Source organism: Methanofervidicoccus sp. A16 (assembly GCF_003351865.1).
GTDB lineage: Archaea > AGJL01 > Methanococci > Methanococcales > Methanococcaceae > Methanofervidicoccus.
Genome location: NZ_CP022242.1, coordinates 403,701 through 461,371, shown reverse-complemented (window position 1 = coordinate 461,371; position 57,671 = coordinate 403,701). Strand labels below are relative to the sequence as shown.

The 57,671-nt window shown below is 34.2% G+C and carries 54 protein-coding genes (2 of these 54 cut by a window edge); 26 read left to right on the top strand and 28 right to left on the bottom strand.

The window, feature by feature from the left end; translation table 11 throughout:
• Together CFE53_RS02160 and mptN are read left to right on the top strand one after the other, a co-directional pair.
• Nucleotides 1–92: the 3' portion of a DUF1611 domain-containing protein gene (locus tag CFE53_RS02160; RefSeq protein ID WP_148120264.1), read on the top strand. 865 nt of this gene lie to the left of the window's left edge; 92 of the gene's 957 nt are visible here — the last part of the coding sequence; its start codon lies off the left edge, out of view; its stop codon occupies nt 90–92.
• Between the two features lie 229 nt (nt 93–321).
• On the top strand, nt 322–1,191 hold the full coding sequence (gene mptN, locus CFE53_RS02155) for a tetrahydromethanopterin:alpha-L-glutamate ligase (protein WP_148120263.1): 870 nt from the start codon (nt 322–324) through the stop codon (nt 1,189–1,191).
• An 860-nt stretch (nt 1,192–2,051) separates the two neighbouring features.
• On the opposite strand, the gene CFE53_RS02150 is transcribed toward mptN, so the two are convergent.
• Both CFE53_RS02150 and CFE53_RS02145 read right to left on the bottom strand, forming a co-directional pair.
• Entirely contained in the window at nt 2,052–3,299 is a 1,248-nt protein-coding gene (locus tag CFE53_RS02150; RefSeq protein WP_148120262.1) for an adenosylhomocysteinase, read from the bottom strand.
• 8 nt (nt 3,300–3,307) lie between these two features.
• A complete protein-coding gene (locus CFE53_RS02145) occupies nt 3,308–3,706 on the bottom strand; it encodes an HPP family protein (RefSeq protein ID WP_148120261.1) in 399 nt (132 codons plus the stop codon).
• Between the two features lie 971 nt (nt 3,707–4,677).
• Between CFE53_RS02145 and CFE53_RS02140 the strand changes: the two genes are divergently transcribed.
• Entirely contained in the window at nt 4,678–6,003 is a 1,326-nt protein-coding gene (locus CFE53_RS02140) for a phosphoadenosine phosphosulfate reductase family protein (protein WP_148120260.1), read from the top strand.
• A gap of 233 nt (nt 6,004–6,236) precedes the next feature.
• On the opposite strand, the gene CFE53_RS06855 is transcribed toward CFE53_RS02140, so the two are convergent.
• Entirely contained in the window at nt 6,237–6,392 is a 156-nt protein-coding gene (locus CFE53_RS06855; protein WP_172456343.1) for a hypothetical protein, read from the bottom strand.
• 155 nt (nt 6,393–6,547) lie between these two features.
• Here CFE53_RS06855 and leuC point away from each other — a divergent pair, with 155 nt between their 5' ends.
• A complete protein-coding gene (leuC, locus tag CFE53_RS02135) occupies nt 6,548–7,822 on the top strand; it encodes an isopropylmalate/citramalate isomerase large subunit (protein ID WP_148120259.1) in 1,275 nt (424 codons plus the stop codon).
• Between the two features lie 665 nt (nt 7,823–8,487).
• Here the strand turns inward: leuC and moaA are convergent.
• Entirely contained in the window at nt 8,488–9,390 is a 903-nt protein-coding gene (moaA, locus tag CFE53_RS02130; RefSeq protein WP_148120258.1) for a GTP 3',8-cyclase MoaA, read from the bottom strand.
• A 315-nt stretch (nt 9,391–9,705) separates the two neighbouring features.
• Between moaA and CFE53_RS02125 the strand changes: the two genes are divergently transcribed.
• The 3 genes from CFE53_RS02125 (at nt 9,706) to CFE53_RS02115 (ending at nt 13,782) form a co-directional block, all read left to right on the top strand.
• The gene (locus CFE53_RS02125; RefSeq protein WP_148120257.1) at nt 9,706–10,347 is read left to right on the top strand and encodes a MarC family protein; all 642 of its coding nucleotides are present in this window, start codon (nt 9,706–9,708) and stop codon (nt 10,345–10,347) included.
• Between the two features lie 1,461 nt (nt 10,348–11,808).
• On the top strand, nt 11,809–12,432 hold the full coding sequence (locus CFE53_RS02120) for a bifunctional precorrin-2 dehydrogenase/sirohydrochlorin ferrochelatase (protein ID WP_148120256.1): 624 nt from the start codon (nt 11,809–11,811) through the stop codon (nt 12,430–12,432).
• A 375-nt stretch (nt 12,433–12,807) separates the two neighbouring features.
• Nucleotides 12,808–13,782, top strand: a complete 975-nt coding sequence (locus CFE53_RS02115; protein WP_148120255.1) for a methanogenesis marker 2 protein — start codon at nt 12,808–12,810, stop codon at nt 13,780–13,782.
• On the opposite strand, the gene CFE53_RS02110 is transcribed toward CFE53_RS02115, so the two are convergent.
• Complete coding sequence (locus CFE53_RS02110) at nt 13,779–14,903, bottom strand: nickel-dependent hydrogenase large subunit (RefSeq protein WP_148120254.1); 1,125 nt, start codon at nt 14,901–14,903, stop codon at nt 13,779–13,781. The genes CFE53_RS02115 and CFE53_RS02110 overlap by 4 nt on opposite strands.
• 90 nt (nt 14,904–14,993) lie before the next feature.
• Here CFE53_RS02110 and pth2 point away from each other — a divergent pair, with 90 nt between their 5' ends.
• The 3 genes from pth2 to CFE53_RS02095 all read left to right on the top strand — a co-directional run bounded on the left by pth2 (nt 14,994) and on the right by CFE53_RS02095 (nt 17,562).
• A complete protein-coding gene (pth2, locus tag CFE53_RS02105) occupies nt 14,994–15,344 on the top strand; it encodes a peptidyl-tRNA hydrolase Pth2 (protein WP_148120253.1) in 351 nt (116 codons plus the stop codon).
• Nucleotides 15,345–15,355: 11 nt separating this feature from the next.
• Nucleotides 15,356–16,015: an endonuclease III domain-containing protein gene (locus CFE53_RS02100; RefSeq protein ID WP_148120252.1), complete on the top strand. Its 660-nt coding sequence runs from the start codon at nt 15,356–15,358 to the stop codon at nt 16,013–16,015.
• 95 nt (nt 16,016–16,110) lie between these two features.
• On the top strand, nt 16,111–17,562 hold the full coding sequence (locus CFE53_RS02095) for a methanogenesis marker 14 protein (RefSeq protein WP_148120251.1): 1,452 nt from the start codon (nt 16,111–16,113) through the stop codon (nt 17,560–17,562).
• A gap of 88 nt (nt 17,563–17,650) precedes the next feature.
• Here the strand turns inward: CFE53_RS02095 and comE are convergent, their stop codons facing one another.
• The gene (comE, locus tag CFE53_RS02090) at nt 17,651–18,196 is read right to left on the bottom strand and encodes a sulfopyruvate decarboxylase subunit beta (protein ID WP_371678271.1); all 546 of its coding nucleotides are present in this window, start codon (nt 18,194–18,196) and stop codon (nt 17,651–17,653) included.
• A gap of 43 nt (nt 18,197–18,239) precedes the next feature.
• The gene (locus CFE53_RS02085) at nt 18,240–18,923 is read right to left on the bottom strand and encodes a HisA/HisF family protein (protein ID WP_148120250.1); all 684 of its coding nucleotides are present in this window, start codon (nt 18,921–18,923) and stop codon (nt 18,240–18,242) included.
• 1,294 nt (nt 18,924–20,217) lie between these two features.
• On the opposite strand from CFE53_RS02085, the gene selB reads away from it, so the two are divergent.
• The gene (gene selB / locus CFE53_RS02080; RefSeq protein WP_371678165.1) at nt 20,218–21,621 is read left to right on the top strand and encodes a selenocysteine-specific translation elongation factor; all 1,404 of its coding nucleotides are present in this window, start codon (nt 20,218–20,220) and stop codon (nt 21,619–21,621) included.
• On the top strand, nt 21,621–22,613 hold the full coding sequence (mvk, locus tag CFE53_RS02075; RefSeq protein ID WP_148120248.1) for a mevalonate kinase: 993 nt from the start codon (nt 21,621–21,623) through the stop codon (nt 22,611–22,613). The genes selB and mvk overlap by 1 nt, the downstream gene beginning before the upstream one ends.
• Nucleotides 22,614–22,944: 331 nt before the next feature.
• Here the strand turns inward: mvk and CFE53_RS02070 are convergent, their stop codons facing one another.
• The 3 genes from CFE53_RS02070 to CFE53_RS02060 all read right to left on the bottom strand — a co-directional run bounded on the left by CFE53_RS02070 (nt 22,945) and on the right by CFE53_RS02060 (nt 25,537).
• Nucleotides 22,945–23,652, bottom strand: coding sequence for an amino acid ABC transporter ATP-binding protein (locus tag CFE53_RS02070; RefSeq protein WP_148120247.1), 708 nt, complete (start codon nt 23,650–23,652; stop codon nt 22,945–22,947).
• Nucleotides 23,649–24,368: an ABC transporter permease gene (locus CFE53_RS02065; RefSeq protein WP_148120246.1), complete on the bottom strand. Its 720-nt coding sequence runs from the start codon at nt 24,366–24,368 to the stop codon at nt 23,649–23,651. Before CFE53_RS02065 ends, CFE53_RS02070 begins: the two co-directional genes overlap by 4 nt.
• Before the next feature lie 170 nt (nt 24,369–24,538).
• Nucleotides 24,539–25,537 carry a substrate-binding domain-containing protein gene (locus CFE53_RS02060; RefSeq protein ID WP_148120245.1) on the bottom strand — a complete coding sequence of 333 codons (999 nt, stop codon included), beginning with the start codon at nt 25,535–25,537 and terminating at the stop codon, nt 24,539–24,541.
• A 245-nt stretch (nt 25,538–25,782) separates the two neighbouring features.
• On the opposite strand from CFE53_RS02060, the gene CFE53_RS02055 reads away from it, so the two are divergent.
• The 3 genes from CFE53_RS02055 to CFE53_RS02045 all read left to right on the top strand — a co-directional run bounded on the left by CFE53_RS02055 (nt 25,783) and on the right by CFE53_RS02045 (nt 28,211).
• The gene (locus CFE53_RS02055) at nt 25,783–27,012 is read left to right on the top strand and encodes an FprA family A-type flavoprotein (protein ID WP_148120244.1); all 1,230 of its coding nucleotides are present in this window, start codon (nt 25,783–25,785) and stop codon (nt 27,010–27,012) included.
• A 79-nt stretch (nt 27,013–27,091) separates the two neighbouring features.
• Nucleotides 27,092–27,520, top strand: a complete 429-nt coding sequence (locus tag CFE53_RS02050) for a ferritin family protein (protein ID WP_148120243.1) — start codon at nt 27,092–27,094, stop codon at nt 27,518–27,520.
• Nucleotides 27,521–27,767: 247 nt separating this feature from the next.
• Entirely contained in the window at nt 27,768–28,211 is a 444-nt protein-coding gene (locus CFE53_RS02045; RefSeq protein WP_148120242.1) for a bacteriohemerythrin, read from the top strand.
• Between the two features lies 1 nt (nt 28,212).
• Here CFE53_RS02045 and CFE53_RS02040 read toward each other — a convergent pair whose 3' ends face one another.
• Nucleotides 28,213–28,635 (bottom strand): winged helix-turn-helix transcriptional regulator, encoded by a 423-nt coding sequence (locus CFE53_RS02040; protein WP_148120241.1) that lies wholly within the window; start codon nt 28,633–28,635, stop codon nt 28,213–28,215.
• Between the two features lie 85 nt (nt 28,636–28,720).
• Here CFE53_RS02040 and CFE53_RS02035 point away from each other — a divergent pair, with 85 nt between their 5' ends.
• On the top strand, nt 28,721–28,924 hold the full coding sequence (locus CFE53_RS02035; RefSeq protein WP_148120240.1) for a 4Fe-4S binding protein: 204 nt from the start codon (nt 28,721–28,723) through the stop codon (nt 28,922–28,924).
• A 223-nt stretch (nt 28,925–29,147) separates the two neighbouring features.
• Complete coding sequence (locus CFE53_RS02030) at nt 29,148–30,332, top strand: YcaO-related McrA-glycine thioamidation protein (RefSeq protein ID WP_148120239.1); 1,185 nt, start codon at nt 29,148–29,150, stop codon at nt 30,330–30,332.
• On the opposite strand, the gene CFE53_RS02025 is transcribed toward CFE53_RS02030, so the two are convergent.
• Complete coding sequence (locus CFE53_RS02025) at nt 30,322–32,100, bottom strand: DNA-directed DNA polymerase II small subunit (protein WP_148120238.1); 1,779 nt, start codon at nt 32,098–32,100, stop codon at nt 30,322–30,324. The two genes, CFE53_RS02030 and CFE53_RS02025, sit on opposite strands and share 11 nt — an antisense overlap.
• 31 nt (nt 32,101–32,131) lie before the next feature.
• Nucleotides 32,132–34,723 (bottom strand): hypothetical protein, encoded by a 2,592-nt coding sequence (locus CFE53_RS02020; protein WP_148120237.1) that lies wholly within the window; start codon nt 34,721–34,723, stop codon nt 32,132–32,134.
• A gap of 172 nt (nt 34,724–34,895) precedes the next feature.
• On the opposite strand from CFE53_RS02020, the gene CFE53_RS02015 reads away from it, so the two are divergent.
• A complete protein-coding gene (locus CFE53_RS02015) occupies nt 34,896–35,036 on the top strand; it encodes a hypothetical protein (RefSeq protein WP_371678158.1) in 141 nt (46 codons plus the stop codon).
• A gap of 293 nt (nt 35,037–35,329) precedes the next feature.
• Here the strand turns inward: CFE53_RS02015 and CFE53_RS02010 are convergent, their stop codons facing one another.
• From CFE53_RS02010 to CFE53_RS01995, 4 genes are all read right to left on the bottom strand, one after another.
• The gene (locus CFE53_RS02010) at nt 35,330–36,178 is read right to left on the bottom strand and encodes a TatD family hydrolase (protein ID WP_148120236.1); all 849 of its coding nucleotides are present in this window, start codon (nt 36,176–36,178) and stop codon (nt 35,330–35,332) included.
• 507 nt (nt 36,179–36,685) lie between these two features.
• A complete protein-coding gene (locus CFE53_RS02005) occupies nt 36,686–37,342 on the bottom strand; it encodes a histidinol phosphate phosphatase domain-containing protein (protein WP_148120235.1) in 657 nt (218 codons plus the stop codon).
• A gap of 9 nt (nt 37,343–37,351) precedes the next feature.
• On the bottom strand, nt 37,352–38,032 hold the full coding sequence (locus CFE53_RS02000; RefSeq protein WP_148120234.1) for a fibrillarin-like rRNA/tRNA 2'-O-methyltransferase: 681 nt from the start codon (nt 38,030–38,032) through the stop codon (nt 37,352–37,354).
• A gap of 4 nt (nt 38,033–38,036) precedes the next feature.
• Entirely contained in the window at nt 38,037–39,281 is a 1,245-nt protein-coding gene (locus CFE53_RS01995) for a Pre-mRNA processing ribonucleoprotein (protein WP_148120233.1), read from the bottom strand.
• 292 nt (nt 39,282–39,573) lie between these two features.
• On the opposite strand from CFE53_RS01995, the gene CFE53_RS01990 reads away from it, so the two are divergent.
• Nucleotides 39,574–40,347, top strand: coding sequence for a 7-cyano-7-deazaguanine synthase (locus CFE53_RS01990; RefSeq protein WP_148120232.1), 774 nt, complete (start codon nt 39,574–39,576; stop codon nt 40,345–40,347).
• On the opposite strand, the gene CFE53_RS01985 is transcribed toward CFE53_RS01990, so the two are convergent.
• Both CFE53_RS01985 and CFE53_RS01980 read right to left on the bottom strand, forming a co-directional pair.
• Nucleotides 40,344–41,324: a cobalt-precorrin 5A hydrolase gene (locus CFE53_RS01985; protein ID WP_148120231.1), complete on the bottom strand. Its 981-nt coding sequence runs from the start codon at nt 41,322–41,324 to the stop codon at nt 40,344–40,346. The two genes, CFE53_RS01990 and CFE53_RS01985, sit on opposite strands and share 4 nt — an antisense overlap.
• A 554-nt stretch (nt 41,325–41,878) precedes the next feature.
• Nucleotides 41,879–42,703 (bottom strand): SPFH domain-containing protein, encoded by an 825-nt coding sequence (locus CFE53_RS01980; RefSeq protein ID WP_148120230.1) that lies wholly within the window; start codon nt 42,701–42,703, stop codon nt 41,879–41,881.
• A gap of 444 nt (nt 42,704–43,147) precedes the next feature.
• Here CFE53_RS01980 and CFE53_RS01975 point away from each other — a divergent pair, with 444 nt between their 5' ends.
• A complete protein-coding gene (locus CFE53_RS01975; protein ID WP_148120229.1) occupies nt 43,148–44,182 on the top strand; it encodes a class I SAM-dependent methyltransferase family protein in 1,035 nt (344 codons plus the stop codon).
• A gap of 119 nt (nt 44,183–44,301) precedes the next feature.
• On the opposite strand, the gene CFE53_RS01970 is transcribed toward CFE53_RS01975, so the two are convergent.
• Together CFE53_RS01970 and CFE53_RS01965 are read right to left on the bottom strand one after the other, a co-directional pair.
• Complete coding sequence (locus CFE53_RS01970) at nt 44,302–45,057, bottom strand: TatD family hydrolase (protein ID WP_148120228.1); 756 nt, start codon at nt 45,055–45,057, stop codon at nt 44,302–44,304.
• A 26-nt stretch (nt 45,058–45,083) separates the two neighbouring features.
• Nucleotides 45,084–46,076, bottom strand: a complete 993-nt coding sequence (locus CFE53_RS01965) for a tRNA 2-thiocytidine biosynthesis TtcA family protein (protein ID WP_253254766.1) — start codon at nt 46,074–46,076, stop codon at nt 45,084–45,086.
• Between the two features lie 166 nt (nt 46,077–46,242).
• Between CFE53_RS01965 and CFE53_RS01960 the strand changes: the two genes are divergently transcribed.
• The 4 genes from CFE53_RS01960 to CFE53_RS01945 all read left to right on the top strand — a co-directional run bounded on the left by CFE53_RS01960 (nt 46,243) and on the right by CFE53_RS01945 (nt 49,508).
• Nucleotides 46,243–46,518: a 50S ribosomal protein L34e gene (locus tag CFE53_RS01960; protein WP_148120226.1), complete on the top strand. Its 276-nt coding sequence runs from the start codon at nt 46,243–46,245 to the stop codon at nt 46,516–46,518.
• A gap of 11 nt (nt 46,519–46,529) precedes the next feature.
• Nucleotides 46,530–47,093, top strand: coding sequence for a (d)CMP kinase (gene cmk, locus CFE53_RS01955; protein WP_148120225.1), 564 nt, complete (start codon nt 46,530–46,532; stop codon nt 47,091–47,093).
• On the top strand, nt 47,080–47,316 hold the full coding sequence (locus CFE53_RS01950; protein ID WP_148120224.1) for a 50S ribosomal protein L14e: 237 nt from the start codon (nt 47,080–47,082) through the stop codon (nt 47,314–47,316). Before cmk ends, CFE53_RS01950 begins: the two co-directional genes overlap by 14 nt.
• A 356-nt stretch (nt 47,317–47,672) precedes the next feature.
• The gene (locus tag CFE53_RS01945; RefSeq protein WP_148120223.1) at nt 47,673–49,508 is read left to right on the top strand and encodes a methyl-accepting chemotaxis protein; all 1,836 of its coding nucleotides are present in this window, start codon (nt 47,673–47,675) and stop codon (nt 49,506–49,508) included.
• Nucleotides 49,509–49,515: 7 nt separating this feature from the next.
• On the opposite strand, the gene CFE53_RS01940 is transcribed toward CFE53_RS01945, so the two are convergent.
• Entirely contained in the window at nt 49,516–50,169 is a 654-nt protein-coding gene (locus CFE53_RS01940; RefSeq protein WP_148120222.1) for a DUF5612 domain-containing protein, read from the bottom strand.
• Between the two features lie 479 nt (nt 50,170–50,648).
• Between CFE53_RS01940 and CFE53_RS01935 the strand changes: the two genes are divergently transcribed.
• Together CFE53_RS01935 and CFE53_RS01930 are read left to right on the top strand one after the other, a co-directional pair.
• Nucleotides 50,649–51,854: a DUF2226 domain-containing protein gene (locus CFE53_RS01935; protein ID WP_148120221.1), complete on the top strand. Its 1,206-nt coding sequence runs from the start codon at nt 50,649–50,651 to the stop codon at nt 51,852–51,854.
• 8 nt (nt 51,855–51,862) lie between these two features.
• Nucleotides 51,863–52,402, top strand: a complete 540-nt coding sequence (locus tag CFE53_RS01930) for a hypothetical protein (protein WP_148120220.1) — start codon at nt 51,863–51,865, stop codon at nt 52,400–52,402.
• 117 nt (nt 52,403–52,519) lie between these two features.
• Here CFE53_RS01930 and CFE53_RS01925 read toward each other — a convergent pair whose 3' ends face one another.
• The 6 genes from CFE53_RS01925 to CFE53_RS01900 all read right to left on the bottom strand — a co-directional run.
• A complete protein-coding gene (locus CFE53_RS01925; RefSeq protein WP_172456342.1) occupies nt 52,520–52,744 on the bottom strand; it encodes a TRAM domain-containing protein in 225 nt (74 codons plus the stop codon).
• A gap of 199 nt (nt 52,745–52,943) precedes the next feature.
• Nucleotides 52,944–53,414 (bottom strand): riboflavin synthase, encoded by a 471-nt coding sequence (ribC, locus tag CFE53_RS01920; protein ID WP_148120218.1) that lies wholly within the window; start codon nt 53,412–53,414, stop codon nt 52,944–52,946.
• A gap of 14 nt (nt 53,415–53,428) precedes the next feature.
• On the bottom strand, nt 53,429–54,103 hold the full coding sequence (gene ribB / locus CFE53_RS01915) for a 3,4-dihydroxy-2-butanone-4-phosphate synthase (protein WP_148120217.1): 675 nt from the start codon (nt 54,101–54,103) through the stop codon (nt 53,429–53,431).
• Between the two features lie 420 nt (nt 54,104–54,523).
• On the bottom strand, nt 54,524–56,047 hold the full coding sequence (locus CFE53_RS01910; protein WP_148121125.1) for a COG1361 S-layer family protein: 1,524 nt from the start codon (nt 56,045–56,047) through the stop codon (nt 54,524–54,526).
• A 51-nt stretch (nt 56,048–56,098) separates the two neighbouring features.
• Nucleotides 56,099–57,241, bottom strand: coding sequence for an RND family transporter (locus tag CFE53_RS01905; RefSeq protein ID WP_148120216.1), 1,143 nt, complete (start codon nt 57,239–57,241; stop codon nt 56,099–56,101).
• On the bottom strand, nt 57,238–57,671 hold the 3' portion of the coding sequence (locus CFE53_RS01900; protein ID WP_148120215.1) for a GbsR/MarR family transcriptional regulator. Its footprint extends 34 nt past the window's final position; only the last 434 of its 468 coding nucleotides appear in the window; its start codon lies beyond the right edge, outside the window; the stop codon is at nt 57,238–57,240. The genes CFE53_RS01905 and CFE53_RS01900 overlap by 4 nt, the downstream gene beginning before the upstream one ends.

Sequence of the window (57,671 nt, the reverse complement as noted above, 5' to 3'; positions counted from 1 at the left end):
AGATCTCCAAAAGGCTGAATATTCCAGTAGTAGATACAGTTAAGGGAATATATTTAGAGGAGTTCATAGAGAGTATCCGTTATATGTTGTAGTTTTAAAATAATAATTATAATTTAAAAATAGTTAAGAATTAGAAAAAATACATTAAAAATTTTTAACATAATTACTTTTTTAAGAATTTTCAAAATTACTGTTTTATTTTTGATAAATATGTTTAAAATGGATTTTTGATTATTAAGTATAGTATATAGAAAAAATTTAAACACTCTAGAAAAAGGATAGATCTCTTTAATAGGATTAACACACTATAAACGTGAAACTATGAAAATAGGTATATTAAGTGAAAGTAGGGATTGGGTTACCTACGAGTTAGAAAGGGCTATGAATGAACTTAATATCACACCAGTATATATTAAACCCTCTGGGATTACTTACTATTCAGGTATGGATATAAAATTTGTATATAAGAGAAAAAATATTCTCGATCTCAACGCCATATTCGTTAGAAACCTTGGAGATATAAACAACTACTACAGATACGATGTTATTAAGTACATAGAACGTTATATTCCAGTAATAAACCCTTCTGAGGCCTTAGAAAACTGTGGAAATAAGTTCAAAACCTCTGCACTTTTGGATATCCACAATGTACCTCATCCTAAGACACTTGTAACTGAGGACATACATAAGGCTATGGCATGGGCAGAGAAATTCGAGGACTGTGTTTTAAAACCTATATTTGGAAACGGTGGAGAAGGTATATACAGGTTCAAAAACAAATCCCTTATAACGAGGTTAAATCTTCTAAATGAGTACAAAAAGAAATACGGAGTAATATACCTCCAGGAATTTATAAATACACCTGGAGAAGGGTACAGAGACATTAGGGCCTTTGTTGTAGGAGATAATGTTGTTGCTGCTATGTACCGTATCTCCGACAACTGGATAACTAATATACGTCAAAATGGAAGACCTGAGAGGTGTGAAGTTACACCTGAGATAGAGGATATAGCATTAAAAGCCAAAAAAGCCCTGGGTATACTCTACGGTGGTGTAGATATTATAGAGGATGAAGATGGAAGTTTGAAGGTGTTAGAGGTAAATGGAGCGCCCTCTTGGAAGGCACTCTCGAGGGTTTCCAAGGTAGATATAACGAGGTGTTTAGTTGAGTATATTGTAAGTATTATATAATTCTTCTTAAAAATATTATAAAAAATAAAATTAATATAAAAAAGTTGATAAAAAATAAAAAGAAGCAAAGGTTTCTCCTTATACTCTTAAACATTAGAAAAAAGGAAATTCCCTGGTATTCTTTTAAATTACTATTTTATTAAAAAATAAAAATCTCAATATTAAAAAGTAGGATTTTATCGTTATCCTCTACTTATATCAGAATACTAGACAGAAGGACTATTATCACTAACTTTTAGGTTTTTTCCTCTTTTATTTTTAAATACTTACCTCCCATCAAAACAGTAATTAGAAGTATAATAATAAGAATAATAAAAGTTATAAAAGGAATAATAATAAATGAACAGAATTTTGAATAGATAGAAGTATAAAAGTAAAATAACCCTTTCTTCCTATATTGGACACTGGATAAACTAGTAAGATACCTTTTTAATTTTCTTTATTAGTTTTTATGATTTTTTATATTATTTACATAAAATTAATTTTTACTGTAAATTAAAAAGAAACCTTGCTTGTTTCTCTAGTGTCCAATGTAGTCTAGGAGAATGAAAGCTTATTAATCATTATTTTTATCATTCTTCCAATCATTGCCTTGATGGAAATTATAGTTATAAATAAAATATAAGTAAAAATAATTTATAACAAAATTAATAACAGCAACTGGTTAGGAGGATCTACTCCAATTCCATTTGGTATCTTAGAGCGTCCCAGGAGAGATCCTTTATTTCTCATTAATACCTTCTTTTATTAATTATTTGTTGTTCTTATCAGGATTTTAGTAGGAATTAGGGTTTTTAAATATTTTTCTTTATTAATATTAATTTTTATTATTTTTATTTTTTTTAATAATTTTACTAAAATTAAGTCCCTTCTCTCCAATCACTTAAATATCTTCTCTGCTCTGGCGTTAATTCATCGATTTCGACACCCATAGACTTTAACTTTAAAGAGGCTATTCGTAGATCCTGCTCATAAGGTATGTTGTATACCTTGTTCTCTAATTTTTCATGATTCTCCTTAAGGTACTTGGCACTTAGTGCCTGGTTTGCAAAACTCATGTCCATAACTTCACAAGGATGTCCATCTCCACATGCTAGGTTTACCAACCTGCCCTCTCCAAGGAGGTAGAGTTTTTTATTCCCTAAGTCGTACTCCTCTATGTTTCTTCTGACCCATCTAACAGACTTGGAGATACTCCTAAGGTCCTCCTTACTGATCTCGTTGTCAAAGTGCCCTGCATTTGCAAGGATAGCCCCATCCTTCATAACTAGCATATGTTCAGCCCTAATTACATCCTTACATCCTGTTGTAGTGATAAAGATATCTCCTATCTTGGCGGCCTCCTCCATCTTCATAACTCTATAGCCGTCCATTTTAGCCTCCAGGGCCTTTATAGGATTAACTTCAGTTACGATAACATTTGCACCCATTCCAGCAGCCCTCATTGCAACTCCTCTACCACACCAACCGTATCCAGCCACTACCACATTCTTCCCAGCAATTAGAAGGTTTGTAGTTCTTATAATACCATCCATGGCACTCTGTCCTGTTCCATACCTGTTATCAAAGAGGTGTTTTGTATAGGCATCATTTACGTTTATAACTGGGAACTTCAACACTCCCTCCTCAGCCATAGCCTTTAGTCTTATAACTCCAGTTGTAGTTTCCTCACAACCTCCCATTACTTTATCGAGAAGTTCCTGTCTCTCCCTATGGAGTAGAAATATAAGATCTGCACCGTCGTCTATCACTATATCTGGTTCATGATCTAATACCCTATGTAGATTTTCGTAGTACTCCTCTCGAGTCTCTCCTCTCCAGGCGTATACATTCATCCCCCTCTTTACACAGGCAGCGGCTACATCGTCCTGGGTAGATAGAGGATTGCATCCAGTAATGGCGATCTCTGCCCCTCCCTCCATTAAGGTTTCAGCCAATACAGCAGTTTTCGCCTCTAGATGTAATGCCATCCCTATGGTAAGCCCTTTAAATGGTTTTTCAACTTTAAACTCCTCCCTTATGAGATTCAAAACTGGCATATGCCTCCTAGCCCACTCTATCTTTAACTCCCCCTCAGGGTAGAGGTTTATATCTCTAATTTTGCTCATTCTTCCACCTATTCTTCCAGCGCTTTATGGAGCACTTTGATAATGTCCTTTGAACTGATAACTCCCACTATCTTATCCTCCCTAAGTTCAGACACTACATATAGATGGTGTATTCTATTTTCCACCATTATGGCAGCAGCCTTTTCTAAAGGAGTTAGAGGATCTACTGTGATAATTTTACTAACCATTATATCTTCAGCCTTTAAGTTATCTATATCCTTTGTATAATACTTTAGTACATCTAAACTTGTAATAATCCCCCAGTATGTACCTTCTCTATCTGTTACCACTACAGAAGATATGTTGTTTTCGCCCATGGTTTTTATTATCTCTCTTAGAGGTGTATCTAAAAATACTTCGTAGATTCCTCTAGTCATTACATCTCTAACAACGTACTTTGATATCAAATTTATCACCCTAATGTGTTATTGATATAATCATTAGTATAATAAGGTGAGTATTATATAAAATCTTAATCTTATTTTTATATAAATTAAAAAATTATATAGTGTTGTATTCCCCGATATATGTAAGTATTAGAAGGTAAATAATTTGAAACCCTACTAACTTTTAGGTATTGTCTCCATTAGTCTGTGGATAAAACCCTCTAAAATAATAAGAGTTCCACCTTCAAGGTTCTAGGAATAGCCAGAGAAAGGTAATTGAGGGTTTTTTATCTTTTTTTATATTTTATCATCTATTTTATAGTTATGAATAAAATTTTAAGTTTAAAATAACTATGAGGATCGAATAAAAAAGAATTATAAAAAGTAGAAAAAAATTAAAAGATAAGAATCTTAAAACTGTTAATATTTAATTAAAGAATATAGTAATCAAAATAAACTTTAACCCCTGAACTCCATTAGCACTGAAAAGGTAGTGTAGAATTTTCCCTAACCTTCTTTTAGAAGTTTTTTACCTTTTTTATTTATTATATTAACCCCAGTTCCCATCAAGATTGTGATTAAAAAAATAATAATAAAAATGATTATCATAATAAAAAAATAATAAAAATCTTAAGAGGAGTAATAAAATAAACCTTAATTTCCATCAAAGTAAGATTTAGATAATAAAAAAATAATAAAGAAGACTGAGAAAATATTAAAATATGGATAATAATAGCAGACTGTTAGGGAGGATCTGTTTTATCCCTACAGTATCTTAGAGCATTCCAGGAGAAATTATTTATCTCTTGTTTTAATTTCAATAATTTTAATACTTCTTTTTATATTTTTATTTTTTATAATTATTGTTATTCTTATTAGAATTTTTTGATGGGAATTAGGGTATTATATTATTTTTATTATAATTTAAAAAATTATGTTCATGACTACAATTCTTAAGTATACAGACAATTCTAAACTATGATGTGATCCCAATGAACAGAAAAGGTTATCTCATCTCAAGGTTTAAAGAGGATACAAAGTTCGCCTCTAAGTACGAGATAGACGTTATCAACAGATTGACAGATTTAAATCTCCAATACGATGATTTAATACTCCTAGAAAAACTCCCTGGTATGGACTATAGGAAAAGAGTATATATTGATGAGAACACTCAAATAGGGATATTGGAGTTTAACCTTCTGGATTTAGACTGGAAATTTACACCTACACCTTACTACTACCAACTTATAGACTCTAAAAAAATCCACTTAAAACCTACAAAGAGGAGACTAAAGGGCAAATATCTAAAAGAAGATTATGTAGAGAATCCCAGAGAATATCTAGAGATTGTTAAAGAATGTAATAACTTCGTAGGAGTGGAGATGGGAGATTTCATAGGTGTTGGTGTAAAAAGAGAGAAGGGCATTAAATTGAAAGATTTAAAAAGAAAGAAAAAAGATATTTACATTAAAAAAATAGAGGAGTACTTAGAAAAGAATAGAGAGAGAATAAATCGCCTTTTAGAGTATTCCAAGACTATCCTTAAAAGATACATAGAGAGATATAAGGAGAAAGGATATATAATAAATACCTCTTTCAGTGGTGGGAAGGATAGTGCTGTTTCCACACTTCTTGCAAGGGAAATTATTCCCGATATAGATGTTATATTTATAGATACAGGTTTAGAGTATCCAGATACTTTAAAGTACGTAAAGAGATTTGCAAAGGAATACGATTTAAACTTACATATAGTAGATGGAGATTACTTCTGGGATCACTTAGAGAGGGAAGGGATTCCTACAAAGGATAACAGATGGTGCAACAGTGTCTGCAAGTTGATACCTTTAAAAAATTTTTTCATGGAACACTATCCAAATAAAAAGGTATTGACAATAGATGGATCGAGAAAATTCGAAAGTTTCACCAGATCTAAGTTAAGTTATACGAGAAAGAGTAGATTTATAGATTTTCAGGTTAATCTCTTCCCTATATTGGATTGGAACGCCATCGACGTCTGGAGTTATATACTTTTAGAGGGTATTCCCTATAACCCACTCTACGACAGGGGTTTTGAGAGGATAGGTTGTTATCTATGCCCTGCTGCACTTAACAGTGAGTTCTTACGTGTAAGAGATCTCTACCCAGAACTTTGGAATAGATGGGTTAACTACTTGAAGAGATACTATAGTATGGATGAGATACTTAGAGGTTTCTGGAGGTGGAGAGAACTTCCTCCAAAGATGGTGGAGTTGAGGAGGTTGTTAAAAATAATAAAAAAGAAGGATCTCGATAAAAATAATAATTATAATAAAGTATAAGATAAAAAAAGAATACAGCAAATAAAAAATAGAAATCTTTAAAAATAAAGAGTTAGTACATAGATAAAAAAGTAAAATCTTGCTGATTATCTTTGGAACCTATACTGAACACTAGAGAGGGGGCAAGGTAAGAACATATTAACTAATGTTAAACTTGGTAGGGATATACTCCTTTATAATATTCTTTACCTCCTCTTTAATTAATTTATAAATTTAAATTTTTATTATCTTTATTAATAAGTTTTTTCTATTTCTACATTTATATCTACATCGATACAAGAACTATTTGTTCTACTTATCTTTACTGATGGTATAACTCCTTTAACTCCTTTTATCCCTTCACATCTTTTAACAATCTCATCTCCAATAATCTTTGTTAGATTTAGCATTTCAATCACAATCTTTATTATTAAATTTTAATAAAATAATAGTTCCTACCTACATAGCATAATATTTAAATATAAAAATTTTTGAAATACAAATAACTATAAAAATCTTAATTATTATTGAGGATTATAATAATAAAAACTTCGGAGGTAGTATCATGGGAATGACTCTTGTCGAGAAGATCCTCGCTAAAGCATCTGGAAAGAGATCTGTATCTCCTGGAGATATAGTGATGGCAAAGATAGATACCGCTATGGTACATGACATCACAGGACCACTAACTGTAAATACCTTAGAGAGGGAGGGAATAGAGAAGGTTTGGGATCCTGAAAAGATAGTTGTACTCTTCGATCACCAGGTGCCTGCCGACAGTATCAACGCCGCGGAGAACCACATACTTATGAGGAAATTCGTAAAGAAACATGGGATAAAGAACTTCTACGATATAAGGGAGGGAGTATGTCATCAGGTACTTCCTGAGAAGGGACATGTTGTCCCAGGTACTGTGATCGTTGGAGCAGACTCCCATACCTGTACCCATGGAGCCTTCGGTGCCTTTGCAACAGGTATAGGGAGTACAGATATGGCTGCAGTATTTGCCACTGGGGAGTTGTGGTTTAAGGTACCTGAAACACTGTACTTCAATATTACTGGAGATCTAAAACCTTATGTAACCTCTAAGGATGTGATCCTCCATATCATCGGTGAGGTAGGGTTTGACGGAGCAACCTACAAGGCTGTGCAGTTTGGAGGGGAGACTGTTAAAAACATGAGTATAGCGTCAAGGATGACTATGACGAATATGGCCATAGAGATGGGTGCAAAAACGGGAGTAATAGAACCTGATGAAAAAACAATTAACTACGTTAAAGAAGTCATGAAGAGACATGGAAGGGAGAGACCCTTCGAGGTAATAAAGGGGGATGAGGATGCAGAGTACGAGGAGGTTTATGAGATAGAGGTAGATGACTTAGAACCTGTATTTGCCTGCCCTCATGCTGTAGATAACGTAAAACCTGCAAGGGAGGTTGCTGGGAAACCTATAGATCAGGTATTCATCGGCTCCTGTACAAATGGAAGACTGGAGGACTTAAGGATGGCGATAAGAGTTATAGAGGAGTATGGAGGTATTGCAGATGATGTGAGGGTTATAGTAACTCCTGCCTCAAGGGAGGTGATGCTCGCTGCGATGGAGGAGGGTATAATACAGAAGTTCTACAAGTATGGATGTGTTGTAACCAATCCTTCATGCTCCGCATGTATGGGGGCACTTTATGGAATCTTGGGACCTGGAGAGGTAGGTGTTGCCACCTCCAACAGGAACTTTAGAGGTAGGGAGGGATCCTTGGATTCAGAGGTGTATTTAGCATCTCCTATTACAGCGGCAGCCTGTGCAGTTAAGGGGGAGTTGGTGGATCCAAGGGACCTGTAATTAGATATATTCACGGAGTATAAAAAATAGGTTTTACTTTTTATTTTATATTATGCTCTAGTTCCTATCGAGATTGTGATTAGAAGGTCAATAAAAATAATAATATTATGATAATATAAAATACCCTAGTTCCCATCAAAGGGATAATTTAAAGAATAATAAAAATAATTATAAAATAAAGAAAAGGTTTTAAAATAAAAACTTCTATCATTATCAAATATAAAATTTAAAAAGGAGATTGGAGGGATAGTCCTTTGAATACCTTCTAATATAGTAGATATCAGATAGGATTTCTTATCTTTATCTAAGTGATCAGAAAGATCCTTATAGTTTAATGGTTTTATACTGATTATTTTAATTATGATTTTTATTATAACAATTATCATTTTTACTGTTCTTTTAATCACTACTGATGGGAACTAAGGTTATAAAATAATAAAATCTTGAGAGAAATAACAATAAAATAAAGAGAACACGCCAGAAAATAATCTTTATCCAGAATTACAAAGTGGATACGACATTATTAAATAAATAAAAGTTAAAATACCTGTATAGTGAAAAAACAGGTGGTATTTCTTTTTAATTTCTTTTTTTAGTTTTTTATTTTTTGTAATTTTTATCATAATTATTTTTTATTAATGGGAATTTAGGTATTATATTATTTCTTAATATTTATCCCCTTTAAAGTAAGGTTCCCTCCTAAGTATCCCCTGACGTATATACTCCCTTATATCCTCCCCCCTCCTTAAAGGTGTAAGTACATCTACTAAGTTATCCTCTCTAAGGAGACAGGGCTTTATATATCCGTCGTAGGTTAGTCTTATCCTTGTACAGTGGCTACAGAACTCTGTATTATCCATAGGTCTGACAAACTCCACCTCTAAATTACCTATGTAGTACTTCCTCCTGTTGTGCATCGATCTTCTCGTAACTACTTTATCTGCCATCTCTCCTATTTTCTTCTCTATAGGTGTAATATCTACGTAGTATTTTTTTAAATTTTCATTCAGGGGCATAAGTTCTATAACTTGAAGTATAGCCCCAACCTCCCTACAGTAATCCATAAGATCCTCCAGATCCTCCAGTGTATTTTTCATTGCAAGGTAGTTTATCTTTAAGGGTGTAAGTCCCACCTCTATGGCTCTCTCTATCCCTGCCTTCACCAACTCCACATCTCCGTAGGTGGTTATTCTTCTATACTTTTCAGGATCTAAGGTATCTAAACTGACATTAACCCTATGAAGACCAGCGTCTTTTAATACTTCAGCGTATTTTTTCAGGAGTATTCCATTTGTAGTTAGGGAGATCTCCTTTATCTTACGGTGGGAAATACTTTCAATTATCTCAGGTAGATCCTCCCTTAGGAGAGGTTCCCCTCCAGATACTTTGATCTTTTTGATTCCAAATTCTAAAAAGGTTTTTACGATCTTCCCTATCTCTTCAGGTGTCATATATCTACCATTAAATTTTCTATATCCCTCTCTATGACAGTAGAAGCATTTTAGATTACAGTGAGGGGTTACTGATATCCTTAGGGACCTTATCTCTCTGTTGAAAGGATCCTTCATAACTATCCCAATACATATTAAGGAGTTAATTAACATTGATTAATATATGGTAATAATTAATTAAAATACTTTACCTTTGGAGTTTAAAAATATTTTTATCCCAATAGTATTATAATAAATAAAAATAAAATAATTGATATAGGAAGAAGATAAAAATATCCCAATAAGAACACCTCTAAGTACTTGGAAAGGGCAAAAATTTCATTTAAGGATATATAAGGTAAAAGTAATTTTAACTCTAGTATCAATAGGAATTAAAATTCTATTATATTTTAATATCCCAATATCTTGATATACAGCCAAAGGGCGAGGTGTATGGAATACATCAACCTTTTTATATACTCCTTTACCTCTCTCTTTATTATTATGAATCCTATAGGATTGGCACCCCTCTTTTATATGTGGACTGTCAACAACACAGAGAAAGAGGTAATACATATACTAAAGAGGGCTGCAATTGTAGTGGTACTGACCCTCTTAATATTTGGGTTCTTTGGAAAATATATATTCAATTTTTTCGGAATTACTGTAGACTCCTTTAAAGTTATTGGAGGACTGTTGATATTAAAGATATCGTGGGATATGCTCCACGCCAAGATGTCTAAGATCAAACAGACACAGAAAGAAAAGGAGGAGATGTCACAGTTGGAAGATATCGCAGTAGTGCCCCTAGGTATACCCTTGCTTGCAGGTCCTGGAAGTATAACAACTACTATTATACTTATGGAACACAGTACTGGAATATTGGATAAGTTAGTTATAATAGTCTCCATCCTACTTGCAACGGGAATATCTATACTTATTCTCTACGTATCTGAGAAGATAGTAATGGCTTTAAGGACTTCGGGAATAAATGCTATTGTGAGAATTATGGGGTTAATATTGGGAGCGATCTCCATTGAGATTATATGGAGTGGTTTAGTGGGATTGATATCCTCATCGGGAATGTTAGGATAATTTATTTATACAATTCAAATAATTCAATAAAAAAATAATATAATAAACCCACTTCTCATCAAGACCGTGATTAGAAGAATAATAAAAAATATCAAATAAAAATAATAAAAATCTTAAGGGTAATAACAATAAAATAATAAAATGAATAAAATTCTGATAGAGAGAGGCAAAAAAGTAAAAAAGTAGAATAACACTTTATTTTTATATTTGGACATTGGATAGACATGTAAGATTCCTTTTTAATTTTCTTTTTAGTTTTTATGATCTTTAATTTTTTAATTATCAACTTTGGTGGGAATAGGGTAAAAATAATAAAAAAGATAGTAAAATTAATAATAACAACCTGCTAAGAAGATCTACTCCACTTCCATAGCATCTTAGAGCGTCCCAGGAGATTATCTTTATTCTAATTTTAATACCTTTTTTATACTTTTATTATTATCTTTAATAAACCCTAGTTCTCATCAAAAGGATAATTTAGAGAATAATAAAAATAATTATAAAAATAATAAAAATAAAGAAAATGTTTAAAAAACAGAAAATTTTAAAAAAAAAGATTGGAGGAGAATGATCCTCTGAATACCTTTTAATACAGGGATTCAGAATAAGATCTCCTATATTATCCAAGGGTTCAGAAAGATCCTAAGGATATCTAATATTTTTATATTGGTTATTTTCATTCTTCTTTTAATCACTACTTAGTGGGAACTAAGTTTTTTATAGTCTTTTTTATTATTTTTATTATTTAAATCGTTACTTTAGTGAGAATTAAGGTATTAAAATATTATTAAAATATAATACTTTTAACAAAATTAATAATAGCAACCTGCTAAGAAGGATCTCCTCCACTTCCATAGAGTATCTTAGAGCGTCCCAGGAGGAGATTATTTATCTCTTATTTTGATTTTAATACCATCTTTTTATACTTTTATTATAATTATTATTCTTATCAGAATTTTTTGATGGGAATTAGGGTAAATATATTATAAAAATAATAAAAAGAATTTAAAATAAAAACTTCTATTATTCTAGATACAGCATTTTAAAAAGAAGATTGGAGGGGAATAGCCCTCTGAATATCTTCCACTATAGTGGATTACTAGAATAAGATCTCCTATCTTACCTAAGTGTTCAGAAAGATCCTAGAATATTTAATAGTTTTTATATAGTTCTATACTGATTATTTTAATCATGATTTTTATTATTAAATGATTATCATTTTCATTATTCTTTTAATCACTACTGATGGGAACTAAGGTCTTTAATAATTATTGTTCTTATCAGAATTTTTTTGATGAGAATTAGGGTTTTATTTTTTATATTTAATTAGGGTTCTAATTATTATTACACTTATTTTAATGAAAAGTAAGATTTTTTATTACATAAAAATTAATTTTTCTAGGTACCTGATTTATCTCTAAATCATAAAGATCTTACCTGAAAACTCTCTATCTGATAACTATGATACCAGTATTTATTAAGTTAAAGGACTTTAAAGTATGTATTTTTGGGTTTGGAGAGGTAGGTAGAAGAAGATTGAATAAAATAATATCCGGAGAACCAGAAAAGATAACTCTGTATACTAAGGAAGAGATAGATAGAGAAACAAAGATGTACTATAAAAATATCTGTAATATCGAGTTTATAACCTGTAATGTGGAGGAACTAACAGAGGAAGATATTGAGAAGATAATAAAAGAGCATGATTTTATAATAACCGCTATAGATGAGAAAAACAACAGGAGAATCGTCAATATAGCCAAGAGATTTAGAAAATTTATAAACTCTTCCACATTTGAGAAAGACATTAATTTTATAATCCCTGCCTACTGCTATAAAGATGGAATATACTTTGTCGTATATACTCAGGGAAAAAGTCCTTTGATAGCGAGAAATATTAGGAAGTTGGTAGAGAACTATATAGAAAATCATAGATACGAGATAGACCTCCAGAATTGTCTAAGAGATTTTTTAAAAGAGCATATTCTATCCCAGAGAGATAGAAGGATGATTTTAGAGGAGGTATTTAGAAATAAAGAATTTAAAAAAGAACTTTTAAATTTAATAGAAAAGTATAGAAAATAGGCTGATAAAAATGCTCAAAATAGCGATTTAAGTATAGTCTCTATTTTTCATTAAATCTTGAGGAAAGTATGCCCTTAGGGGGAAGGGATAAAATAAATAGTTATAATTAGTTATATTCTGAATACACTACCAAAAATAATATAATATTATGCAAAAATTTTACCAATAAACTTTTTGAGTCTTTATTTTAAATTTTTTATAATTTTTATAATTATAATCATTAACGTTTTTTATTTAATATTGGAACAGTTCTATCAATTATTTTAGAATAAACATTTATAAAGATAATAACACTGAATTAAGAGAGAAATAAAATTTCTACTGACAGTTATTATATCCAAGTCATTGCATATTATAAGCATCATAGGGGGTTCTATGAGATTGGAAGAGATAATTGACTCTATAAGGAACTTTGAAGGAGTTGTTAGAAAGAGAAGTATAAAAGAGGTAGTCTCCAATTTTAATTTCAATGATGAAGACTACAAATTTGATATAATAGCCACCTTTGGAGAGGATGCTGCAGTAATAGCTATCAACGGTGAGGATGCTATCTTATTGGCTGCAGATGGTATATGGGATAAAGTATTGGAAGTAGATCCCTGGTGGGCAGGATACTGTTCTGTTCTGGTTAATGTCAACGATATAGCAGCCATGGGTGGTAAACCTATAGGTATGACAAGTATAATCGGTGTAAAAAACTGGGATGTATGTAGAGAGATCCTTAAGGGTATAAGAGACGGTATAGATAAGTTCGGTATTCCTATGGTAGGGGGACATACACATCCCGATGCAAAGTGCAATATTCTCGATGTTTCTATTACAGGTGTTGTAAACAAGAATAGTATATTAAGGAGTGATAGTGCAAAAGTAGGGGATAAGATAGTCTTTGCCTACGATCTAGATGGTAAGGTCCATGAAAAATTCAACCTCAACTGGGATACTACCACTATGAAACCAAAAAAACTTGTAAGAGATCAATTAAGGGTCCTTGAAATTATTGGAAAAGAAAAACTGGCTAACTCCTGTAAAGATATAAGTAATCCAGGTGCTTTAGGTACCTTGGGGATGCTCCTCGAAGTGTCCAGGAAGGGAGGTTATGTGGATATAAGGAAGATACCGAAACCTGAGGGTATTCCAATTGTTCAGTGGTTAAAGATGTACCCTGGATGTGGATTTGTATTCACAACACCTGAGGAGAAGGTGAAACCTCTCAAGGAGATACTGGAGGATGTTAATATAACTGCTGAAGTTTGTGGAGATGTAGTTAAAGAGAGGAAACTTGTAATAGGAGATGGAGAGGAAAAAGGGGTTTTATTTGACTTTGAGAAGGAGTATATCTGTGGATGTTAAACATCCCTTTTCTCTATAACCATTATAGACCTATCACAACAGGTGAAGCAGGGATCACAACTTGTTATAATTACCTCTGCATCGGACACGTGATACCCTTTAAGTATCTCCTCCATACAGGCTAAGTTGGTCTCTGTGGGGGTTCTAACCTTCGAGTGGATAACTCTGCCTTCACTGTTCACACCGTAGGAGTAGTATACCTGCCCTCTCTGGGCTTCATTGTAAGTATCTATAGGTTTAAACTCTGTTATTTCATACTTGGGATTGTAAAACTTCTCAGGTAGATGGTAGAGACCTTTTAATGCCTGCTTTATTATCTTGGTACTTTCAAAACACTCGTACATCCTTACAAGTATTCTGGATAGAACGTCTCCATCGTCTAGCAGAATCTCCTCAAACTCAAAGGGGTCGTACTCTGGTACGTACCCCATCTTCCTCATATCACACCTTATACCACTACCTCTGGCTGTAGGTCCTAAGGCATGATACTTTGCAGCAATCTTTCTATCCATTACACCTATATCTTTCATACGGGAAATTAGTAGAGGGTCCCTTAAGGTCCTATCTAGAAGTTTCTCCATCTTTTCGTCAAATCTATCCATTCTTTCCATTAAAGAGGGAATACGCTTATCTGGAATATTGCACCTTGGTCTAATCCCTCCTATTATAGGACAGGAGTACTGGATCCTACTTCCACTTATCTCAAAGAGTGTCTGAAGTATAGGTTCCCTGATCATGAAGGCCCTCATTGCCATGGTTTCATGTCCCAATACCTCGAAAACATGACCAAAGAGTAAAGTATGAGAGTGTAATCTCTCCAACTCCTCAACTATCACCCTTATATAGTTGGCCCTCTCTGGAACCTCTATATTGCATCCCATCTCAGTAACCCTAACTGCACACCATAGATGGATGTGGGAACATATACCACATATCTTCTCTGTTAGAATAGTAGCCTTCTCTGGAGGTAATCCCTCCATCAGTAGTTCTACTCCCCTGTAATTAACTCCAATTGTAAGTTCTGCATCTTTTACTATCTCGTCCTCTATGAATAATCTCAATCTGTGGGGTTCAAGGATAGAAGAGTGGATAGGTCCTATAGCAATCTCTCCCTCGTACATAGTACCACATATTTATAATGATAAATAATGATAAAAATTATTTGAGGTAATATATAGTATTAAAATCTTTTCTATAATTATAGGGAGAACATGTACAAGCAGGTTATCGTTGTCAGAACAGATCTAAACATGGGTAAAGGAAAGATAGCATCTCAGGCATGCCATGCGTCCATCGAAGCATTTATAAAGGCCCAGAAGGAATGTCCAGAGGTTGTGGAAAAGTGGTTAAGGGAGGGACAGAAAAAGGTTGTAGTCAAAGTAAATTCTGAGAAAGAACTTATGGAGGTATTCCGGGAGGCCTGTTTAGAGGGACTGCCCTGTAGTTTAATAAGAGATGCTGGAAGAACCCAACTGACACCTGGAACATGTACCGCAGTAGCCATTGGCCCAGAGAGGGAGGAAAGGATAGATAAAATAACTGGGAGGTTGAAACTACTGTAGAGGGGTTTGTAATGGATCTTATGGCTATCTACAATAGACTCCTCTCCTATTTTGGACCTCAAGGTTGGTGGCCTGCTGAAACTTCCTACGAGGTTGTAGTTGGAGCCATACTAACTCAAAATACCTCCTGGAGAAATGTAGAGAGGGCCATAGATAACCTTAAGAGGTACAACTTACTAGACGAAAGGAAAATACTAGAAATGCCCCTGGAGAGATTAAAGGATCTTATCAGACCTGCAGGGTTCTATAATATAAAGAGTAGGAGACTAAAGAGTACCACAGAGTATATAGTTAATAACTACGGCAGTACAGAGGAGTTAAAAAGATGCGATAAGGATCTCCATAGATTAAGGGAAGAACTTCTCTCCCTTAAAGGAATAGGTAAGGAAACTGCAGATACTATACTCCTTTATAGTCTAGATAGGCCTATATTTGTAGTAGATAACTATACAAGGAGGATATTTAGCAGATATGGAATGATAGATAAAAACATGGATTACGATAAAATACGTATATTTTTTGAAGATAATATTCCGAGAAATGTAGAATTCTATAAGGAATATCATGCTCTTATAGTACAGTTGGGAAAGACTCTGTGTAAAAAGAGACGTCCTCGATGTATGGATTGCCCGTTATTTAAGGAGTGTAGGAGGTTAATTGAATCTTTATAATTGATGTTAATCATAATTAAATTAAAGTTAACTATAATAATAACTAAAATAAAGATTGTAGTGTTATTTTTATAATTTTTATTTACGGGGATATAATGGGATTTTTAGATAAGATATTCAATATATTCAAAAAAGGTCCAAAGATCGCTTATGCAAGATCCCAGAGTGTAGATCTCATAGAGTTGAAGAGGAATCCATACTATATAGTTGCATCTGTTGAGTTGGGAAATACCACAACAAAATCCATAATTACAGCAACTAATATGGATACAGGTATTACCTACATTATAAGTAAGTACGTTAGAATGACCAGGGACGTAAGACCACCAAAAAAGGGGGAGGAGGTATTTGGGAAAACCCTTTGGGGGGTAGAGTTAACTAAAGGTGCAGTTGCAGATATGGTGAAGGATGTACTACTTGGAGCACTAAAAAAGGGAAACCTTACAGTGGATGACCTCCACTTCGTAGTTAGGAGTACTGGGGTTACTGCAGGATTTGCCACTCCAGAGGAAGTATCCAACATGATAATAGCCCTTGCTGAAGGATGTTTAAAGGCTGGAGTACCTCCATCAAAGATGACTCCTGCCATGAGTAAAAGTCAACTTCCAAAACCTTTTGATAAGTACAGCCTAATGGATAAGGTAATATTTGACGGTGCAGTTACAGGAGTAGTACCTCCAACTGGTAAGGAGGTTGTGGCCAACGAGATGGAGGGTGAATTAGTTACTGCAGGGATAAAGGTAGGGGCGAAATGGACCCATGTGGATTTCAGAAACCCATGTATGAGTATAGACTTCGGTACAACCCTTGCAGGTAGGATAACAGATGACAGTAAGCCCTATGCACATGTTGTTGGCAACCTCTGTGGCCTTGCTGGGGCTATTGCAGATAGTATTGTTAGAGGTAGTGGATTAGTAAGTAAGGACAAAGGTGCAGTGTTAGATATAAAAGATAAGGGAGGCGAGGTAAATAGAGAACTTGCAGAAGAGTATGGGGAAAAGATACATAAGTATATAAAGATCTGCGAGGTTCCTAAGGGTGTAGATAGATTTGGAACTGTGCCTGTAGATCCAAAAAGTGCAGAAAAGGCAGGAACAATTCTTATAGGCTGTGATGTAGGAGAGAATGGAAGTGATCTACCTAAATTAGAGGAAATTGGAAGGAACATCCTAGAGGAGAGTAACGTTCCAACCTTACTCTATACCCTGGATATAGTATCTTCAAAGATAACTGAAAGACTGGTAAAATTAGCAAGAGATAAGGGCCTTATAAGTGATAAAAGTGCTATTGGAATAACTGGAAGGGCTGGAATAACAGGAGATAAACCTAGGTTGGTATTGGAGAGATTAAATGAGTTGGATATATGGGACAAACCTGAGGATAACGTAGTATTCGTTGAGGATGGCCTTGCACTGGGAGCCAGTATTATGGCAAGATGTATGAACTGTCTAGGTACTCCACAGAATCCAGTTGGAGGGAATAGAGGTGATAGATGTATACTAGGAGAGAGAAGAAAATGGCAGAAAGAGAAAGGTATGATAAGATAGAGTTGATCAGTTATTATTTTTAAAAATTTTATTAAAAAATAAAAAATACAGATTATTATTCTCTTAGGGATTTAAGGAGGTTATAAAATTATTTATTACTGTTCTTTTTTCTATATGGTTTAATACTCTCCATAAACCTGAATTTTATATACATAGGATGTAGAGGGATATTTTCAACCTTCTCGTTGTAAGGTTCTGCCTTAACTACTATAACCTTACTTTTACTGTCATTGAGAGATTCCTCTATTACTCTTCTCAGATCATCTTCCTGAAACACCTCTACAGCATCTATTCCACAGGCCCTTGCTATCCCACATAGACTGGTACTCTCTGTATGTGTCCTCTGATTACCTGTAGAGCCGTAAACTGAGTTGTCTATAACGTAGAGTATAAAGTTATCTGGCTGTGTGTATCCTATAGTAGATAAGGTACCTAAGTTCATCAGTAGGGATCCGTCTCCCTCTATGGCTATTACCTTCTTATTCAGGGATAGGGCCAAACCTAGGCCTATAGAGGAGCAGAGACCCATAGAACCTAACATATAGAAGTTTTCCGGCCTATCCTTTATATGATATAACTCCTTACTTGGAAACCCTATATTACAGACCACTATCTCATCCTTTATATACTCCATAAGTATCCTTATAGCATCTATCCTCCTTAACAATACAATCACCTTAGTTCCTATACCTCTCAATTATCTCTTTTAGTTTCAAAATACCCTTATGTATTCCAGTGCCTATAAGTACCCCCTGAATGCCCATATTGTAGCACCTCTTTAGATCCTCCTCGTCTCTTACTCCACCACCTACATATACAGGATTCTCTACATTCTTCATAATCTTTTCCACTAAATTCCAATTTACACCTCTCTGAGTACCTACAGAGGATATATCTAACACTATTAAAGGAATAGATTTGTCCAATCTATTTAAAATCTCCTCTAAGGTATAACTCATAGGATTCAACAACTTACCATCCTTAAAATCTAGACTAAGTATTATATCTTCTTCCTCTAAGAGGTCTAAATCTCTCAAGGTCTCTGTCCCTAAGATGATCTTATCACATATATTTAAGGATCTAAGACTCTCCAGTTCCAATTTCGAGGTAATACCTCCATCTAAAATCTTATGTCCCTCTATCTCCTTTATTATATGAAAGTTGTTGCCCTTCTTCATTATAGCGTCTAAATCAGCAATGTATATCTTTTCTGCTCCCTCCTCTCTATATCTCCTTGCCACCTCTAGAGGATTTGAGGAGTTGCATAAAACTGTTTTTAATGGTCTGTAGTTTTTTCTATCCCCTCCTCTACCACAAACTGCTATACCGTTCATTATATCCAGCACTGGAACAATCTCCATAGTGACCCCCGAAAATAGTGGTTAATTAATATAAGCTGTGGATATATATTAATAATGACATTATAGTCCTCAGCAACAAATAATTAAAAAATAATAATTAATTAGTATTACCCCACTTCCTATCAAGACCGTGATTAAAAAAATAATAAAAAACCTCAATTCCCATCAAAGTAATGATTTAAATAAAAAAATAATAAAAACTGAAAAAATATTAAAATAATATTAAAAATAATACTTTTAATAAAAATTAATAATAACAACCTGCTAAGAAGGATTTACTCCACTTCCATAGTATCTTAGAGCGTCCCAGGAGGAGATTATTTATCTCTTATTTTGATTTTAATATCTTCTTTTTATACTTTCTATTTTTATGATTATTATTCTTATCAGAATTTTTTTGATGGGAATTAGGGTAATAAAATAAAATAAATTCTGAAGGGATAGAGATAAAAAGTAAATAACCTTAATTCCCATTCTAAACAATAATTTAAATAATAAAAATAAGAACAATAAAAAAGACTGGAAAAAAAATATTGAAATATTATACCTTATAATAAAATATTAAACCTTAGTTCCCATCAAAGTGGTAATTAAAGAATAATAAAAAGATAATCATTATAATAAAAATTATTATGAAAATAATCAATACAAAAACTATTAAATACCCTTAGGATCTTTCCGAATCTTTAGATAATATTATGAGATCTTATTCTGAATTCCTGTATTAAAAGAGATATTCAGAGGATAATTCTCCTCCAATCTTTTTTTAAAATTTTTGTATCTGGGATTAATAGAAGTTTTTTATTTTTAATTTTTTCTTATTTTTTTTTTATCTTATTATTTTTATAATTCTTATTATTTTTTAAACTATCCTTTTGATGGGAATTAGGGTAATATTAATAATAGCAACTTATTAAAAAAGGATCTACTCCACTTCCATAGCATCTTAGAACATTCTAGGAGAGATTATCTATCCCTCATTTTGATCTAAATACCTTCCTTTTATACTTTTATTTTTTATAATTATTGTTATTCTTATCAGAATTTTTTTGATGGGAATCAAAGTTCAGTATTTATTGTATAATCTTAAAAATTATAAATACCATGAAAAAAGAAGTAGAATATCATCATTAGTATAGGGAATATTGGGAGATATTTATCTTTTTTAATATATTTATCACTTTATTTTTTTATTTTTAATAATTATTATTTTTACACTATAAAAACGATGAACATTTTTTAAATTAAATTAATCTTGTTAAGACATTAAAATAAACTATAATGGTGAACGTTGATGGTTAAAAATATAAACATAGGTATATTTGGGCATATAGACCATGGGAAAACAACATTGGCAAAGGTTCTAACGGAGGTCCCTTCAACATCCTCCTTAGATAGACTACCAGAATCTAAAAGAAGAGGTATTACCATAGATCTTGGGTTCTCCTTTTTTAAGTTGGGAGGCTATCTCATTACCTTAGTAGATGCCCCTGGACATGCAGATCTCATAAGGGCCGTAGTTGGTGCTGCCGAGATCATAGATCTAGCCCTCTTAGTGATAGATGCCAAAGAGGGACCTAAAACCCAAACTGGAGAGCACCTTTTAATACTAGATTACTTCAATATACCTACTATTGTGGTAATAAATAAAATAGATGTTGCATCCCAGGAGGAAATTAAAAGAACTGAGGAATTCATGAGAGCCATACTTAACTCAACAGAAAATTTAAAGGGGAGTAAAATACTGAAGATATCTGCAAAGGAGGGTATTGGAATAGAGGAATTAAAGGATACTATTAGGGAGATGTTAGATAGTATGGAGATAATAAGGAACACTGAGGACTTCTTTAAGATGCCTATAGATCATGCATTTCCAATAAAGGGGATCGGTACAGTTATCACAGGTACTGTACTTAAGGGAAAGGTAAAAGTGGGGGATGAGTTAAAGGTTCTACCATTGAACAGTACTGTAAAGGTTAAGAGTATTCAGAGATGTAAGGAGGATGTAGGTGAAGCCTCTGCAGGAGATAGAATAGGAATGGCTGTTCAGGGAGTAGATCCAAAAGAGTTATTTAGGGGATGTGTCCTAACGTCCCTAGATACTAAGTTAAAGGTTGTAGATAGTATAGTTGCAAAGATAAGAATATCTCCTCTATTTAAGTACCCTTTGAAACCTAGGATAAGAGTACATTTAAATATAGGAATGTTAGTAATACCTGCAAGGATAATACCTTTTAAGAGGATGGAGATAGACGGAAATATGGAGAACATCATCCTAAGAGAGGTTAAAGGAGGAGAGGAGTGTTACTGTGCATTCCAATTGGAGGAAAAAACTGTAGCAGAGATAGGGGAGGATATACTTATAACTAGATTGGATCTACCACCTACAACCTTAAGGATATGTGGTAAAGGTGAGATAGTAGATTTTAAGAGGGTTGAAGAGTTGAATATTAAAAGGGTAATCTCTAAAGTGGGGTGGATAAAGATAGATAAAAATAGAATACTTGTTGTAGGTTTGGCCAACTCTAAGGAGGAGGCTGAGAAACTTATTGGATCTAATGTAGTAGTCCCTGAAAAAAATATTAAAGGGAGAATAAAGGGAACCTTTGGAACTAAGGGGTACTTAGTGGCAGAATTTGATGGAGAGGTGGATAATAGGGATGAGGTTCTCTTAAGGAGATTGATAAGGTGGAGATGATGGAGGAAACATCTAAAAGTACAGTTGAGGCTCCCTCTAAGGTTATACTTTTTGGAGAACATGCTGTAGTTGAGGGTTACGGTGCTATTTCCATGGCTGTAGATCTAAAAACTAGGGGGAGGATCTCCCATAGTGAAAAGAATATAGTTATAAATCTGAAGGATTTAGGGAGATCCCTTACCTTGAATATAGAGGATATTTCCACATTAAACCTAAGAAACTATAATAGAAGTGTGAAATATGTCTTATGTGCAATTAAATCTATAGTAAATTACTTAAAAGATAAAGGATACAAAGATTTTAAACCATTTAAGTTAGATATATCCTCCGATATTCCTGTAAGTTGTGGTCTGGGATCCTCTGCCTCAGTGGTTGTCACTACTATAAAATCTTTTTTACTTGCTAATAATATCTCTATCCCAAAAAAGGAGTTGTGTAAGATATGTTTTTCTGTGGAGAGGGAGGTTCAAGGAAGAGCCAGTATTACAGATACTGCAACTGTTATCTACAACAGTGTTTTGAAGATCAAAAACAGTAGTGATTTTGAGATTTTGGAAGGTACTAAACTTTACAAACTCCTTAAAGACTGTCATTTTTTATTGGTTCATGTTGAAAGAAGGAAGAAGAAAACTGCTGAACTTGTTAAGGAGGTTGCAGGTCATCCTAAGAAGGAGGAAATATTCAGATCTATAGGAAAGATAGTAAATGAAGTTGAAGGTATATCTACATGGGAGGAATTGGGAGAATTAATGATAAAAAACCATGAACTACTGAAAAAGTTAGGAGTTTCTACAACAAAGATGGACAAGGTTGTGGAGTTAGGTAGTAGATACGGATACGGTGCAAAACTCTCAGGTGCTGGAGGTGGAGGTGTTGTTGTAATACTTACAGATGAGGATAGAAGGAAGGAACTGTTAGGATCTCTAAGAGAATTGGGAGTATTAGATGTATTTGAGTGTAAGGTAGGCGTTGATATTATTAATAATTACTAATTACTAATTCCAATTAAAAAATCCCTGATAATAAATAATTATGATAATTATTATAAAAATAAATATAAAAGATAATAAATATATAAAAAGAAAATATAAAAAAGAAGGTTATTAAATCTGATAAAGTCTTTAAACACTCTGGATAGATACTAAAAAATATGAACAGATAAATACCTCCTTAGAGTAGTGTATATCCTCCTAACAGGATGAATTATTTATTAATTTCTTATCATTTTTCAGTTTTTATCCTTTAAATTATATTTTGGTGAAGATTAAGGTTTATTATTTTTTACTTTTATTTAACATTGATGATTTTTAATAACTCATACATTTAAAACATCCCACTTACAAACCTATAGGTTCTCTCATCCTTTGGATCCTTAAATATTTCCTCAGTCTCACCAACCTCAACAATCTCTCCCTTCTCTATATAAGCCACTCTCTCTGACAACCTCCGAGCCTGAAGAAGATCGTGGGTTGTAAATATAACAGTCTTTCCCTTTCTCTTTAATTCCTTTATGGCACTTTCTACAACTTTGATATTCTCTATATCTAAGTTAGATGTGGGCTCGTCAAAGATATATACATCTAAGTCTAACACTAAAGCCCTTGCCACTGCAACCCTCTGCTTCTCCCCACCACTTAACTTCTTGGCATTTTTATCCTTTAAATCCAAGATCCCAAGGGATTCTAACATCTCATCCACTTTCTCTTTAATATACCTCTTATCATACCCTCTGACCTTTAATCCGTAGGCGACGTTTTCAAAGACTGTACCTTTAAACATTACAGGGTTCTGAAAAACCATGGTTGTACGTTTTCTTACCTTCTCGGGATTTTTTTTAGCATCTATATTCTTAAATAGATAAATACCCTTAAAATCAATATCTAAGGCAGATAATATTTTAAGTAAAGTTGTTTTTCCAGCCCCACTGTATCCCAAAATTGCCAAAACCTCCCCCTCATTTACCTCAAGGTTAACATCCTTAAGGGCTACCTTCTCTCCAAAGTTTTTAAAAACCCCCTTTAGAACTATCATGCCTCTGCCCACCTTCTCTGTATATAGTTAACCATGATGGATATAAGATAAACCAGAGAGAGTAATATAATCCCCAGGGCAATCGCCATACTAATTTCTCCTCTTGTGACGTACATCTGAATTGCAGTAGTTAGCACCCTTGTGTTCATCTCTCCTCCTTTTATAAAGATGTTTCCTCCTATCATAAGGGCTACTCCCAGTTCTGCAATGGCCCTGTTAAATGCCATCATCAGAGATAGAAATATACCGGGAGAGGCCTCTTCTATGATCTTCGTCATCATCTGGGTTTCATCTGCTCCCAAGGTTAGTGCCAAATACCTTACATCTTCCTCTATACTTTCAATGGAATTTACAGTAATACTTACAACAATTGGTAAAATAAGTATCATCTGGCCGAGACTTATACCTGTAGTGGTGTAAAGTAGGTTTAAAAACCCAAAAGGTCCAGCAGGTGCTAAAAAGAGGTAGAGGATAAGCCCAAGTACTACAGTGGGAATGCCCATCAATCCGTTAAAGATAGACTTTATTATATCTTTACCCTTAAAATCTGAGAGTCCTAGAATAGTTCCTATAGGAACACCAATTAACCCAGCGTACAAAGTAGCCAATCCAGATACCTTTATACTTCTAAAGAGTATATCGTAAAGTTCAGGATCCCCACCGATTATAAGATGAAAGGCTTCAAAAAGTCCCTCGAGTATATAATCCCAGGCCATAGTTATCTCTTTAAAAACTGTTTAAAAAATAATTAAAAGAATAAAGATCAATAGTAATAACCCTACTCACTAGGTATTTACTGTAAGATAAGAGATAAGGATTAGATTTGTTTATTTTACCCTTTTTATATTCATAATTTTTATTTTTTTATTATAATAATAATTAATTTTTAATTAGATTTTCTAAATTCAAAGAATGTAAGATCATCTCCATACCTAAACTCCCTAGGACATTCTGTTAGGACATCTCCATCCTCTATAAATCCATACTTCAATATCCAGGTAAAGAAAGGCTCCTCTCTATTCCTAAGTACCTCTACAACAGGGTTAAATAAAGGTCTCCCGAACTCCTCCTTACCAAATTCTTCAAGTACTTTCTGCCCCTCTTCACCAGTTAACCACTTAGATAGTAGGACTGCATCCTTATAGTTCTTTTCGTACTTCTCAGGGTTTATCAGAATTATACTGTATATATTTATCAACTCACTGCCTTTATCAACTAATATATCCAAGTTTCCTATTATCCCCTCTCCACTGTACTTAAGGTATGTAGCAGTATCTGATAGAGTATAAGCCCTCTTGGTATCAGTTACCTTAAGTGTCTCACCCATCCCAGATCCTGTCCTGTATACCCACTTCTCCTCTTTTATTTCTGAGTAGTTATATCCTGCTAACTTCCAGAGATTTATCTCCTTGGTGTTAGTTCCTGAACCGTCATCCCTTGTAACCCATATTACTTTACCCTCCCTTCCTGCCTCAGCGATCCTTTTAAGAGCCTCAACTGGTGGAAGTCCTCTGATTCCTGCAGGGTCCTCCTTTGGACCCACAATAACAAAGAAGTTATATGCGAAAACTTTCCTATTTACTCCATAACCTTCCTTCATAAACTCTAACTCCTTACTCCTAGCATGTACTATAATGGCATCACATACACCATTTTTAGCGTCTTGGATGGCGGCTCCCGTTCCCTTTGGGATAAATCTCAACTCTATATTGTACTGTTTCTTGAATATTTCTGCTATAATATCTAGGAGACCGGTATCGTATAGACTTGTTGTAGTAGAGATTGTAAGGTATCTAGCCTTACTCTGAGTATGGTAGTTATACAGGAGAAGACTTCCTGTGATCAGTAATACTATACCTAATACTATCAAAACACTCCTTTTCATAATATCCCTACTATTATAGGTTAATCAAATGTAATTAATTATTGTAATAAAGTTAATGTATATTAATGATATAAATATTTTTTGTTTTTTTTTCGGATATTAACAGAATAATTTTAACAGAAAAATTTAAAACATAATATCGAAGTCGTACTGAAAACATGGGATCTAGACGAGATACGGATAATTAAATTAATATAGGTGTAGGAGTAATAGAATTAACTGTAAAATGAACAAAAGGTGATAATGTGAAAGCAGATGCAGTCAAAATAGCAGATGGAGTATACTGGGTAGGAGTATTGGACTGGGATATTAGAAAGTACCACGGATACACATTAAAGGGTACTACCTACAACGCATACTTGGTATTTGGAGATGAGAAGGTTGCTATAATAGACAACACATATCCAGGAACCTCTGCTCAAATGTGGGGAAGAATAAAGGATGCCTTTGAGAAGGAAGGTAGAGAGTTCAAGATAGATGTAATCGTACAGAACCACGTAGAGAAGGACCACTCTGGAGCACTACCAGAGATCCACAAGAAGTTCCCAGAGGCACCAATCTACTGTACAGAAGTTGCAGTTGAAGGGTTGAAAAAGCACTTCCCATCCTTAAAGGATGCTCCATTTAAGACAGTAAAGTCCCTAGATAGTATAGACCTTGGAGGTAAAACATTAACATTCTTAGAGGCACCACTCCTCCACTGGCCAGACAGTATGTTCACATTCTATGCTGAAGAAGGAATACTCTTCTCAAACGATGCATTTGGTCAGCACCTCTGTTATCCAGCACACATGAGATTCGACAAGGATATTCCAGAGTACGTCCTGATGGATGCAAACAAGAAGTTCTACGCAAACCTGATTACACCACTCTCCAAGTTGGTACTGAAGAAGTTCAAGGAGGTTATTGACTTAGGCCTCTTAGAGAAGATAAAGATGATTGCTCCATCCCATGGGCAGATATGGACAGATCCAATGAAGGTAATAGAGGCTTACCAGAACTTTGCTACTGGTAAGTGTAAGGACAAGGCTACAATAGTATACGACACAATGCACTACTCCACCCAGAAGATGGCTCACGCCTTCGCAGAGGGACTTATGAGCGAGGGTATTGAGGTAGTAATGTACTTCCTCCACGAAGATGAAAGAAGTGAAATCGTTAAGGATATCTTAGACAGTAAGGCAGTACTCTTTGGAGCACCAACAATCTACGACGAACCATACCCATCAATGGGAGACCTAATATACTACCTAAGAGGATTGAAGTTCAACAGAACAGGATTGAAGAGGTTAGCAATAGTCTTTGGATCTATGGGAGGTAACGGTGGAGGAGTTGAAGTATTGAAGAAGGAAATAGAAGCCTGTGGCTTCAACGTACTTGATGCCTACGAGTTATACTATGTACCAACTAAAGATGAATTAGAGAACTGTTACAACATGGGTAAGAGACTGGCTGCTAAGATAAAGGAATTGTAATCTTATCTAATTTTCCTTTATATACTTTTTGATCATTTTTGTTTTTACTGTTTAAAAGAAATAAGGAGGTGAGAAACCTATGGTTAAAGTAGAGTTGATAAACGAGCACAAAATAGGAGTTACAAAGGGTACAGATCTAGAGAAAGAAGTTGAGGCTAACTTTAAAGGAGAGTGTACTGAAGTGGGATTGTACCTGGCCATGGCAAGACAGGCTGAAAGAGAAGGATTACCAGAAGTTGCAGAGGTATTAAGAAGGATTGCCTTTGAAGAGGCTGAACATGCAGCCCACTTTGCAGAGATGAACGGAATCATCTCTGAGAACTTGAAGGAAAACATTGAAATGATGTTAGAAGGAGAGTGTAAGGCAAACAAGGAAAAGAAGGCTGCTGCTAAGAAGGCTAAAGAATTAGATATAGATCCTGCCCACGACTACTTTGACGAATCAAGTAGAGATGAGGCAAGACATGCCATGATGTTGAAGGGATTGTTGGAGAGATACTTTAAGTAAAATATAATAGATTTACTGTTTAATATTGTAGAATTACCTACTATTGATAATTAAAAATTGTTGTTATAGCAAATCTGCTATTTTATCAAAAATTAAAAAATAGGAAAATTCAGTACTATTTCAGTACTATTTTATTGTTCTTATTAAAATTTTTAATTGATATCTACACCACCTTTAATAGTGGTTATATTATATATTAATAATAATTATTATTATTTTTAAGTATAATTAAAATATAGAGGATAGTATGGAAATAATAAAATGGTGTAAAGATTTTGAATCTGGTATTGAGGCATTTGATGAAGAGCATAAAACACTTATAAAAACGATAAATCAGGTATATACTCTAATGAGGGAAGGAAAAAGAGAAGATGCAAAAAAGATACTGATAGATACTGTAGTTACTTACGCAGATAAACACTTTAAACATGAAGAGGAGGTTATGGAAAGATACAACTACCCTAAGGAGAAGTTAGAGAATCATAAAAAGATGCATAAGTTCTTTGTTAGGTATCTTGTAGATACCCTCCTTCCAGAGATTGAAAAGGGAGATGACAGAAAGTTTAACGAAGCACTGAATTTTATAATTGGATGGTTAATTATGCATATAAAGAATATGGATGTAAATGGATACGGCAAATGGTTCAAGGAGAGAGGTATTGAAGTACCTGATAAAATGGTAGAGATATAAGTTATTTCAACTCTTCAAGTATTATTGCAGGACATATCTTTTTAACACCCTCTATTTTACCTAACTTGTTAAAGAGTATTTCAGATAGTTCCCTACCATCTCTTGCCCAGATTTCAGTCATAATCATATGATCTCCAGTAGAGGTCCATACCTTTTTTACCTCTTCAAATTCACAGAGTTTCTTTGCAACTGTGAGGAAATCCTCTGGATTGGTATCAAATCCAGTTAATGCAACTACGTTGTATCCAATTTTAGAGGGCTCTACTTCTGCTCTATATCCTTTAATAACCCCCTCTTCTTCCATTTTTTTAACCCTCTTCCTTACAGAACTCTCACTGGTACCCAACATTTTCGCAATCTCTGTGTAAGATTTCCTACCGTCCTTCATAAGTATTTCAAGTATTTTCATATCCTTCTCGTCCATACTACCACTAACTATAAATAATTATTAATAAAATTATTTATTAAAATTTTTATACTTTTTTATAATTTTTCCTCAAGGTGATATCTTGGTTGTAAAAATAATAGTAGATAAGGACAAATGTATTGGATGTGGAAGATGCTACGATGTATGTCCAAAAGGTCCCTTGATATGGAAGAGAGATAAAGACAAAAAGTACTACGCTTACGATACAAAGTACTGTCACAACTGTAAGTTATGTACTGGTAGATGTCCTACTAATGCTATATTAATTATTAAGGAAGGAGTGTAAAGTTATTATAATTATAAAAATAATTATTATTTTTTAAAGAGATGTTTTATTATTTGTTAATAAATAATTTATTAATGGGTAACTTTAAAATACAAACATTATATGGGTATTTTTATCAGGAGTTGTTATTATTGAGTTTTTTCATCCAGGATAGCATAATCTTACAATTTTAATATTTTTCAACTAAATTTTTAAGAGATAAAGCGAATTTTAGGGATAGATTATGGACATAATTCACAAACTGGAAACTTATAGAGTATGTCATCCTAAGGAAACATGGAGTAGAATAAGTCCCATTCTCAATAAAGTAGGGGTTAAAGAAATAGAGAGAATAGACCACCTAGATAGATTGGGCATTCCAGTTTATGCTGTAGAGAGGATAACTGAAGATGGTATAGTTTACCATCTTGGTAAGGGACCTACAGATATACAGGCGAAGGTTTCAGGGTCTATGGAGGCTATAGAGAGGTACTCTGCAGAGTTGAAACCAGAGGACGAGGATAGACTTAAAGATAAACCTGATAATCCTGTCGATATAAGGGAGTTAGTTCTACCTCTCGATATGTACAGATACCTTGGAGAGAAAAACGATATCAAAGGTATTAAGTGGATAGAGGGATTCGACATCATAAACCAGTGTACCGTAGATGTACCTGCAGATGGAGTATTCCATCCCTACAGAGGAAAACTCTTTAGAAGTCATACAAACGGTATAGCCTCTGGTAATAACCTATACGAGGCCATCCTCCATGGAGCCCTTGAGGTTATAGAGAGGGATGCCTGGAGTATTGCAGAACTATCTGGAAATACCTACAGGAGGATAGATGTAGAAGGTGCTAAAAACCCTCTGATACATGAACTACTGGAGAAGTTTGAAAGTGCCAATATAAACGTAATACTTAAGGATCTAACAGGAGACGTAGGTATTCCCACTGTGGGGGCAATATGTGATGAAGAAGTGTGGAGGGATCCTGCCCTCCTATGTATAGGTGTAGGGTGTCATCTTCACCCTGAGATTGCAGTTATCAGGGCTCTAACTGAGGTGGCTCAAAGTAGATCTACTCAACTTCACAACAAGAGAAAGGATACTGTAAGGGGAGATATAGTAAGGAAGGTAGGTTACGAGAGGATGAAGAGGATCCACAGAAGGTGGTACCAGTACAGAGAAACTGTGAATATTGAAGATATGGAGAACTGTGCAAGTTATAATCTAAAGAAGGATCTAAAAACACTGAAGGAGAAATTGATAGAGGCAGGTTTTGACAAACTTATATACGTAGATCTGAAAAGAACAGAAGTGGATACTGTAAGGGTTATAATACCAAGGATGGAGGTTTACTCTATGGACAGAGATAGAATATCTCCCTGGGCAAAGGAGAGAATTAGAAAAATGAGATCTACCCAATAGTTATTTTCCCATTATCCCACTCAATATATACATCTCCCATTCTGGACATATCCAAGATAGGTACTCTCCCAGGTGTTGGGTGGATACCCATCTTCTTCTGGAACTCTGTCTGTTCCTGGAAAGTACCACTGTTCACCATCACAGTACCTTTGTAGGTACCGTAACCGTTTATATGTATATGTCCAGCGTGGAATACATCTGGCTCCTTATGGATAACGAGGTAATCCATATGTTCAGGTGCTATAGGGCATCTACCTCCATATGTTGGACATAGGTGCCTCCTCTTCAACAGTTCCCTCATTATAGAGGGAGGATCTGTATATCTAGCAGAGGGCACCTGTCCCACGATATCGTCAAAACTTCTACCGTGGTATATTAAAAAATCCAATCCATGGACGTTTACATAACTGGGATTACCTATAAAGGTGACGTTGTCTAAACTGTCAAATAACTTCAACACCTTCTTAGGTAGTGCAGGTTGAGGTTCTGCAGGTCTTACAGCGTCGTGGTTCCCAGGGGATATAATTATATGTACATGTTCAGGTATCTCCTCCAGGTAGGTTGCAATCTCGGCGTACTGTGCCATAACATCTATCTCGTAGAGATCCTCCTCCTGCCCAGGATATACTCCAACCCCATCTATGAGATCCCCGGCTATAGAGATGTACTTCAACCTACTGACGATCTTCTCCTCTATACCTCTACTTATCTTACCGTTTAGTAGTTCTATAAACCTTCTAAATGTCTTTTCCAGGAACTCCTTACTTCCTACGTGGATATCAGATAGAAAGGCGGTATATATCTTTTCATCAATACTCTTAGGTGTTCTTGGAGTTATATCTGGCCTTATACACTCATTTGCAAAGAAGATGTCTCCACTGTTTGAAACATATCCTACGAATCCAACAACTTCATCGAGTAGTATATCGTCAGGTAGTTCGCCCCTTGCTATCTTGTCCTTCATCAGGATTACCGAAATACTGGTTTTTTCATCCTCTATCTCTACTTTCCTATGTCCTTTCTTTGTAGTGCTTATATCAGAGACTATTCCCACAATAAATACATCACTCTTTCCTTTCATCTTGTACAACTTTTCCAAGGGATATGCTTTCCTTTTTACCTTTCTCTCTATCATGCCTTTTATCCTGTTGTACCTATCCCTAAAGTACTTTATAAAATCCTCTATAGTACCTTCACATGTTGATTTACCTGTAATGTCCCATTCTTTATACACTTTTATTTTACTCTCTATATCCTTGGCTACATAGTTTATTCTACGGTTTATACTATTTCTTATAGATCTTATCTCGGATATTCTTTTTTTCCGCTCTTCCTCCATTTTAAGTAAGGTATCATGAGTCTTATCTATTACTTCTGTTGATGTATATTCAACTGTAATACTATTATTATTAGTTTCTATGACATTAGATACAGTATTATTGACTATCTCAGTGGTAGATGATGAACTACTATCAAAAACCTCTTCAATACTACCTTCCAGGATTTCCACCTCTCCATCATCCACTCCATTTCCTACATAATACTTTAAAAAGTTGCACTTTTGATATGTTTTTATAATCTCCTCTAAATTATGGTTTAAAAAAATATTTAAAAAGAAATCATCTAATAATATAAATGTATCATTTATATTTTTAAATTCTTTAATTTTTTCTAGTAAGTTTTTTCTTTCTTTTTCAGACATACTGTTTATTCTATGATAGGACTCAGGAGTTAGTAGAACCTCAATATTTAAAAAATCCTCTAACATGTTTTCCCTTCAAAATATTTAAGAGTGTAATTTAAAGTCCCAACATGGATAGTATTTTTTCTATTGCTCCCATTATAGAAGTAAATATTGTCTCTATTATCCCCTTTGGTGTTTTATTCTCTTTTATGATATCTGATATATTTTCAATTACTTCTTTTATCATTTCACTCTCATTATATATAATAGATATATTGTTATTCACCAGATTGAATATATTTTCTGTTTCATTTGTGATTAAAAGTATATTTTCTGTAGTGTTGTTATGTACACTTCCGTTGTATATAAGGGGTATGGTATTATTCTCTAGGTTAGTTGTATTTTCTGTAGTATTGATAAATACTTTAATAGATCTCTTTAATAGTATGGGATAGTTAGTATTATTTACTTTTACAAAGTCAGGGATCTCTACAAAAAATCTTAGGATGTACTCAGAGTCTTCAAGATCTTGGAGTTCAAACTTTATCTTATCAACTTCTCCAGGATATATCACTTTACCGTATTTTTTACTTTCAAGCACCTTTTCATTATCTTTTTCCACTATATACCAGTACCTGTAAAATATAGGTTTTGGGTATGGATGACTATAACCTATTTCTCCGTAGACCTTAGAATTATTACATATTAATTTTTCTATAGATAGAGGACTATATACAGTAATATACTTAGTTACTACTAGTGTTAGATTGGAGTGATTTACAGGAGCGAGATAAACTTGTAGGTATCCTTTAAATCCTTCATCAAATTTAAGTTTAAAATCAACAGATCTCTCTCCTTTTGATGGAATGTGTATAAATTTTTTACCTGTGGACCCCTTAAATTCGTCACCTTCCCCTCTTACCACTATCCATGTATATATACTTATATCTTTATCCATGAAATTTCTAAAGATTACTCTAAACTTATTCTCATAACTAGGTACAGGGAGATTGGTGTATTTTGGTTCGTTGTTCAATAATGTTACTTTGACTCTATAGGGGCTAATATATTTAATATCAACTTTAATGTTATTTACATCAAAATGTAATATTTTGGAGTGGCTTGTTAATGCTCCGTTAGCTTTCACTGTAAATTTTATATCTCCCTTTACAGGCGTATTGAATGATATTGGGAAATAGAGAGTCGTTTTTCCATGAGGACTGATTTTAAACGAAAGTCTTGAAGGACATTCTATTATATCGTCTTTTAAATCTAAAGCATCAACTGTGAGGTTTCCTGAAAGTGCTTTATTATAACAATTTTTTAAAGTTATCTTTAAGGTACAATTTTTATTGATAAACAAATCTACGTAGTAGTTATCTCCTATAGATCTATAAATTCCATCTCCTTTATCAACTTCAATACTTTCTATATAAACTGGAGAGACTGGAATCGGCTTAATATTCGAATTTTCCTTACTGCATTTATATATGCCTGACTGCACAGATACATTTAATTTATTTTCAGGGTATTTAAGTAATATAGGCAGATATATTTCCTTAACTTCAAACTTATCCAACTCTACTTTTTCTATATTCTTATCAACGTTACTTTCAAGAGTTACTAATACAGAGGACTTATCGTTGAACTTATTTACTAACTTTAATTTAGTAATAACTAGATAGGGATCATCTTTTAGGTAGATCCTTGGTAAAACTTTGTTATTTTCATAATTACGGCTTTTTATCAGTTTCTCTAATTCAACATCTTCTATGTTATTAGTTCTGTAATAATCCTCTAGAATATCTATAACATCTTCATTTAGAGTGGTCACTATTTGAAATTCATTAAGAGACACTGGATAAGAAAACTTCTTATGTTGCGCCTCCCGTGAGTATTTAACTTTGTATCCATCAGTTATACTAATTTTAGTATATGCTGGTCCATCGGCGTAGTCATGTACCCCAGAGACGTTGATATGAACCTGGATCTTTACAGTATCCTCTTCACTTGTTATAGGAGGTATTTTAAATTTTATCTCACGTTCACTGCCTTTTGCTAAATATATTACTTTACTGTCTTTCTTCCCATAGTAGAGCACTTCTTTATCATTAGGGTATTTACTGGCGTCTTTGTTGAAATTTTGTGATACCACTGCAATCCATACTTCAACGTTGTAGTCTGATTGAGAGTATTTGTTATTTCTCAGGGTTACTGTAAACCAGGGAGAATTACATACCTCGACATCTGGTTCTGACTCGTTGATAAACGAATCATCACAGGATATATTTACAATATCTATTGGATTGGCTACGGCTATAGTGGCTTTTTTACTTGCTAGAACCTTTCCATCTTTACTTAATAGAGATATATGAACAGTATGGACACCAAACTCCTTAAATTCCAACTCTGCAGATATAACTTCCTCTCTACGTGGTGGTATTGGCACAAGGGAGGATCTCCAACTACTACCTTCATCAGATTTAACCTCTAAGATAACATCATGTTGATAGGAATCTCCATTAAATACTTTAACAAGAATCGTTGGTGTTATTTTAGGATCTATACGGTACTCTGTAGTATCTGTTGATACTCCTAATAAAACATTTGAGGTCCATACATCCACTATTTTTAAGTTTTCTCCATATATTTGGACAGTAGTCAATGCAAGTAGGGATAGGAGTATAAATACTACTTTTACATTCATATTATCTCCCATTTTGGTAATTATTAAATATAATTAATATACTTACAACTATAAATATATTGTTAAAAACTATATCTAAGGTATGCTACATTTTAATCTTATTATAAAATTAAAACATAAAAATATAATGATGGAAAAAATTAATGAATTAAGTAAAAAATTAGATGCATTAATGAAAGTTGCTGCAATTTCTTCCGCGACAAAAATCTCAGAGGACATAAAAAAAGAAATATCTAAGTTAGAAGAAGAAAAAGAAGAGATCAAAGAAGAAGAGACTAAAAAGGGTGAAGAAGTTAAAGAAGAAAGAGGTTAAAAGGAGATGATGATTTTAAAATAAAAATAATTAATAACAAAAATAAATTTAATATTTATAAAATAATAGAGGGAATAAAAAATTCTTTTTATATTATTTATCTTATAGAGAAAAAGAGAAAAAGAGTTAAAATCCTTCCGTTAACAGAGTCCCGTTATATTAAAAATTATTGAGACTAAAATATCTTATTATTTCCATAATTAATATTATTATATCATAATAATATTTTTAAAATTCTAATAGAAAGTAGTTTTATTTTTAATACCAATATTTTTCTTATGGATTATAAAAACCTATTCCAGCTCTATGTTATAAAGTTTTTCAATATTTTCCTTATGAATTTTATAGGCACCCTCCTCGTCAATTATACCCATCTCTAAAAGTTTTCTTGTTCTTCTTGGAACTGTCTTTATTCCTAAAACTGCTCCAGGACGTCTTAAGTCGTCAATATAATCAGTTTCCATTACAAACCTTAGAGATTTTTTTGCAGCCTCAACAACTGGTTTAGAGGCCATAATAGAAGGAAAAATCCCGTATTTTTCTCCCTCCAATACGTTATCTCCACAGTGGTGTTTTATAACCTTTTCAGGGTTCAGATTTACAGATCTCGCCATGTCCCTAAATTCCCTGAACTGCTCCTCTGAGGCACTCTCCCCGTGGATCTGTAGAGCACATCCAATATCTCTGGCCATCTCCATACAGTATAAGAGTATCTCGTTGGAGATCTTCCATACATCCTCACTTACTTTAAAGTGGGGCCTTCCAACCTCCCCAATACCAACTAAGAATTCATACTCCTCTACAAGTTTTCTGGCATAGTTTAAGGCTTCTATAACCTTCTCTTTAATATATTCTAAACTCTTTCCCCTCTCTACCATAGTGGTGATTTCACAGGGATGTACCCCTACCAATCCATATACTTGTACCCCTTCAACCTTTTTCTTTATAGTTTCTATATCCCTTATCAACGTATCCATGGGAGCGATTAAATCACCTGTAAAAGAGGGTTTATTCAGTAATATTAGAGTTTTTCCTCCAGCATTTTTAAATATTTTTGCCACCTTTTCAGCACCGTAACCTCTCTTACTGTCTACATGAATGTGATTATCTGTAATAGGTATATCTTTTATATTTACGTTCATTATCGTTCCTCCAAGGTATTTTTAAGAGTACCGTTCTAAAACCAGTAGGATATTTTGCTAATAATAAAACTTTATTTTTTTTATTCTATAATAAAACAAAAAATTATTCAAATAGAAAAGAATCGTAAATATTCCAGATAGGATTTTTTAATTTTGTTATTATAGTAATAATTTTCTTAATTCTTAATTATTTATTTTAATAAGATTAATTAAATAATATAAAATTCTCTCTTGTAGATCCACTTAAATACTTATATACTGAAGTAGAAAATAAGTAGATGATGGTATATTATAAAAACTAACTACATCTTTCTTTTTTTAGCCATCTTACTCCTTAGTGGCACATCAGAACTATATTGATGGGAACTACCAATCCATCGACTGGAAAAAATAATTACCTTCTATCTTTGATATTTATAGAGTCATATTGAGAGAAGAGAAAAATTAAACATCCTAGCAACTTTTATTAACAGATGAACAGATGTTTCATATTATTACGGAAGTATATTAAATCAATCTCTTCAACAACTCCTTAGGATAATAATATAAAGCATTTTCCAACTCCTTTCTACCCATCCCACAACCTAAACCTACCTTCCTTGCAAAATTCACATCTATAAGATCCGAGGGACTGTGAGTATCTGTATTTATCACAACAGGTATATTGAAATCCCTTGCAACGTTCATCACATGTCCATTTGTTAGAGAGTGTCCCTTCCTCGATGTGATCTCCAAGAATATATTATTCTCCTTTATATTCTCTGCACATTCCCTGTCTATCAGTCCTGGATGGGCTAAGATATCCACATCTTCGGAGATAGAGGCGTAGTAATTCGTTCCCTCCTCCACAGGTTCCACTATTGTCTCTCCATGGACTAGAACGATCTCAGCCCCCACATCTTTACACCTTCTAGCCATCTTCGGGATAGACTTAGGAGGTATATGGGTAAGTTCAATACCTACAATTACCCTTATATCCCAGTACCTCTTCAACTCCTCCCTCGCTAATATTGTCTTCTCTATTAGATCCTTGTAATTACTTGCATCTCCATGATCTGTAATAGCCAGGGCTGTATGGTTAAGTAGTATTGCCCTCCTTACAAGTTCTGAAGGTATCAACTCTCCATCGCTGAAAACTGTATGGGTATGGAAGTCGTATCTCACACTACCACCTTAGGGTTGCCAGATGCCTACCATCAACACATGATCCCTCTCAAAGGGTTCAATATCCACCTCATCCACTATCTTAAAACCTCCCTCTGTCAGTATCTCCCTCTGCTCCTTAAATATCTCTTTGGGATCCTTTACAACGTCTATACTCCTAGCCTTTATGGCTATTATACCGTATCCCCCCTCCTTTAAGAACCACTTAGCATTTTTGATAAGTATTTCAGCCTGATTCACCTGGGCGACGTCCTCGTATATCACATCTACCATCTCAACTATATTACTGTAGGTATTTGGTAAGTTGGCATCTCCCAGTATAGGTATAAGGTTCTTCCTATCCTTACATACCTCTAAGAACTCCCTCATTATCCTCGGCGAGAACTCCACAGAGTATACAGGTGCGTACTCCACAATATCTGCAACATGGGAAGGAGTAGTACCTGCGGAGGCACCTAAGTAGAGCACCTTTGAACCTCTCTTTATGGGCATAACCTTAAGTCCCTTCAATATGGCAGCTGCCAACTTACTCTTGTTGGGATTCCAGATTCTGTATTCCACCCCTTCTATCTTAACTACCCTCTCCCCATAAACCCTCTTGGAGGGAACTAGGGATTTTGTCCCTATCCTCCTAACACCATCACCTGTATCTATCTCATATACGTTATCGAAGATCTCCCTAACTTTCAAAGTATCACCATTTTGAGGATGTCTTTCCTATTACCTTCTTTCCCTTCTTCGATTTTTTACCTTTTTTCTTTTTCTTTTTATCTTCTTTTTTCTTTTTCTTACCTTTTTCTTTTTTTTCTTTTCTTTTCTTTGAAGTTTTCTTCCTCGGTTCAGGATACTTCCTCTTTATCTCCTCAACCCTCTTATTAAGGGCTTCAAGAAGTTCATCTGCTATGTAGTTTCCAAATACATCTGCCCTAACTCCTACCGCCAACTTACAGGCAAGGGCCCTTGCAACCTTTCCCCTGATCCACCAGGGAGAACTTTGAATAAGAGGGTGTTGAAATATAACCCCATGTTTTGGAGGATCTGCACCTAATCTCAGATGTGCAAACAGTGCCTTCTCAGCACCGATAACCTGTATTGTAGAGGCAGGTAGTTTTGACAGTCTCTCCAATCCTCCAGTTAAACTTATAAGTCTTGCACCTAGGGAAGGTCCTGCCAACTTTGTTAAGTTAGGTGCAGTCTCCTCCATCAGTTCTTCCAGATACTTCACTAATTTATCTCTTAAGTTGTAAAGAGATATTATCTGATCTGCAAACTCTTTTATAATGGAAAGATCCCTCTCAGATAACTCTGCACCCATTGAACTCTTTGCCGCTTTAGATAGAATTTTAGCTGTTTTTGAAGGTAAAAACTCCTTTAACTTAGTCCTGGTATAATTTTCCCTCTTTAAAAACTGAGATACTAACTTTGCATAGAGTTCATGTTTCTTTATAATTTTGTCCATCTCTGGGAAGTAGAGGGAGTACCACTCCCTAAGTCTCTCGGAGAATAGATTAAGTGTCTCATCTAAGTCATCTAGTGCACTTACTGTTTGGATTATTAATTTATCCTTTCTCTCAGAGGCTTCCTTCATCAGGAGTTTAGTGAGTTCAGTTGTCCAGAGGTTAGTTTTTTCTATAAACTCCTCATAACTGTTAAAGACGCCGTACCTCTTACCGAGAGTGTAGACGTTCTCTCTTACGAATTTCCCTGGAGTTGTAGGCTCCTCCTCTAAATACTCTACTATAACCTTTTCACCGTCTTTTAGATTCCACTCCTCCTTCAACTTATCAACTATCTGTAGATTTCCCCTTCTAAGGTCGTACATAATCTTAGGTATATCCTCTTCCGGGAATATCTTATAGTATTTTATGTTTTCCAAACTTAGATCTCCATTATAATCTAGGAGAAAGGCACCGTAAGATGTGAATATCAGATAGTACATGAGATCACCGTTGTTTTCTATGTGGGAATGAAAATACTAAAATAAATATTTATATATTTAAAAGAAAAATAGGGTTTTTATTATCACTACAAGAATTTATTCAATATTATTTTTTTAATGATAATTAATATATCCAGTCAAAAATTTCCTTATTGCCACTCTTGAATATAATTATTATAATTTCCTATTTTTTAACCTCTTCATATTTTTTATTCTGATAATTTATTCCTCAATATAACACTCTTTTCTAAGATTTTATATATAAATTTAATAGAAATTTTTAGGAGATACTATGTATTCAGAGGTAAGGGATATTAGACTAAAAATTTCCATGAAAAACCTAGAAAATCTTTACAGTAGTGGAGTATTAGATCCTCAAATCTACAACAGGTTAAAGTTGCTCCTATCATTTAGTAGGGATTTTGAGAAATTTTTAGAGTATATACATAATGAGGACAGTAGTAAAAAGGAAAGAGCTGTTGTGGCATTCAGTGGAGGTGTAGATAGTACTGCATCTACCATTATCTCTAAGAGGATCTTTAATGTAGTAGGAGTTACCATCTACTCACCTACTATAATGGAGGAGGAAGATAAGAGTAGGATATCCAATCTAGTGAAGAAGTTGGGAATAACCCATAGATTTATAGAGATAGATCTTGAGGATATCAGATTAGGTACTTTAGAGGGAAGGTATCATCCCTGTGGCAGATGTCATAAAAGGATAGAAGAGAGTATTCTAAACTACGCCAGGGATAAGGGTATTAAATATATTATATACGGTGATATGTTATCAACTGGTTATCTCTCTGTTGTAAAAGAGGAAGATACAATAAGGATAAACATGCCATCCTTTCTCTCCTTAACTAAGAATCAGTGTAGGGAAATATTAAAAACTGTAGGTATAGAGATAAAACGGAAATATACCTGCCCCCTCCTAAGGATCGCCCATAGGTATGAAAGAAATAAAAAATTTACCATCCAAAGGATATTAAGGGAGGTTAGGGCCCAGGTAATAGATAGTGGAGAGGGATTAAAGAATATTTTGGAAGTACTGTCTCAACATTAACCTACACTTATAGAAACTGTAACTCCTCTATTTTTAAACTTTCTAAGTATAAGATCTACACCTCGAGGATCAATATTATCTCCCTTTAACTTCGATACTCCTAGGATAGATACAGGCTCAGATACTCCATAGATCCCTAAACTTTTAAATACAAATGGAGATTTTTCTAGGTCATCTCTTACTTTATAGATATCCATTATCTCCTCTCTTGTGAAGGTGTAAAGTTTCCCCTTCAACCTCTCCACAGTCTCCAATATCCCCCTCTCATTTCTCTTAATATCCACAGTCGCAAATCCATCCACCCTCCAGGGAGGTATATCCCTTATATAGAGGGCCTTTTTAACTGTCCAATATACCTTCCAGGTTTCAATTCCTTTTCTACATCCTAATCCTACTACAAGGTACTTCTTAGGGAGTATTACATCATCTACCACTATGTAATCTCTATCGTGGTGGTGTACGTTATAGGTGTTATATATCCTTCTATCAATTACCTTCCAATTTCTCGGTAGGTAGAGATCCACCTTTTCCTCTAAAATCTTTCTGTTTATTCTAAGTATATCTTCCCTTTTAGGAGTTTCCAAGAAATACATTCTGGAGAGTTCATCTATACCAACTTTGTTGTTCGTATCAGTTGCAGTAGTTAGTACTGCCATTCCTCCTAACTCTCCCTCTAGTAACTTGGAGAAGTAGTTACCTCCTCCAAGGTGGTTGGATAGTAGTGGAATTACATACTTACCATTTTCATCTACAACTATTACAAAGGGATCTCTTGTTTTATCCTCCTTTATCTCTTCTATGTACTTTCTTATTACAATACCTACTGCCATTATAAAGATAAATCCCTTCTCCTTTCCCTCTATCTGAAAATCCTTTAAGTAGTAAGTGGAGGAAAGATATCTATAGTATTTTAAGATATTCTCTATTTTTTTAGCTAGAGTTTTCCCCTTTTCGGTGATATAGATTATTTTTATCATGTTTATTCATCTCTCTATAATTGTAATTAAAAAATAAACCATAACAACGGGAAATATTATAGAAATGTATAAAAATTATTAAAAAATAAAAATAATTAGAATAAAATAAAACTTTCTTAAAAAAATATAAAAAACCTTAGTTCCCATCAGTAGTGGTTAAAAGAACAGTAAAAATGATAATTATTATAATAAAAATCACGATTAAAATATCAGATAAGACCATTAAACTATAAGGATCTTTCTGATCACTTAGATAGAGATAAGAAATCCTATCTGATATCACTATATTAGAAGGTATTCAAAGGACTATCCCTCCAATCTCTTTTTAAAAATGCTATATCTGGGATAATAGAAGTTTTTTATTTTAAAACCTTTTCTTTATTTTATTTTATAATTATTTTTATTATTCTTTAAACTATCCTTTTGATGGGAACTAGAGTATAAAAAATAATAAAAATAACGGAGAAGAGTTGCTCTTTTTAATTATTTTTTGTTTCAAATTTCTTTATTTTTTTTAATTATTATTGTTTTATTATTTTTATCGAGATCCTCGATTAACCTATTTTACCCTCTTCCCTACTCTTCAGTAGGTTCTTAGCAACATCTAACACACTCTCAGAGATGACAAACTTACTATTATCCTTAAGTACTGTATTGGCAACCTCGAGAGCCTTGTAGAGTTGGGCCTCATTTTTAAAGTACTGCTGTGCTGCCTCTGCAACTATCTTTATAGCCTTAGCCTGTCCCTCAGCCTCGATCCTTAAACTTTCGGCAACTCCCTCTGCCTTTAATATCTTACTCTGTTTCTCTCCTTCCGCCTCAAGGATTGCCGCTCTCTTTAACCTCTCAGCCTTCATCTGCTGAGTCATTGCATTTTTAATATCCTCTGGAGGTTCTATCTCCCTAAGTTCTACCTTCTCAACCCTAACACCCCAGGCATCTGTATCTCTATCTAAGGTCTCTAACAACTTTGAATTTATATACTCCCTCTTATTTAGTACCTCATCCAACTCCATACTACCTATGATTGCCCTAAGTGTAGTCTGGGCAAGGTTTATTATGGCGTATTCGTAGTCTTGAACCTCTAACAGTGCCCTTTTTACATCTACAACCCTATAGTAGATAACAGCATCTATTGAGACCGTTGCATTATCCTTTGTAATCATCTCTTGAGGTGGTATGTCTATAACCTTCGTTCTCATATCTACTTTAACAGGATACTCTATAAAAGGTATTATTATATTTACTCCAGGGCGTAGTAATCTGGATACTTTTCCCAGTCTGAATACCAATCCAGATTCATACTGATTTATTATAACTATAGATTTTATAACAATATATAGAACAATTAGACCAACAAGTAGCCAAAACCAAGTCATTATCTCAACTCCATACAGTAGGTTTTATAATTCCTTATAGAAGAATATTAGCAACTTTTTACTATTTATTATTTTGTAAACATGAAAAAACTTTAATCTATTAAAAAATGATAAAAAACTACTAATTAATTATAAAAACATTAATTAATAATAAAAAATAAAATATTGAAAAAAGAATTGTTGAAATAAATAAATGTTGAATAATTAATTTAGGGATTATCTATTCTCTTCTGGATATGGGCTTTATTAGATTTTGGACACTAAAATATTTTAAGTAAACAATTTCAATTTTTTTTCTTTTTTATTTTTAATATTTTATAATATTTTAATTAATTATTACTATAATAAGAAGGAGTTTATTCATTTAGATAGAGAAATGAGCCTATAAATCAAAAAGCTAAAGTTAATCTAGTTCCTGTTCTTATATAACTTCCAGGTGATCCTATGTACTGCTGTAAGGTGGATAGGAAGGAGGGTGAAAAGGTAAGAAGATGTCTCTTAGATAAGGGATTATTAAATAGAGAGTACAAGATAAAGAGGGTAGGAGATGCCCTATATATACCTCTTATTGATACCTTAGAGCCTACATTAGAGGATGAGTTAAGATCCCTTTTTGGCAATATAGAGTTTTTGGAAGTGAAAGATGAAGAATTTCAAAGGAGGAGAGGTAGTAAAAAAGAAATGAGTTTTAGGGAGTATCTCCTTAATAATTTCAAAGAGGAGATAGAGAAAGGATGGGTATCGCTCTCATACGATGTAATAGGAAGTATAGTCATACTTCAAATATCTGAAGAGGTAGATAAGGACACTAGAAAGAAAATTGGAGAAAATGCCTTGAAGTTAATACCTTCTATTAAAACAGTCTTCAGGAAAAAGAGTAGTATTGAGGGGGATTATAGAATCCGTAAGTTGGAACTTCTTGCTGGAGAGTACAACACTCTTACACTCTACAAAGAAAACAGTTATAGACTGTGGGTAGATGTGGAAAAGGTATATTTCTCTCCTCGTCTGGGCTGGGAGAGAAAGAGAATAATGGAGATGACATCTCCGAAGGATGTTGTAGTAGATATGTTCTGTGGTGTTGGGCCCTTTTCAATAGCCTGTAGAAATGCTAAAAAGGTATATGCTATAGATATAAATCCCTATGCAATAGAACTACTTAAGAGAAATATAGAGTTAAACAAAGTTAAAGATAAAATCGTGCCTATATTGGATGACGTCAGGAATGTAGATGTATCTGGAAACAGAGTAATTATGAACTTGCCCAAGTACTCCTATAAATTCGTAGATAAGGCACTGGATATTGTAGAGGATGGAGGAATTATTCACTACTACACCATAGATAAAGATTTTAAAGGTGCAGAAAAGATATTTGAATCTAAATGTGATTATGAAGTATTGGGAAAAAGAATAGTAAAATCCTACGCCCCAAGGGAGTACGTCATAGTGTTAGATGTGAAGGTGAATAAAAGGATCTAAGATCCTGATAGAAATTGAAGAGTTTTCTCTTTATCCTATGTTTAGAAAACATTTAATTTTTATTAATCTATTTTTATAATAATTATAATTTTTAAATTATTTTTGAAATAATAAACACTTTATATATTAAAAAATCTCTTTGAATTTTTGTAGATCAACTTAACAATTTCTTCATATGTATAACCTTCTTCCTTTTTTATATTGTATATCCCTTCCACTACCTTTATAACGTTGAGGGGCGTATTTTTCTCTCCTCTTACAGGGGAGAGATAGGGGCTATCTGTCTCAACTAAAATATTTTCAAGGTCTAAATTTTTAACAAGGTCTCTATGGTGTGGAGAGATACAGATAAGTGTCGATATAGATATATAGTGTCCATTCTCTATCAACTCTTTTGCAAGTTTCTCATCCCCGCTGTAGCAGTGGAACATGGATACTACCCTGTTGTTTATAATATTATAACACTCTCTTTCCAGCCCTCTCCCATGAACTACTATAGGTTTACCTAACTCCTCAGATAGGGATATAAACCTCTGGAATAATTCTTTTTGTCGGGGAAGGTTTTCATCCCTTATATCCAAACCTATTTCTCCCACTGCGACTATCTGCTTCTCATTATTTTTTATTATATTGTATACTTCTTCTACAACTTTATCATCTGCTCTTACACTGTGAGGGTGAAATCCTAAGGTAAGGTGGATATCGGGATACTTCCTTTTGATCTCTAAGGCTCTCTTACAACCTCCAATACCTACACCACTTGTAACTACCTCTATATTTCTTTCTTTGCAGGCGTTTATAATTTCCTCTCTATCTTTATTGAATTTTTTATCCTCTAAATGGCAGTGGGCGTCGATGTATTTTATATTATCCATAGTTTCACCTATGAAATGGAATTTCCTTACCTACCTCTATAATACTCTATAGACTTCAACACAGATGAAACTACCATTTCCCTTATGTTCTTAACATCTTTCTCAAGGTTCTCTAAGATCTCATGGCATCTCCTTCTTATACTATCTCCTCTATCTCTACTGTAGGGACATATTTCCTTATCTTTATAGTACTGAATACTACACTCATCTAGTGCCTTTAAGATGTCTTTCTCTGAAACACTTAGTAGAGGTCTTATTATAGTACATCTCTGTAGTTTAAGTCTGAACTCTTTAAAGTCAAAGGTAGTTTCCTCAAAATCTCTGATAGGTTCTAGAACTCTTATAATATCTCCCTTAAAGATATTTGCCAATATAGTATCCGAGTTATCCTCTAAAGTGTGCCCTAAACATATCTTTATCTTATCCCTTTCAATATCTTCCTCCTCTATCAACTCCTTAATAAAATTGGTTAAGACGTATCTTCTAACGATGGAGCAGGAGAAACAGGGGGAGTATACAATACCTGTAGAGTTATCTGAGAGTAGTTGAGACATTTTAACTACATCTTCATGGAAGGATATTATTCGATGAGGAATATTCAGGGCCTCACAGTGTTCTATTATCTTTTTCACATTACTGTTTTCAGGATGCCAGGGCCTAATACCTCCAACATTTATATCTACAGTAACTGCATATATCTTTACCCCAAATCTACGTCTGTATGGTTCCAAAAGGTGAAGTAGTGCCAAACTATCCTTTCCTCCACTTAAACCTACTACCAATGTGTCCCTTGGTGTTATTATACGGTACTTCGATACATACCTCCCCATCTTTTGGGATATTAACTCGTAACTTTTGGAGTATATTACAGGTATCTTAAATTTTTTTTCTATTTTCTCTTTTTTTGCCTTAGACAGTTTTGCCAATCTTCTACTGTTTACAATGATCTTATCCTTTCTAATGGTAAGATAGGACGGATTACAGTACTTCTTTAATTCCTTAATGTCTATCTCTTTCAATATCTCCCTCTGTATCATTATAGGGAAAGATTTAAATAATATGAGCAAATACCCTTTTTTAAGTGGAATATTTTTAATTAAGTAAAAGATATATACCACTACTATTTTTTACTATTAGAGAAATTTTTTTATTATAATTTTTAACAACATTTAGGAGGTCATTTATATGCCTGCTCCAAGGTATAGATCGAGATCTTTAAAGAAGATCTTCAAAAGAGGACCTGGTAATAGAACACTAATTCACTACAGGAAGAGAAAGCCCTCTAAGGCAAAGTGTGCTCAATGTGGTGCTATTCTGAATGGTGTCCCAAGGGGTAGGCCATCTGAGATTAGAAAACTGTCTAAAACAGAGAAGAGACCTGAAAGACCATACGGTGGCTACCTCTGTCCAAGATGCTTAAAAAGACTGATGATAGAGAGGGCAAGGAACTTACAACTGTAATAGGTGTTTAGATGATAATAACCATTGGGGGACCTCCTGGCAGTGGAACTACAACGATATCTAAGTTAATAGCCAAAAAGTATGGATTGAAACATGTATGTGCAGGGTTTATCTTCAGAGAGATGGCTAAAAAGATGAACATGGATCTCTCAGAGTTCAGTAAATATGCAGAGGAACATCCAGAGATAGACAGGGAAATAGACGCCAAACAGGTTGAAATTGCAAAGGAGGGGAATGTAATATTGGAGGGACGACTCGCTGCATGGATATTGAAGAGATATAACATAGAACCTACACTCTCTATATGGCTAAAGGCACCTCCAATGGTTAGGTGTAAGAGGGTAAGTGAGAGGGAAAATAAGGATATAGAAACATCCTTATCTGAAATGATAGAGAGAGAAAAAAGTGAGAAAAAACGTTATAAAGAGATATACAACATAGATCTAGAGGATCTCTCTATATATCACATAGTTATAGATACATCCCGCTGGGATGTAGAGGGTGTATTTGGTATCATCTGTAAATGTATAGATAGTTTAAAAAATAGAAAGGGTGAAAAAAATGGCAGCAATTGAAGTGGGAAGAGTATGTGTTAAAACAATGGGAAAAGAGGCAGGAAAAATCTGCGTTATAGTAGATGTAATAGATAAAAACTTTGTACTAGTAGATGGAAATGTCAAAAGGAGAAGATGTAATATAAAACACATAGAGCCAACTGAGAAGAAGGTAGATATCAAAAAAGGAGCCTCAACTGAAGAGGTTAAATTGGCATTGGATGCAGCAGGTCTTCTTAAATAACTCTTTTTTAATTTTTTACATTAAAAATATAAAAATATTTATAAATAATTTATATAAAAAATAAAAATAATTTAGATGAGGGGATGAAATCCCTGATGCACTTCTAAAGTCTAAAATAGATAATTTATTCAGAATCTGTTCCTCCCGTACCCATAGAAATGTATTGGAGGTGGGATATTTTATTATTCTCTTTCTGGAAGGTGGAAAGGATATAATTTAAAAGGATATAATTTAAAATGTCGAATTTTTTAGTAATGTATATTTATCATAATGTTTATAAAACTAGGTCCCTATATATCTGAATATTTATGAATTTGATTACACCATTTGACTATATAATATAGAAGAGGTGACCTATGAAACTCAGCAATATGTCTGTAAAAACAAGACTATGCATCAGCATGGCTCTATTAATTATCATCTTTCTAAGTATTGCTGCTTTTGCTATTGTAATGAGTAAAGACATAATAAAAGATGGGAGGATTGTAGGTGTTGCAGGAAAGCAGAGAACGTTAGTAGTAAATACAGCGAAATATGCACTTATGGTTAGTATGGGACATTTAGAATATAAAGAAAAAATGATGAAAAGTGCAGAGGAGTTTGATAAGACCCTAAAGGATCTAATTAACGGCAACCCTGAGAGAGGAATTCCTCCCGCTCCAGAAAATATCAAACAACAGTTACTTAAAGTTAAAGAACTCTGGGATCCATTCTATGAGAAGGTTAAAATAATCTACACAAAGAATCCTAGTGATCCAGAGTTTAAGGAGGCATTGGAATATATAAAAGATCATAATATGGAGATATTCGCTGAAATGCATAAGGCTGTAGGGATGTACACTGAAGAGATAGAAAAAGAAATGTCCTTATTGGACAATATGCTTACTATGGGAGGTATTGCTGGACTCTTAATAGCAGTCGTCTCTATAGTATTTATCAGAAGAACTGTTATTAGGCATTTGGAAGAGTTAGATAGGATCACCGACGAAATGGCCAATAGGAACTATAACGTGGAGCCTAAAGTGAGGTTCTACAATGATGAAATAGGAAAAATATATAATAACATACTGAAGGTGCTTAATAATCTCAGAGAAGATATGGAGAAAGAAATGGAGAAAGAAGAAAAATTAAGAAATCTGTTTGATAGAATATCTGAGGTTATGAATAGTTTGGCTAATGGAGATTTCACCGTTAGAATGAAAGAAGTAGGTGAGTTTAAACTCATAGGAGATACGATTAACAAAGCAGTGGAAAACGTAGCACAACTTATTAAAGACTTAAGAGACCATATAGACAGACTAAACGATGAAATTGACAGACTTAAAGAAGAAGCAGAAAAGGCAAAGGAGATCTCAGACCAGGTGGCAGACGCAGCCTCCCAGGTAGCCACTGCAGCCACAGACCAGTCCACAAAACTCCAGGACATCTCTCAGGAGTTGGAGGACACTACCAGGTTAATTGAGAACACAGCCCAGAGTGCAGAAGAAGGGGTAAAGGCTGCAGAGGAAGTAAGTAACTACTCAGAGGAGGGTGTAAAGAAGGTAGAAAATGCAATAACAACCATGCAGAATATCGCAAATGTAATAGACGAGTTAGGTAAGGCCATCCAGGAACTTGGAGAGGAGAGTAAGAAGATCAACGAGATTACAGTACTCATTAAAGACATTGCAGAGCAAACTGGACTCCTGGCCCTTAACGCCTCCATAGAGGCTGCCAGGGCCGGAGAGGCTGGGAGAGGTTTCGCAGTTGTTGCAAGTGAGATCAAGTCCCTGGCGGAGGAGATCGGGAAGTCTGTAGACGATATTAAGAGAACCATTTCAGAGATACAGAGTAAGATTGAGAAAACTGTAGATCTAGGTCTAACTGGAAAGGATGAGGTTGACAAAGGAGTTATTGCAATAGATGAGGTAAATAGTGCATTCCTCAAGATCAAGGATGGTGCCTATACTGCGTTGGAGAAGATAAACGTTATTAAGGAACATGCTGAAGAGTCCAACAACAACATCCACAGCGCCCTCAGAAACGTCCAAGATATCGCCTCTATCTCTGAGGAGTTTGCAGCAACTGCAGAAGAGTTGACCGCTAGTGCTGAAGAGCAGAATGGAGTTGTTGAGGAGGTCAGTAAGGCTATCGAGGAACTTGCTAGGATATCAGAAGAGGTCTCCGAGAATGTAAGTAAGTTCAGAGTATAATCAATACTTAGATAACCTTCCCTCTAACTTTATTAATATCAAATTTTGCAGTCTCTGCAACTGTCATCACTGCTATTACTCCAGCCTGTACAGGATCAGTTACCACTAGATCTACCACCTTAGGAACACTACCAAACATCTTCAAGGAGATAACATAAATACCAGTTCTCTCTTTCAGTCTTTTAATAGCTTCAGTTATCTTCCCACCCATAAGGGATCCAGCGAGAACTAACAATCCTACTCTTGGAAGTTTTTCAACTGAAAGCACTGCATTGGCTAAATTCTCCTCTCCAACTATAGGGATAGTATCTATACTTATTCTCTCCCCTCGGATGTTATGTCTATCTGCCTCTATTATCGCCCCTAAGGCGACCTGGGAGACTTGAGCACCTCCTCCTATTATTATTATCCTCTTCCCAAAGATCTTTTTAAGGGTAGAGTGGATCTCTACCTCTATTATTCCCTCTAAATTTTTTAAAGTATTTAAGAGGTTATCCTTATCTTCTATATTCTCTATCTCCATATAGATCAGTCCAGTATCATCGTTTCTTATAAACTGCTGCGTATAGGTTATATTTCCCCCTAACTTTGAAATAATACCTGTTACTCTATGTAAGGTACCTACTCTATTATGTGCTATCAACGTTAGCCCTATTTCCATAATTTTTACCGTTCTTGTTTTTTAGTAGTATTTACTAGATTATTATGTGTATAAAATAAAATAGTCTAAAAATTCTTTATGTTATCCTTTTTTTTAGTATAACCTATATACTACTTGGAGGATGAGATTCACTTATTGTTAGGTCCTATTAACTTATAATTATAATTTAGAAGTAAGTTTTTCAAAAGTTTTCGGGAAGGTATTCTTTCTCTAGCTATCTTTCTCTGTTTAATTTTAGAGATTTGTTTTTAATTTAAAAATTTAAATATTTTTTAATTTTTATAAATATTATTTATTACGTTATAGTAGAATAAGGTAAACTAGGTTATAAATTTACTATTTTTATTTATTAAGAGTTTATAATTACAATATCACAAAAAATTAACAATAATGAAATTCGCTACTAACGGAAAAATCAAAACATACTAAAATAATTATAAATAAACATTATATAATGATCTTCTTTAAGGTGAAGTATTATGACAGTATATATTATAGAGGGAAAATTAATTAAAATAGTGGAAGATAAAAATGTAGATGAAATACTGAAAGAATTAAAGGATTTTACGGGATATATTAAACTTTCAATAAGGAGGGATAAAGGCTTTGAAGAGGGATATATCTTTCTGAAAAATGGAGTTGTTGTTGGTTACTACTACAACTATAACGATATAGAAGCCTTTGGAGACAAGGCTATAGAGTACATAGAGAGGATGAAAAATAACAAACCTATAATAGAGGTATATGAATATCCTATAGAAAAATTAAATACGATGATGGATGTATACAAAGAGATGTTTTTAAGTAAAGACGTGAAAAAAAGTTCTGAAAAAGAAGTAGAATCTGAAAAAAAGTTCCACTATTACGATATAGTATTGATGATACCTGAAGGTAAACCTTTAAAGATGAATGTGGGAAAGGAATATACTGATTACTTGAAAGGATATACACTAGTGGAGATATTTAAAAAGGATGAAGATGGATATAAAAAGGGCTATATAGTGTATAAAGATAAAACACCTATACTGGCCGCTTATGAGTATAACAACAAAGTTCTATTTGGTAAAGAGGCATGTTTCATGATTAAAAAACTTTTATCCTATCCCGATATTGTAGTTGATATTTTTGAATACAATGAAGATAAAGTAGAGATACTTATAGAATACTATCCACAGATGGCACTAGTTGATATCGAATCGTTAAAAGAAGATGATGAAATTAGTGAGGATAACGACATAGAAGATACCAAAGAAGAAATAAGCGAAGAAATAGAAGAAATAGAGGAAGAGATACCTCTTGATAAAGAGAAACTTTTAGAGAAACTTAACATTACATTACCAGATGAAGAATCTATAGAAAATCTTATTAAAAATGTTTTTGAGCCATCCTATGAAGAATTAGAAGGCATTAAAAAAGATCTAGAGGAAAAAATACGTTCTTATTTAGAAAGTTGTAAGTATGTAAAAAGTTTTGAGATAGATATGGAGGTATATTATAACGAGGGGTACCATTGTGTCTGCAACATAAAAATAATACCTAAATCATTACTTGGATTTATATTCTATCGTGGGAGATTATTTAGAAATATAAAGGTAGAAAAAATTAAAAAAGATATAGAAGATATACTATCTCAGTATGTTATAGAGATAAATCCAAAGATAAATATTGAGATAGTGCAAAAATAGGTGCTATTATGGATTCTATATTTTTATTTCTTATACTTTTTTTAATAGGTTTGGTAGTAATAATGTTAGGATGGTATATATATACTATTAAAAAAGAAAAGGAGAGATTGTTAGAAAAAGAGAAACTTGAAGATGAAATCGTTAATAGTTTGTTAGAATTAAAAAGATATACGACTGAAAGTATAAATATCAGTAATGAAAAGTTATCAAATAAGTTCGACCTTATAGAAGTGGCATTGGAGAATGATGTAACAAGTATAACTATAACCTCCGAAGAGGGACTTCCTATAGTATCTACAATTAGAAATCCTGACGAAATCTCTGCAAAGTACAGTGCTCTATTTCAACGTACTCATAAGTTATCGAAGAATAAACCTAAAAAAATATCTATTAAATTTGAAAATTATTATATCCATATATTACCTATAAGTATAAACAATGTTAATACGTATGCTATAATCAGATCTAACTTTGAACTAGATGCTGTAAATGAGAAAAAGTTAATAAAAGATCTCCTCAACGTTTTAGAGGAGTATATACCTAATTAAAACTAAGTTCCAGGCAGATGATGAAGTTGTCCCCGGCTGAATGGGGATGAGAAACTTCTAAAATCTGATGCCTAATAAAAAATAAAAAATTATAAAAAAGAGAATTTAAAGGATATATTATACCCTCTCTCCAAAGGCAAATCTATCCTTTACTGCAGTTATTTTAACTGTAATTGTTTCTCCCTTTGTAGTATTGGGGACAAAAACAACAAATCCTTCTACTCTTGCTATTCCATCTCCTCCTCTTCCCATGTCCTCAATTGTTACCTTATACTCCTTCCCCTCAACTACAGGTATTTTTCTATTATTTCTTTGACTATTGAATGACATTCTATTCACCATATTTCATACGCTATTTATGGGCCTGTCCATTTACGAAGGTAATGGGATATTCCATTACCCTCTCATAAATGGACTTGAGTCTTATTCCGTAGAACCTCGACTCCACTTAGGGGGGCCCAACTCCCCGCACAGAAGTGTTTTTATCTATTGTTGTTTTCATCCTATAAAAACCTATCCATCGTTTAAAATTTAAAACAATTTATTCTCTAGCAGGCCCAACATCTTCAAACCCCTGTCTCAATCCCTTACCAGCATTTTTCTCTAAGAACTTTCTATTGAAAAGTAGATAGTATACATTCTCGGCGTGCTCCTCTGCCCTCCTCTTTGCAAGCCACTCTAACTCCTTTTCATCTTTAGCCTCGTCTTCATGGACAAATACCTCTATAATATGTTTGTTGGTCATAAGTTGGGCCATCATAATACCCTGGGAAGCCTCATGGGCACATACTTTATCTTTCTCCTCCTTCCCAGGCATTCCAAGGGCCATTACAATCTCACAGTTCTCCTCCTCAATAAGTTTTTTACAGGCCACAGGTAGATCCTTTATCCCAGGTACTGTATATCTAATTATCTTTATCTTCGGTGTTAACTCCTTAAGTTTTTTTATCGCAGCAGATGCCATATCTACCCTTGCAAAGGTAGTATCAGCAATACCTACCTTTACAGCCATAATACCACCTATAACTATATCCTCTCGAGGTAGTAGTTTATAATATCTTCCCCACTTAAAAATACTAAGTTGTGTTTCTCTGCATACTTCCTAGCCTCACTCTTATTCATGGCGTAGCCATCATCTCCCATCATCTCACAGATGGTGGTAATTGGAGTCATATTTGCCAACTCTGCAAGGGCCACTGTCATCTCTGTATGGCCCCTTCTACTCCTAACAAGACCTTCAGCAGCCCTTAGGAGAATAACATGCCCTGGAGATCTGAATTCTTTGCCGAAGTCGTTAAACCTCTTCTCCTTACAAAGATCAGCAAGTTTTCTTATGGTGTACGCTCTATCTCTATCTGTAATACCTGTAAATGTCCTTCTATGGTTTATAGTAATAGAGAAAGAGGATTTCTCATCATATGGAATATCAGAAGGATAGAGTTCTTTCAGTAATGGGTATCTCTTTGAGGCTTCAAGGAGTACATCTACCATAAAGGGAATGCCTATGGCGTTGCAGATCTCCGGATGTACTGCAGTACATATAAGGCCGCCACCATCCTTTCTCATACTCTTTATATGTTCAGGTGTTATCTTCTCCGAAACTACAACCATGTCAGTTTCTCCCTCTCTATCATCGCTGTCGTAGACAAGTACTATCTTTCCATTTCTTAGACTGTTTATAGCCTTCTCTATTATCTCCATTTACTCACCAGATTTTTTTGTTATTATCTAATAAAATCTTGAACTTATATAAAAATAATAATGACAATAAAAGTAATGAATAAATATTATACCCTAGTTCCCATCAAGATTGTGATTAAAAAAATAATAATAAAAATAATAATCATAATAAAAAAATAATAAAAATCTTAAGAGGAATAATAATAAAATAAACCTTAATTTCCATCAAAGTAAGATTTAGATAATAAAAAAAATAATAAAGTTGATAATAGCAGACTGTTAGGGAGGATCTGCTTTATCCCTACAGTATCTTAGAGCGTCCTAGGAGAAATTATTTATCTCTTGTTTTGATTTCAATAATTTTAATACTTCTTTTTATATTTTTATTTTTTATAATTATTGTTATTCTTATTAGAATTTTTTGATGGGAATTAGGGTAATTTAGTTTTTATCTAGATTTTCCCTGAAATAATAAATCATTCCTCCTGCCACTATCATCCCTATAACTCCATAATACAAGAGAAGAGGTATCCCACCTCCTCCTTTTTCAACCTTAACCTTTATACTCTTCTGAGTAATATAGACGTTGTTATCTCCCTTATCCCTATCTCCAATTGCCCTTATCTCAAGGGTAATAATGTACTCCTTAGGTAGTGCATCTCTATCTACACTGACAACGATGGCACCAGTTCCATTTTCTCCTGGGTTTAATGTACCTACTGTATCACTTTTCTTAGGATAGTCAAAAGGTTGGGCACTGTTTCTAATGGCAGTTATCCTTACTCCTTCCGCCTTTTCATTACCTACATTCTTTACAGTTATCAGAAGTATATTATCCTTTCCTGCCTTTACAGTGTACTCCTTTGAGAGGATCTCAAGTACTGGTTTTGATTTAACGTATATATCTATGGTTTCTGTTGTGTTGTGTCTTCTGTTGAATACATCTAAGTACTCCATATAGATGGGAACCTTGTAATGCTTAGAGGTGGCAGATTTATCAACATCTACAGTAAATGAGACAGTTTTACTCTCCCCTCCCTTCAGTGTTCCAATACCTTTAAAGTTTGCACTACTCCAACTGTCCCGGAATGGGTAGGAGGTTTTTAGATGTACTTTTACATCCTTTGCTTCCCCATGGCCGTTGTTGGTCACTGTAACATCTATCCTTACATAGGTATCTCCAGGCTTGATCTCCCTTGGAGTGGTGATCACATTTGAGACACCTAATAGAACATCTCCCTTAACAGTCAGTCCTATGTTTATGTTTTCACTTTTCACTTTACCTCCTTCATCTATCCAGGATAGAGTTGCAGGGATAATATAGGTCCCCTCAGGTGTGCCTCCATTGGTGTATAACCTTAGGTTTATAAGTTTTCTCCCCTGGGGTTTAACAGTACCTAGGTAAAATTTCGTGCTACCAACAGGGGATATATACTGATTACCTCCGATGGATAGGGTACACTCTTTAGCCTTCCCAGTACCTTTATTGTATATTAGAAGTGAGATCCTCTCTGTCTTTCCAGGGGTAAGTGATGGAGAATTATTAATTAATTCTATCTCAAAGTTTGGAGTACCATAAACGGGAATGTAGTATACCTTTGTCCAATTATAGTGAGTTACTATCTCCTCTCCTTTATCATATTCAATCTTGTCGTAGGAAACTGTTATATCCAGTCTATACTCTCTCGATATTGCACTTTCATCTATGTGAAGTTTAAAGTATACTATATCACTCTCCCCAGGATTCAGGTGATGTATTACTGCGGTTCCCTTCTTGGGATTAACCTGTCTCAACTCGAAGGGATAGTGAGGTTTAATAGACACCTCTATATTTTTTAAATCCTTCTCATCGTTGTTAGTTACCTTGATCCAGAGATCTACATCATCTCCAGGGTATATAACTTCAGGGGAGTATTGAAGTTCTCCTAAACTTAGAGCCTCTACATTTGTAATTACTATTATCATCAGTATCAACAGTACTCCAAAACCTCTCTTAGATATCACAGTATCACCTAATTACCTCTCCTTTTTAAACAGGGGTAGTATATACCTCTCCTCGATGACGAGGAGTGCTGGAAGTAGAGTGATTACACAGATCATACAGAAGGTTATACCCAATGCACATACCTTACCTAAGTTTGCCATCATAGGTAGAGGGGCGATTACAAGGGCTAAGAAACCAGCAACTGTCGTTGCTGTAGTGGCCATCACAGCCATCCCAGTACTTACAACTGCGGTTTCTATAGATTCTGCCACATCCCTCCCCTTCTTACGCTCCTCCTCGTACCTGTGCATAAGGTGAATACCGTAGTCTATACCTATACCGAGGAGTAGGGAACCTATACCTGCAGTCGCCATATCTACAGGGATGCCAAGTAATCCCATAGCACCTCCTGTCCATATCACCGCTATTACTATAGGTATCAGGGGCATGATGGTGGAGAGGGGCTTCCTAAAGTAGAAGAAGAGTACAATTAATACACCTATTCCACCGATTAAGGTTGTGAATATCTGACTCTCCCTCATAAGATTATCCAGAAGTCTTCTCATAGGAGGAGTACCTGTACATACTACCTCAATACCAGGAGGGACAGGTGAATCTTCAATTCGTTGATAGATGTCCTTCATAACTTCCATAAGTTTTTCCTGATCTCCTCCTGCATCTGTGTAGGCATTTACCACAACCATGGAGTAGTCATGATTGAAAATTCCATTTCTAGCATCCTCTGGCAGTGAGTTGTAGATCTCCTTTACAGTCTCTATGTCATTGGGAACAGTCCCGTTATTTCTCTCAATTATAACATCCACAGGAGAATTTACACCTGTAATACCATCTATTTCCTCCAGATCAGCCTCTAGAATTTTTATATACCTTAGAACCCTAGGATCTCTTATGTCATTCACCTTATCTGAACTATCTGAAGGTTTCAACTTTATACAGATGGATATAATATCTGTACCTCCAAAGTTGTCTCTTACCTCGTAGAGTGTCTCTATAACAGGATTATCCTGTGGGAGCATTTTCTCAAAGGCTGTTTGAAATTTAACCTTCGTTGCCCCTATCCCTGCAAAGATAGTGATTATTAAAATGATCACTAACATAAGGAAGGGCCTTCTCTCTGAAAAGATAGCAATTTTTCTCAGTATATCTTCGATCATATCTCTTCACCGAGATCTTTATCTATCTCCTCAAGCACCTCCAACACTCTCCTTGACACCTCTCTCATACGTTCAATACGTTTCAACTTTTTAGAGATACTGTCATTTTCACCAATATTGTACTTCTTTTTTAACTTCTCCAACTTATCACAGGCTCTGGAGATAGTCTCGTACTTCCTTTTAACGATATCTTTGTAGGAGGAGAAACCTCCCACACATCTGTAGTAGTTTCTCCTATCTCCCTTTATCCAGATCTTTTTAACAAGACCTATCTCCTCAAGTTTGTTCAGATTCATACTTACATTTCCCTTACTCATCCCCAACTCCTTAACTATATCCTCTATACAGAGAGGTTTGTCGGCGAGGTAGAGAATTGCGTAGATCTTTCCAAGGGATCTACTATGTCCATGTATCTCTGCAATATCGGAGA

Excerpts from the sequence above, each read along its gene's own strand:
- ribB (WP_148120217.1), bottom strand. The coding sequence starts at position 54,103 with ATGGAGATAATAGAGAAGGCTATAAACAGTCTAAGAAATGGAAAGATA.
- CFE53_RS01910 (WP_148121125.1), bottom strand. The coding sequence starts at position 56,047 with ATGATAATAGTAATTACAAATGTAGAGGCTCTAAGTTTAGGAGAACTT.
- CFE53_RS02050 (WP_148120243.1), top strand. The coding sequence starts at position 27,092 with ATGGTTAAAGTAGAGTTGATAAACGAGCACAAAATAGGAGTTACAAAG.
- CFE53_RS02020 (WP_148120237.1), bottom strand. The coding sequence starts at position 34,723 with ATGAATGTAAAAGTAGTATTTATACTCCTATCCCTACTTGCATTGACT.
- CFE53_RS01940 (WP_148120222.1), bottom strand. The coding sequence starts at position 50,169 with ATGGAAATAGGGCTAACGTTGATAGCACATAATAGAGTAGGTACCTTA.
- CFE53_RS02095 (WP_148120251.1), top strand. The coding sequence starts at position 16,111 with ATGGGATTTTTAGATAAGATATTCAATATATTCAAAAAAGGTCCAAAG.
- CFE53_RS01905 (WP_148120216.1), bottom strand. The coding sequence starts at position 57,241 with ATGATCGAAGATATACTGAGAAAAATTGCTATCTTTTCAGAGAGAAGG.
- CFE53_RS02115 (WP_148120255.1), top strand. The coding sequence starts at position 12,808 with ATGAGATTGGAAGAGATAATTGACTCTATAAGGAACTTTGAAGGAGTT.
- CFE53_RS02140 (WP_148120260.1), top strand. The coding sequence starts at position 4,678 with ATGAACAGAAAAGGTTATCTCATCTCAAGGTTTAAAGAGGATACAAAG.
- CFE53_RS02110 (WP_148120254.1), bottom strand. The coding sequence starts at position 14,903 with ATGTACGAGGGAGAGATTGCTATAGGACCTATCCACTCTTCTATCCTT.
- mvk (WP_148120248.1), top strand. The coding sequence starts at position 21,621 with ATGGAGGAAACATCTAAAAGTACAGTTGAGGCTCCCTCTAAGGTTATA.
- ribC (WP_148120218.1), bottom strand. The coding sequence starts at position 53,414 with ATGGCTGTAAAGGTAGGTATTGCTGATACTACCTTTGCAAGGGTAGAT.
- CFE53_RS02070 (WP_148120247.1), bottom strand. The coding sequence starts at position 23,652 with ATGATAGTTCTAAAGGGGGTTTTTAAAAACTTTGGAGAGAAGGTAGCC.
- CFE53_RS01980 (WP_148120230.1), bottom strand. The coding sequence starts at position 42,703 with ATGACTTGGTTTTGGCTACTTGTTGGTCTAATTGTTCTATATATTGTT.
- CFE53_RS02085 (WP_148120250.1), bottom strand. The coding sequence starts at position 18,923 with ATGGAGATTGTTCCAGTGCTGGATATAATGAACGGTATAGCAGTTTGT.
- CFE53_RS02150 (WP_148120262.1), bottom strand. The coding sequence starts at position 3,299 with ATGAGCAAAATTAGAGATATAAACCTCTACCCTGAGGGGGAGTTAAAG.
- CFE53_RS01930 (WP_148120220.1), top strand. The coding sequence starts at position 51,863 with ATGGATTCTATATTTTTATTTCTTATACTTTTTTTAATAGGTTTGGTA.
- CFE53_RS02030 (WP_148120239.1), top strand. The coding sequence starts at position 29,148 with ATGGACATAATTCACAAACTGGAAACTTATAGAGTATGTCATCCTAAG.
- CFE53_RS01985 (WP_148120231.1), bottom strand. The coding sequence starts at position 41,324 with ATGATAAAAATAATCTATATCACCGAAAAGGGGAAAACTCTAGCTAAA.
- CFE53_RS01945 (WP_148120223.1), top strand. The coding sequence starts at position 47,673 with ATGAAACTCAGCAATATGTCTGTAAAAACAAGACTATGCATCAGCATG.
- mptN (WP_148120263.1), top strand. The coding sequence starts at position 322 with ATGAAAATAGGTATATTAAGTGAAAGTAGGGATTGGGTTACCTACGAG.
- CFE53_RS02065 (WP_148120246.1), bottom strand. The coding sequence starts at position 24,368 with ATGGCCTGGGATTATATACTCGAGGGACTTTTTGAAGCCTTTCATCTT.
- CFE53_RS02010 (WP_148120236.1), bottom strand. The coding sequence starts at position 36,178 with ATGAACGTAAATATAAAAGATATACCTATTACAGATAATCACATTCAT.
- CFE53_RS02015 (WP_371678158.1), top strand. The coding sequence starts at position 34,896 with ATGAAAGTTGCTGCAATTTCTTCCGCGACAAAAATCTCAGAGGACATA.
- CFE53_RS01950 (WP_148120224.1), top strand. The coding sequence starts at position 47,080 with ATGGCAGCAATTGAAGTGGGAAGAGTATGTGTTAAAACAATGGGAAAA.
- CFE53_RS02025 (WP_148120238.1), bottom strand. The coding sequence starts at position 32,100 with ATGTTAGAGGATTTTTTAAATATTGAGGTTCTACTAACTCCTGAGTCC.
- CFE53_RS02060 (WP_148120245.1), bottom strand. The coding sequence starts at position 25,537 with ATGAAAAGGAGTGTTTTGATAGTATTAGGTATAGTATTACTGATCACA.
- CFE53_RS06855 (WP_172456343.1), bottom strand. The coding sequence starts at position 6,392 with ATGCTAAATCTAACAAAGATTATTGGAGATGAGATTGTTAAAAGATGT.
- comE (WP_371678271.1), bottom strand. The coding sequence starts at position 18,196 with ATGGAGTATATAAAGGATGAGATAGTGGTCTGTAATATAGGGTTTCCA.
- CFE53_RS01970 (WP_148120228.1), bottom strand. The coding sequence starts at position 45,057 with ATGGATAATATAAAATACATCGACGCCCACTGCCATTTAGAGGATAAA.
- moaA (WP_148120258.1), bottom strand. The coding sequence starts at position 9,390 with ATGAAGGATCCTTTCAACAGAGAGATAAGGTCCCTAAGGATATCAGTA.
- CFE53_RS02120 (WP_148120256.1), top strand. The coding sequence starts at position 11,809 with ATGATACCAGTATTTATTAAGTTAAAGGACTTTAAAGTATGTATTTTT.
- CFE53_RS01975 (WP_148120229.1), top strand. The coding sequence starts at position 43,148 with ATGTACTGCTGTAAGGTGGATAGGAAGGAGGGTGAAAAGGTAAGAAGA.
- CFE53_RS02100 (WP_148120252.1), top strand. The coding sequence starts at position 15,356 with ATGGATCTTATGGCTATCTACAATAGACTCCTCTCCTATTTTGGACCT.
- pth2 (WP_148120253.1), top strand. The coding sequence starts at position 14,994 with ATGTACAAGCAGGTTATCGTTGTCAGAACAGATCTAAACATGGGTAAA.
- selB (WP_371678165.1), top strand. The coding sequence starts at position 20,218 with ATGGTTAAAAATATAAACATAGGTATATTTGGGCATATAGACCATGGG.
- cmk (WP_148120225.1), top strand. The coding sequence starts at position 46,530 with ATGATAATAACCATTGGGGGACCTCCTGGCAGTGGAACTACAACGATA.
- CFE53_RS01995 (WP_148120233.1), bottom strand. The coding sequence starts at position 39,281 with ATGTACTATCTGATATTCACATCTTACGGTGCCTTTCTCCTAGATTAT.
- CFE53_RS01990 (WP_148120232.1), top strand. The coding sequence starts at position 39,574 with ATGTATTCAGAGGTAAGGGATATTAGACTAAAAATTTCCATGAAAAAC.
- CFE53_RS01925 (WP_172456342.1), bottom strand. The coding sequence starts at position 52,744 with ATGGTGAATAGAATGTCATTCAATAGTCAAAGAAATAATAGAAAAATA.
- CFE53_RS01960 (WP_148120226.1), top strand. The coding sequence starts at position 46,243 with ATGCCTGCTCCAAGGTATAGATCGAGATCTTTAAAGAAGATCTTCAAA.
- CFE53_RS02125 (WP_148120257.1), top strand. The coding sequence starts at position 9,706 with ATGGAATACATCAACCTTTTTATATACTCCTTTACCTCTCTCTTTATT.
- CFE53_RS02040 (WP_148120241.1), bottom strand. The coding sequence starts at position 28,635 with ATGGACGAGAAGGATATGAAAATACTTGAAATACTTATGAAGGACGGT.
- CFE53_RS01935 (WP_148120221.1), top strand. The coding sequence starts at position 50,649 with ATGACAGTATATATTATAGAGGGAAAATTAATTAAAATAGTGGAAGAT.
- CFE53_RS02045 (WP_148120242.1), top strand. The coding sequence starts at position 27,768 with ATGGAAATAATAAAATGGTGTAAAGATTTTGAATCTGGTATTGAGGCA.
- leuC (WP_148120259.1), top strand. The coding sequence starts at position 6,548 with ATGGGAATGACTCTTGTCGAGAAGATCCTCGCTAAAGCATCTGGAAAG.